Below are 55,694 nucleotides of genomic sequence, written 5' to 3'. Positions count from 1 at the left end.
TAGTCAATCAAATGCGGAAGATATTATTGATCGTCTTGTCGAGGAAAAAGTAATTACCGAACGAGAAGCAAAGATTATGCTAAGCGTAATGGACCGTTCTGTATTATACATCGATTTGCCCCAACGTGATGAATTGAGAGCACGCATGCTAAGAGCGATGTTGATATCGCTAAAATATAAGTAGGGAGGGGATAAAGTTGATATGTCAGGAATGCAATCAAAGACCGGCAACAGTGCATTTCACGAAAATTATAAACGGCGAAAAAACCGAATTTCATCTTTGCGAACAATGCGCTCAAGAGAATAGTGATATGTTTATGTTTTACGGAAATGATGACTTTTCCTTTAATAACTTATTAGCTGGCCTGCTTAATTTTTCATCTCCAATGAAAGAAATGACGTCAAGCCCGTTCCAAAGCACCGATATTTTACAATGCGAGAAGTGTGCAATGACTTATCATCAGTTTACAAAAACAGGTCGTTTCGGCTGTTCAAACTGTTACCGCACATTTGCTAGATATTTACCACCGATATTAAAAAGACTCCATAGCGGAAATACAACCCATGCTGGAAAAATACCGAAACGAAAAGGTGGAACACTCCATCTGCGCAAGCAAATTGCTATGTTAAAACAAAAACTGCAAGAACTGGTGGCGAGAGAAGAATTTGAAAAGGCGGCAGAGGTTCGTGATCAAATTCGTTCTCTTGAATATCAGTTGCATCAACGTCGAGGGGGGGAGATGTAGTTATATGTCGTTTGAGAAGTTTTTTAATACGGCGGTCAGTTCTTGGATGAGTCAGGAGGGGCCTGATTCTGATATCGTGTTAAGCAGCCGTATCCGTTTAGCAAGAAACATTGTTGATTTTCGGTTTCCAACAGTATTTAACAATGAGGAAGCACAGCAAATTGTTTCATTGTTTGAGCAAACATTTGCTCATCGTTTTTACCCGTCTGTCGGTCGTTTTGAATTGTTAAAAATGTCAGAGCTTCAACCGATTGAAAAAAGGGTATTGGTAGAAAAGCATTTAATTAGCCCGCATTTGGCAGAAGATTCTCCTTTTGGGGCGTGCTTGCTTTCAGAAAATGAAGAAATAAGCATTATGATTAATGAAGAGGATCACATTCGTATTCAATGTTTATTTCCTGGTCTTCAATTAACAGAAGCGTTAAAGGTGGCTAATGAGCTTGATGATTGGATTGAGGAACATGTCAATTATGCGTTTGATGAAAAACTCGGATATTTAACAAGCTGTCCGACAAACGTTGGAACAGGGATGCGCGCTTCTGTTATGATGCATCTCCCGGCTCTCGTTTTAACACAGCAAATAAACCGCATTATTCCAGCAATCAACCAACTAGGATTAGTAGTACGTGGAACATATGGAGAAGGCAGTGAGGCGTTAGGTAATATTTTCCAAATTTCAAATCAAATTACATTAGGAAAGTCGGAAGAGGATATTGTGGAAGATTTGAAAAGCGTTGTTCAACAGTTAATTGCCCAAGAAAGAATGGCGAGGGAGACATTAGTCAAAACTTTAAACATACAATTAGAAGACAGAGTATTCCGTTCTTATGGGATATTAGCAAATAGCCGTGTTATTGAATCTAAAGAAGCAGCGCAATGTTTGTCTGATGTACGTTTAGGAATTGACTTAGGATATATTAAAAATATTTCGCGCAATATTTTAAATGAGCTGATGATTTTAACTCAACCTGGATTTTTACAACAGTATGCAGGCGGCGTGCTAAGACCGGAAGAACGGGATGTTCGACGGGCGGCACTAATCCGCGAACGTCTAAAAATGGAAGAAAGAAAAGCGATGGAGGGTGATGAATAATGATGTTTGGAAGATTTACGGAGCGGGCGCAAAAAGTATTGGCGCTAGCTCAAGAGGAAGCAATACGCCTTGGCCATAATAACATTGGAACGGAACATATTTTATTAGGTTTAATTCGCGAAGGGGAAGGAATTGCAGCAAAAGCATTAATGGCTTTAGGGCTTGGGCCAGAAAAAATTCAAAAAGAGGTAGAATCGTTAATCGGTCGCGGCCATGAAGTTTCCCATACGATCCATTATACGCCGCGTGCGAAAAAAGTAATTGAACTATCGATGGATGAAGCGAGAAAGCTTGGCCATTCCTATGTAGGAACAGAACATATTTTACTAGGTCTTATTCGTGAAGGTGAAGGAGTTGCGGCCCGCGTACTTAACAATTTGGGAGTAAGTCTTAATAAAGCGCGCCAACAAGTGTTGCAACTGCTTGGAAGCAATGAGTCTGTTTCCGGCCATTCAGGAGGCGGTGCTTCACACGTAAGTACACCAACATTAGACAGCTTAGCTCGCGATTTAACGGCGATTGCTCGTGAAGGAAGATTAGACCCTGTTATTGGCAGAAGCAAGGAAATTCAGCGCGTTATTGAAGTGTTAAGCCGTCGTACAAAAAATAACCCGGTGTTAATCGGAGAACCTGGGGTTGGGAAAACAGCCATTGCTGAAGGCCTTGCGCAACAAATCGTAAATAATGAAGTTCCAGAAACACTCCGCGATAAGCGAGTAATGACGTTAGATATGGGAACGGTAGTAGCTGGTACAAAATACCGCGGTGAATTTGAAGATCGTCTGAAAAAAGTGATGGATGAGATTCGTCAAGCAGGAAATATCATTCTCTTCATTGATGAGCTCCATACGCTTATTGGCGCAGGTGGTGCAGAAGGTGCGATTGACGCATCGAACATCTTGAAGCCAGCGCTTGCCCGTGGGGAGTTGCAATGCATTGGTGCGACTACATTGGATGAGTATCGGAAATATATTGAAAAAGACGCGGCATTAGAACGTCGTTTCCAACCAATTTACGTCGATGAACCGACGGTAGAAGAATCGATTCAAATTTTAAAAGGATTGCGCGATCGCTATGAAGCGCATCACCGTGTATCTATTTCGGATGAAGCAATCATTCAGGCAGTAAAATTATCTGACCGCTATATTACTGACCGTTTCCTTCCAGATAAAGCAATCGATTTAATCGATGAGGCTTGTTCGAAAGTTCGCCTTCGTTCGTTCACTGCTCCTCCACAATTAAAGGAACTTGAGCAAAAACTTGAGGAAGTACGCAAAGAAAAAGATGCTGCTGTACAAAGCCAAGAATTTGAAAAAGCTGCTTCCTTGCGTGATATGGAACAACGTTTACGTGAAGAATTGGAAGAAACGAAACGCGCGTGGAAAGAAAAACAGGGTCAGGAAAACTCTGAAGTAACAGTGGAAGACATTGCGATGGTTGTATCAAGCTGGACAGGAATTCCGGTGTCAAAACTTGCACAAACAGAAACAGAACGATTATTGAAACTAGAAGAAATTTTACATTCCCGCGTCGTTGGTCAAGATGAAGCAGTAAAAGCAGTTGCCAAAGCAGTTCGTCGTGCGCGGGCTGGATTAAAAGATCCGAAACGCCCGATTGGCTCGTTCATTTTCCTCGGTCCAACTGGTGTTGGAAAAACAGAATTAGCAAGAGCGCTTGCAGAAGCGATGTTCGGTGATGAAGACGCACTTATTCGCATCGATATGTCGGAATATATGGAGAAGCACTCGACATCTCGTTTAATCGGTTCGCCTCCTGGCTATGTCGGATACGAGGAAGGCGGTCAACTAACGGAAAAAGTGCGCCGCAAACCGTATTCGGTCGTGTTGTTAGATGAGATGGAAAAAGCGCATCCAGACGTATTTAACATTTTGCTGCAAGTGTTGGAAGACGGGCGTTTAACTGATTCGAAAGGAAGAACGGTTGACTTCCGCAATACGATTATCATTATGACATCGAACGTCGGTGCGGATGCGTTAAAGCGGAATAAATACGTCGGCTTTAATATCCAAGATGAAGATCAGAAGTACAAAGACATGAAAGGAAAAGTCATGGACGAGTTAAAGAAAGCATTTCGTCCGGAGTTTTTAAACCGAATTGATGAAATTATTGTCTTCCATTCACTTGAAAAACAACATTTAAAAGAAATTGTAAAACTAATGGCAGAACAGCTTGTAAAACGCTTAAAAGAACAAGATATCGATTTAGAGTTAACGGATGCGGCCATTGAAAAAATTGCTTCCGAGGGATATGATCTAGAATACGGTGCTCGTCCATTGCGTCGCGCGTTGCAAAAACATATAGAAGATCGTTTGTCGGAAGAGCTGTTAAAAGGAACGATTGGCAAAGGGCAAAAAGTCATTGTAGACGTAAAAGACGGAGAGTTCGTCGTTTTATCAGAGCAAGCGGTGATGTAATCGGCGTTTTCTTGATGGAAGGTATGCGGCAGCTCACTGCCCATACCTTTTTGTTTCAACGATGAAAAAGAAAGGGTTTTCTAGCGATGGGGAAAAAGAAAACAAAGTTTGTTTGTCAAGAATGCGGTTATGAATCAGCGAAATGGCTTGGAAGATGTCCAGGATGCAGTACATGGAATTCGATGGTCGAGGAAATTGAGCGGACAAAGCCAATGACAAGAGGAGTGTTTGTGCATTCCACGGATGATATCATCTCAAAACCAGTTCCAATTACTACCGTGACCACAACGCAAGAGCCGCGCATACAAACGAGTATTTCTGAATTTAACCGTGTATTAGGTGGGGGAATTGTGAAAGGTTCGCTCGTTTTAATCGGTGGGGATCCAGGCATTGGAAAATCAACGCTTCTTTTGCAAGTTTCTGCGCAACTTGCTGCTATGCAACATAAAGTATTATATATATCCGGCGAAGAATCCGTAAAACAAACGAAATTGCGCGCTGACCGCCTTCACATTGCTTCCGACCAATTGTATGTATTAGCGGAGACAGATTTGGAATATATTGCAGAAGCAATCGAAAATGTTCGCCCCGCTTGTGTTGTGATTGATTCGATTCAAACGATTTACCGTGCAGATATTACGTCCGCACCAGGAAGTGTATCGCAAGTCCGTGAATGTACAGCGGAACTGATGAAAATTGCCAAAACAAAAGGAATTGCCATTTTTATTGTCGGCCATGTAACGAAAGAGGGAGCGATTGCCGGTCCAAGAATTTTAGAGCATATGGTGGATACGGTTCTTTATTTCGAAGGAGAACGTCACCATACGTATCGTATTTTACGGGCGGTGAAAAACCGTTTCGGCTCCACAAATGAAATTGGTATTTTTGAAATGAGAGATTCAGGACTTATCGAGGTCGAAAACCCTTCAGAAGTGTTTTTAGAAGAACGTTCCCGAGGGTCGGCAGGTTCAACCGTTGTCGCCGCAATGGAAGGAACTCGTCCTGTATTAGTCGAAATTCAAGCATTAGTATCTCCAACGAGTTTTGGCAACCCGCGTCGGATGGCAACGGGAATCGACCATAACCGTGTTTCTTTATTAATGGCCGTATTGGAAAAAAGGGTCGGCCTGCTTTTACAAAATCAGGACGCTTACTTGAAAGTGGCAGGGGGAGTAAAATTAGACGAGCCAGCGATTGATTTGGCGATTGCCGTAAGCATTGCCTCAAGTTTCCGCGATCAGCCAACCAACCCGTCCGATGTGATTATCGGCGAGGTCGGTTTAACTGGGGAAGTACGTCGTGTTTCCCGTATTGAACAGCGGGTGCAAGAAGCAGTAAAATTAGGGTTTTCTCGCATCATTATTCCTAAAAACAATTTAGCAGGATGGAATCCGCCAAAACATATAACCGTGATCGGTGTGTCCCACGTTGCCGAGGCACTTGAACATACGTTGCAGTAAAATTTACAAGTACATGTCAAATATTTAAAAAATATTAAAAACTATGTTAAAGATTGGTTTCAAACATTGGAAACTGTTTATAATGTTAGATAGGGAGGTGAAAATAAAGAAATGGTAAAACGTATCGTTCAGTTGTTTTTTCTTGTTGTTGGAGGAACATTAGGTGTTGTTTTCTTGCCAAATTTGTTGCGCCTTATGAATATAAGCGACATTTCATTGTTAAATAATTCATATACATTGGCGGTATTAGGAGCACTTATTTTCTTTATGATGACTTTTTGGCTAGTAGATTACGTTGTAGATATGATTCGCTGGGTCGAGGAATCGCTCGTTAAAGTGCCTGTTGCTGATCTTTTATTTGGCAGTTTAGGGCTTATTTTCGGCCTTATTATTGCGTTTTTAGTTGTTATGCCGCTGCAATCGTTTCAGTTTCAAGTCGTCAATACGGTGCTGCCGATATTTTTGACGATCCTGCTTGGTTACTTAGGATTTCAAGTCGGATTTAAAAAACGGCATGAATTAATGAATTTATTTTCTCTTTCCAATCGAATGGCAAAGAAAAAGGGGACAGAAGAAGAGACGGGTTTATCAAAAGATAGTCCTGTAAAAATTTTAGATACAAGTGTAATTATTGATGGCCGAATTGCAGATATTTGCCAAACAGGTTTTTTAGAAGGAACAATTGTCATTCCTCGTTTTGTGCTTGAAGAATTGCAACATATTGCAGATTCATCTGATGTGTTAAAACGCAATCGTGGCCGACGTGGACTTGACATTTTAAACCGCATTCAAAAGGAATTGGATATTAAAGTGGAAATTTATGAAGGCGATTTTGACGATATTCAAGAGGTAGACAGTAAGCTGGTGAAGTTGGCAAAATTAACATCAGGTGTTGTTGTCACGAATGATTTCAATTTAAATAAAGTATGTGAGCTGCAAAATGTGCGTGTCCTTAATATTAATGATTTAGCGAATGCGGTAAAACCGGTTGTTCTCCCTGGGGAAGAATTAAACGTTCATGTGATCAAAGATGGCAAAGAGCACAATCAAGGTGTGGCGTACTTAGATGATGGAACAATGATTGTCGTGGAAGACGGAAAAGATTATATAGGCAAACGGGTTGACGTATTGGTGACAAGCGTGTTACAAACATCAGCAGGGAGAATGATTTTCGCGAAGCTAAAGCTATTGCAAAAAGCGTTATAAACGAATGAGTAGGGGAAACAGCGATGATGTATGAGGTAGTCATTCCTGCAGCCGGGCAAGGAAAGCGAATGAAGGCAGGAGTTAATAAACAATTGATTGAACTTCAAAACGAACCGCTAATTGTGCGCACATTAAAAGTGTTTGAAAAAGATGAATGGTGCCGTGGTATTATTGTTGTGATTAATGAAGCGGAAAGAACACAGTTTGAACAATTATTTTCTCGTTTCCATATTAAAAAAATCACTGCGATCGTAAGCGGTGGAAAAGAGCGACAACATAGCGTGTACAATGGGCTGAAAGCGGTGAAAAATGGGGATATTGTGCTTATTCATGATGGTGCGCGTCCGTTCGTTACTATAGAGCAAATTCATGAATTAGTAAAAGAAGCGAAGGAACACGGTGCGGCAATTCCGGCTGTGCGCGTTAAAGACACTATCAAAAAGGCGCGCGATCAGTTTGTTGAGGAAACGATGGAACGCTCTAGCTTGTGGGCTGTACAAACTCCACAAGCTTTTCATGTTTCTCTCGTTTTAAGGGCACATGAGCAGGCACAAAAAGATGGTTATATTGGCACAGATGATGCAAGTCTTGTAGAGCGAATTGGCGGGAAAGTAAAAATTGTCGAAGGCGATTACCGCAATATTAAATTAACGACACCGGATGATTTATTATTTGCTGAAGCGATTTTATCAAGTTGGGTAATTTCATAACGAGAGGGGTAACTACATGTTTCGCATTGGTCAAGGATTTGATGTTCATCAGCTTGTCGAGGGCCGTCCCCTCATCATTGGAGGCGTTCGCATTCCATACGAAAGAGGGTTGCTCGGCCATTCCGACGCCGATGTATTGTTGCATGCGGTCGCAGATGCATGTTTAGGAGCAATTGCTGCAGGTGATATTGGCAAGCATTTTCCAGATACCGATGACCGCTATAAGGATGCTGATTCTGCGCTATTATTAAAACAAGTATGGGAATTAGTCAAGCAGCAAGGATACGAACTTGTTAATCTCGATTGCACGATTATCGCACAAAAGCCAAAGATGGCGCCACATATCGAGCAAATGAAAGAAAATATTGCGAATTTGCTAGAAGGAGAACCGTCACAAGTCAATGTCAAAGCAACAACGACGGAAAAGTTAGGTTTTACTGGCCGAGAAGAAGGAATTGCCGCTCAAGCGGTCGTATTATTGCAAAAAAAATAAAATAAACATCATATTGCTTACTTGTATAGCCTCAAACAATCCATTTTGAACTTTGCTCATATAAAATGTACAATAGTGGTACAAGTTTGATTAGATATTGGAGGGTTATTGACGATGTCACAAGAAGTGAGAGTGCGATACGCACCGAGTCCAACCGGTCATTTACATATTGGCGGTGCAAGAACGGCGTTATTTAACTATTTATTTGCTCGTCATCATAATGGAAAATTTATTGTACGTATTGAGGATACGGATATCGAACGAAACGTAGAAGGTGGCGAACAGTCGCAGTTAGAAAACTTAAAATGGTTAGGCATTGATTATGACGAGTCGGTGGATAAAGACGGCGGATACGGTCCATATCGCCAAACGGAACGTCTCGATATATATCGTAAATACGTGAATGAACTTTTAGAAAAAGGATATGCGTATAAATGTTTCTGCACGCCAGAAGAGCTGGAAAAAGAGCGGGAAGCGCAAAGAGCGGCAGGGATTGCAGCGCCGCAATATAGCGGAAAGTGCCGCCATTTAACGAAAGAACAAGTCGCACAATTGGAAGCAGAAGGAAAGCCGTATACGATTCGTGTAAAAGTACCTGAAGGAAAAGTATATGAATTTGAAGATATCGTACGTGGAAAAGTGACGTTTGAATCAAAAGATATTGGCGATTGGGTCATTATGAAAGCAAACGGCATCCCAACATACAATTTTGCCGTTGTTATTGATGACCACTTAATGAAAATTACCCACGTGTTCCGCGGTGAAGAACATTTATCGAACACGCCGAAACAGTTAATGATTTACGACTATTTCGGGTGGGAGCCGCCGAAATTTGCTCATTTAACGTTAATTGTAAATGAGAATCGCAAAAAACTTTCGAAACGTGATGAATCGATTATTCAATTTGTTTCTCAATATAAAGAGCTTGGCTATTTGCCAGAAGCGTTGTTTAACTTCTTTGCACTATTAGGATGGTCACCAGAAGGGGAAGAAGAAATTTTCTCGAAAGAGGAACTCATTCGTATTTTTGATGTTTCCCGATTGTCCAAATCACCATCGATGTTCGATACGAAAAAGTTGACATGGATGAATAACCAATATATTAAAAAACTAGACTTAGACCGATTAGTGGAAATTTCATTGCCGCATTTGATTAAGGCCGGACGCCTGCCAGAACAAATGAGTGAAGAACAACGGCAATGGGCGCGTGATTTAATTGCATTATACCAAGAACAAATGAGTTATGGAGCGGAAATTGTAGAGCTATCGGAGTTGTTCTTTAAAGAAGACATTGAGTATAATGAAGAAGCGAAAGAAGTGTTAGCCGGCGAACAAGTCCCTGATGTGTTAAAAACATTTTTAGAAGAAGTGAAACAGCTTGAGCCGTTTACGGCAGAAAATATTAAAGCGGCAATTAAATCGGTGCAAAAAGCGACAGGACAAAAAGGGAAAAAATTGTTTATGCCGATTCGCGTTGCGGTAACAGGGCAAACACACGGTCCAGAACTGCCATTTGCGATTCAATTATTAGGAAAAGAAAAAGTTATAAGCCGATTAGAAAAGGTGATTCATTAACCTTTTTATCCGTTTTTCATATAGTAAAAATTAAAATATAGAAAAAGCGTTGACGAGGAGAAGTAGAAAACATTGGCATTCCAGAGAGAATCACCTTGGCTGGAAGTGATTCATGACCGATGTTTTTGAAATGCCCCTCGGAGCCTCCTTTCGAACCAGAGCAGAGACGTTCTGTAGTAGATAGGAGCGGAGTTTCTCCGTTATCAGATTGGAGTGAGCTAAACGAATCGTTTAGCTAAACAGAGTGGAACCGCGCCTAGAAGCGTCTCTGTGTCATTGGCACAGAGACGTTTTTTTCATAGATGTACTTTCCGCAAATTTGATGAAAGTGGAGGGAGGATCATATGTTTAAAACACTTAAGGAAGATATTGAGGTGATTTTTGAGCAAGATCCAGCAGCAAGGAGCTATTTAGAAGTTATTTTAACATACTCTGGCCTTCACGCGATTTGGGCACACCGTATTGCTCATGCATTATATAAGCGTAAATTTTACTTTCTTGCCCGCCTTATTTCGCAAATTAGCCGCTTTTTTACAGGCATTGAAATTCACCCGGGAGCGAAAATCGGCCGCCGCTTTTTCATCGATCATGGCATGGGTGTGGTGATTGGCGAAACATGTGAAATTGGAGATAATGTAACTGTGTATCAAGGTGTAACATTAGGAGGAACAGGGAAAGAAAAAGGAAAGCGCCATCCAACGATTAAAGACAACTGCTTAATTGCAGCAGGTGCGAAAGTGCTCGGTTCCATTACGATTGGAGAAAACTCAAAAATCGGAGCAGGTTCTGTTGTGTTGAAAGACGTTCCACCGAACTCCACGGTTGTTGGCATTCCGGGACGAGTGGTTGTCCGCAATGGTGTGAAAGTGAAAAAAGACTTAAATCATACGGACTTACCAGATCCGGTTGCCGATCGCATTAAAGAGTTAGAAGCAGAAATTGCAAGATTGCGTGAAGAAATTGAAAGCTTAAAGAAGGAAAGGAAGGTCGAAGATGAGCAGCATTCGACTTTATAACACGTTAACAAGAAAAAAGGAACTGTTTGAACCGCTAGAACCGAATAAAGTAAAAATGTATGTATGCGGTCCAACCGTATATAACTATATTCATATTGGGAACGCCCGCGCCGCGATTGTGTTTGATACGATTCGCCGTTACCTAGAGTTTCGCGGTTATGAAGTGAAATACGTCTCCAATTTTACGGATGTGGATGACAAGTTAATTAAGGCGGCGCGCGAATTAGGAGAAGATGTGCCGACAATCGCGGAGCGTTTTATTCAAGCGTATTTTGAAGATATTACAGCGCTTGGATGCAAAAAAGCGGATGTTCATCCACGCGTAACGGAAAATATAGATACGATTATTGAATTTATTCAAACATTAATCGATAGAGGTTATGCATACGAAGTAGACGGGGATGTGTACTATCGTACAAGGAAATTTAAAGAATATGGAAAACTCTCGCATCAATCTATTGATGAACTAAAAGCGGGAGCGCGCATCGAAGTAGGGGAAAAGAAAGAAGATCCGCTTGATTTCGCGTTATGGAAAGCGGCAAAAGAAGGCGAAATTTGCTGGGATAGCCCGTGGGGAAAAGGGCGTCCGGGATGGCATATCGAGTGCTCGGCAATGGCGCGTAAATATTTAGGTGATACGATTGATATTCATGCCGGTGGTCAAGATTTGACGTTTCCTCATCATGAAAACGAAATTGCACAATCAGAAGCGTTAACAGGAAAACCGTTTGCGAAATATTGGCTTCATAACGGATATTTAAATATTAATAACGAAAAAATGTCAAAATCGCTAGGTAATTTTGTGCTCGTTCACGATATTATCCAGCAAATCGATCCGCAAGTATTACGGTTCTTTATGCTTTCTGTTCATTACCGACATCCGATTAACTATAGTGAAGAATTATTAGAGAGCGCGAAAAAAGGATTGGAACGGTTAAAAACGTCCTATTTTAATTTAAAACATCGATTGCAAAGCAGCACGAACTTAACCGATGATGATGATCAATGGCTTGCGCGCATTCAAGAGCAACATGAGGCATTTATTCGGGAGATGGACGATGATTTTAACACAGCCAATGGGATTGCCGTGTTATTTGAGCTATCGAAACAAGCGAACTTATATTTGTTGGAAAAAAATACGTCCGAACGCGTCATTCATGCATTTTTGCGTGAATTTGAACAGCTGTTAGATGTACTGGGCATTACGTTGCAAGAAGAGGAATTATTGGACGAGGAAATCGAAGCGCTTATTCAAAAGCGGAACGAAGCGAGAAAAAATCGGAATTTTGCTTTAGCGGATCAAATTCGTGATGAATTAAAGGCGAAAAACATTATTTTAGAAGATACGCCGCAAGGTACGAGATGGAAAAGAGGATAAGATGCGATGAGTCTTTTACAGCCGATCAAAGATGTAAAACAACTAAACGGATTAGCGCTTGCTTACATTGGGGATGCCGTATACGAACTTTATGTACGGCATCACCTTCTTTCAAAGGGAAATGTGAAGCCGCATCAGCTTCATAAACAAGCGATTCAATATGTATCAGCGAAAGCACAAGCAAAAGTGTTGTTAACATTATTAGAAAATGAATTATTAACAGAAGAAGAGCAGTCGGTCGTTCGCCGGGGAAGAAACGCCAAATCTGGTACGATTCCCAAAAACACGGATGTGCAGACGTACCGATATAGTACAGCATTTGAAGCGCTTATCGGCTATCATTTTTTAGGAAATAATGAAAAACGAGTTGAGGAGATTATTCGCTGTTCTTTTGCGATTATTGAAGGTGAGGAAAGGAAGTTGTAGCAATGGATTTTATTATTGGAAAAAATCCTGTCATTGAGGCATTGAAATCAGAAAGGGAAATTAACAAGATTTGGATAGCAGAAGGTGTGCAGCGCAACTCTATCCAACCGATTATTCGGCTTGCTAAGCAAAATGGTGTGCTTGTGCAATATGTTCCGAAAAAAAAGCTTGATCAAATGGTAGAAGGGGCGCACCAAGGAGTTGTCGCTCAAGTTGCGGCGTACCGTTATTACGAGGTTGATGATTTATTTGCGCGAGCATCCGAAAAAAACGAACCGCCATTTTTTCTCATTCTTGATGAATTGGAAGATCCACATAACTTAGGTTCGATTATGCGAACGGCTGATGCCGTAGGCGCCCACGGAATCATTATTCCGAAACGCCGTTCTGTCGGCTTGACGGCAACGGTAGCAAAAGCTTCGACAGGTGCGATCGAATATGTCCCCGTTGCGCGAGTGACGAATTTAGCGAGAACGATTGATGAATTAAAAGAGCGCGGTGTATGGATTGTTGGAACAGATGCCAAAGCAAAAGATGACTATCGCTCCCTTGACGGAACGATGCCGCTGGCTCTTGTCATTGGCAGTGAAGGAAAAGGAATCGGAAGGCTCATTTTAGAAAAATGCGATTTTCTCATTCATTTGCCGATGAGAGGGCATGTTACGTCATTGAATGCTTCTGTCGCTGCAAGTCTTCTCATGTATGAGGTGTACCGCAAACGTTATCCGCAAGGAGAATAAATCGATGAATATTCTGATTGTCGATGGCTATAACATGATCGGTGCTTGGCCGGAGCTTCGCAAGCTGAAAGAGGAGGATGACCTTGCTGCGGCAAGGGATTTATTGATTTCCAAAATGGCCGAGTACCAAGGATTTACTGGAGATCAAGTCATTATCGTTTTCGATGCGCACCTCATACAAGGGAATGAGAAAAAATATAAAGATCATCAAGTCGAAGTTATTTTTACCAAAGAAAATGAGACAGCGGATGAACGGATTGAAAGGTTAGCAAAAAGCTTAATTAATGTGCAAACAAAGGTGTATGTCGCTACGTCGGATTATACGGAGCAATGGACAATTTTTAGTCAAGGGGCGTTGCGTAAGTCGGCACGTGAACTTTTAGTCGAAATGGAGTCTATCGAAAAGGCTATTTCAAAAAAAATACAAAATATACAAGAACAAACTCCTATGTCTAAAGTTCCATTGACAGATGAAATTGCTCAAATTTTCGAAAGATGGCGAAGAGGGCAAAAATGAGCGGTTGACGCTGTAAAAATTTGTACTGTATAATAAATTCTAGCGATTTATGCGGTCGGGGGGATCAGCGTGGGCGATTGCTTCAAAGAAAAAACATATAAAAACTATAAACATTTGGAAGATGAGCAATTAGTTGAACTTGTGCATCAAGGGGATGGAGATGCGCTAGATTTTTTGATTCATAAGTATCAAAATTTTGTACGTGCCAAAGCGCGCTCTTATTTTTTAGTCGGCGCCGATCGGGAAGATATCATTCAAGAAGGAATGATTGGTTTATATAAGGCGGTTCGCGATTTTAAAGGGGACAAGCTTTCCTCTTTTAAAGCGTTTGCAGAACTTTGTATTACAAGGCAGATGATCACTGCAATCAAAACAGCGACAAGACAAAAACATATTCCGCTTAATTCTTATGTATCTTTGGATAGACCTATTTATGATGATGAATCAGACCGGACGCTGATGGATGTCATTTCTGGAACGAAAGCGATGGATCCAGAAGAACTGATCGTCAATCGCGAGGAAGTCGATGATATCGAAGTGAAAATGACCGAACTGCTCAGTGATTTGGAGCGGAAAGTGCTTGCTTTATATTTAGATGGTCGCTCATATCAAGAAATTTCTGAAGAGCTAAATCGCCATGTCAAATCGATTGATAACGCCCTTCAGCGCGTAAAAAGAAAACTGGAAAAATATTTGGAATATCGTGAAATTAGTCTTTAGGAGAAGGCTTTTATTTTCCTGAAGTCATTGACATAGGAATACGTGTATGGTAAATTTTTATGGACATCCTTTAGAACGGTGGGACATTCATGAGGAAAAAAATTATTTTAGCTTGCAGTCAATGCAATAGTCGAAATTATGTTACAATGAAAAACGTCAACCGTTGTCAAGAACGCTTTGAAACGAGCAAATTTTGCAAAACTTGCAATATGCATACGACCCACCGCGAAACGAAATAAAGCAATGTGGGCAGCTCGTACGTTTGTTGGAGGTTACTAATCATGCAACGAATAATGAATTTTTTTAGAGAAGTAGCACGGGAAATGAAAAAAGTAAGCTGGCCAAGCCGAAAAGAACTTGTCAATTATACCGCTATTGTATTGGCCACTGTTGCGTTTTTTACATTATTTTTTGCTATTGTTGATCTAGGCATTTCTAAATTAATTCGTCTTGTTTTTGAATAAGTCTTTTGCCCATATGATATAATGAAAGATAATAAAGCAAACGTATAGCCCGGTAACGGGTTTTTGTTTTGCTTAAAAAAGGAAACCAAACCGATTTAGGGAGGGAAAGGACAGTTAAGTCCTCATCGATGGAGAAAAATTGGTATGTCATTCATACGTATTCAGGCTATGAAAATAAAGTAAAAGCCAACTTGGAAAAGCGCGTGGAATCAATGGGTATGCAAGATAAAATTTTTCGCATCGTAGTTCCTGAAGAAACGGAAACAGATACAAAAAACGGAAAGAAGAAGGCAACAAAGAAAAAAGTATTTCCAGGGTATGTGTTAGTGGAGATGGTGATGACCGATGATTCTTGGTATGTAGTACGCAACACGCCTGGGGTAACAGGGTTTGTTGGATCAAGCGGGGCAGGTTCAAAACCAACGCCACTTCTTGAAGAGGAAGTCGAAATGATTTTAAAACGAATGGGCATGCCGTTGACGGAGATCGATGTAGACTATGAATTAAATGAAACGGTAAGGGTGAAAGAAGGTCCTTTTGCTAACTTTACCGGTAAAATTGAAGAGATCGATCTAGATAAGAGAAAAGTAAAAGTGCTTGTCAATATGTTTGGGCGCGAAACACCAGTGGAATTTGAGTTTTCACAAATTGAAAAAATATAATAGAAAACAACTTGCAATCGAAATAGAAAAGTGATAATATTTTAAAGTCAGTATGTCTCGTGAATCGAGACAAACAATTGGTTTGCATTAGGCAATGAACTTATACAAGTTTGTATAAGGGAGCGTTTTTCTAACACGCAGATCCTCTCAACCGAAACGAGAGAATACGGAAAAGGGCTATAGTTGCCTTATGAGTGGGAGGGACAATCCCTAATACCACATCACGGACTTAAGGAGGTGTGTCTCGTGGCAAAAAAAGTTATAAAAGTCGTGAAACTACAAATTCCTGCAGGTAAAGCAAATCCGGCACCACCAGTTGGTCCAGCGTTAGGTCAAGCCGGTGTTAATATTATGGCATTTTGTAAAGAGTTCAATGCTCGCACAGCTGACCAAGCGGGTTTAATTATTCCGGTTGAAATTACGGTTTTTGAAGACCGTTCATTTACATTTATTACGAAAACTCCGCCAGCTGCAGTATTATTGAAAAAAGCGGCCGGCATTGAATCTGGTTCTGGTGAACCAAACCGTAATAAAGTAGCGACAATCAAACGCGATAAAGTGCGTGAGATTGCCGAAATGAAAATGCCGGATTTAAACGCAGCGAGCATCGAAGCTGCGATGCGCATGGTTGAAGGTACAGCCCGCAGCATGGGCATTGTTATCGAAGACTAATGTGCATAAAGTTGGCTGAGGAGGTTGCGACTATAAGGAGAAATCCTTTTCGCAACCTTTATTCGTGGGAGGTCATTCCGCTAAAACCACAATAAGGAGGAATTTTACATGTCAAAAAGAGGAAAAAGATATTTAGAAGCAGCAAAGCTTGTGGATCGCTTCAAAGCGTATCCGATTGCAGAAGCAATTGAACTTGTGAAGAAAACAAACATTGCGAAATTCGACGCTACGGTTGAAGTTGCGTTCCGTTTAGGTGTTGATCCGAAAAAAGCCGATCAACAAATTCGCGGTGCGGTTGTATTGCCTCATGGTACAGGAAAAGTACAACGCGTATTAGTATTCGCGAAAGGCGAAAAAGCAAAAGAAGCGGAAGCAGCTGGCGCTGATTACGTTGGCGATACAGAGTATATCAACAAAATTCAACAAGGTTGGTTCGATTTTGACGTTGTTGTCGCTACTCCAGATATGATGGGTGAAGTTGGTAAATTAGGACGTATTTTAGGTCCGAAAGGGTTAATGCCAAACCCGAAAACAGGCACTGTTACATTTGATGTTGCGAAAGCGGTGCAAGAAATTAAAGCTGGTAAAGTAGAATATCGTGTTGATAAAGCCGGCAACATTCATGTACCGATTGGTAAAGTGTCATTTGATAACGAGAAACTGGCAGAAAACTTCACTACGATTTACGAGGCGATTTTAAAAGCAAAACCAGCCGCTGCAAAAGGTACTTACGTGAAAAACGTAACGATTACTTCAACGATGGGCCCTGGCATCAAAGTAGACCCGTCTACAGTAGCGGTAGCGCAATAAATATTGACTTCTTTCAATTCTTTTAGTAAAATGTTTTTTGTCTGAAAAAATGAATATCATTTGTACCGTAGACAGTAGGTGCTCTTAGGAGCTTAATATCCTACCGAGGTATTTGTACGATAGAAAAACGCGTTCAAGGTCATTTTGCGCGTTTTACGATACCTCCATGTCTACGTGGCATGGAGGTTTTTTGTTGATGCGGTATAAGTGGTGTTTTCATTTTATCTTCCACAGGAGGTGTAAAAATGAGCAGTGCGATCGAACTCAAAAAACAAATTGTAGCAGAGATAGCTGAAAAATTCCGCGCCAGCAAATCTACGGTTATCGTAGACTACCGCGGCTTAAACGTAGCGGAAGTTACAGAACTTCGCAAGCGACTTCGCGAAGCAGGCGTTGAGTTCAAAGTGTATAAAAACACATTAACTCGCCGTGCGTTAGCGGAAGTTGGCTTAGAAGGATTAAATGATGTATTTACTGGGCCAAATGCGATTGCATTTAGCAAAGAAGATGTTGTAGCGCCTGCGAAAATTTTAAGCGAATTTGCTAAAGACCATGAAGCGCTTGAAATTAAAGCAGGTGTCATTGAAGGCAACATTGCAACGCTTGAAGAAATCAACGCGCTTGCAAAACTTCCTTCCCGCGAAGGCTTGCTTTCTATGTTGCTTAGCGTTCTTCAAGCTCCAATTCGCAACTTTGCGCTTGTTGCAAAAGCAGTTGCGGACAAAAAAGAGGAACAAAGCGCATAATTTCTCTTTCGTTTATGCTATAAAACCATAATGATATTAAGGAGGAACTGATGATGACAAAAGAACAAATCATTGAAGCGGTTAAAAATATGACTGTATTAGAATTAAACGAATTAGTAAAAGCAATTGAAGAAGAGTTCGGCGTCACTGCTGCTGCTCCTGTAGTAGTTGCTGGCGGTGCTGCTGGCGGCGATGCTGCTGCTGAAAAAACTGAATTTGATGTTATTCTTGCTGACGCTGGTGCGCAAAAAATTAAAGTTATCAAAGTTGTTCGTGAAATCACTGGCCTTGGCTTGAAAGAGGCAAAAGACTTAGTTGATAACACTCCAAAACCAATTAAAGAAGGCGTTTCTAAAGAAGAAGCAGAAGAAATCAAAGCGAAACTTGAAGAAGTTGGCGCTAGCGTAGAAGTGAAATAATTGTCATTCGCGCAGAAAAAGCTCGCTGAAACCAGCGGGCTTTTTTATTTATAAGAAAATGGGTATGATGAAAATAAATCAGTAATAGAAGGGTGATGTCATTGAGCGAACATTATTACTCTTCCACTCCATCGTCGGAAAGCAATCCCCATACGTGGGCATTTACATTGCGGGGCAATGAACTGACGTTTACGACAGATAGTGGTGTATTTTCGAAACGAGAAGTTGATTTTGGGACACGCTTGCTTATTGAAACGTTTGAAGAACCGAAAGTAGATGGTGATTTTTTAGATGTAGGTTGCGGATACGGTCCGATCGGTTTATCTATTGCCAAGGCATTTCCAAACCGACATGTAGACATGATTGATATAAACAAACGTGCTCTTGCGCTGGCAAATGAAAATAAACATGCTAACCATATTACCAACGCTTCCATTTATGAAAGTGATTTATTTGCGCAAGTAGGAGATAAAAAGTTTGCTGCGATTTTGACAAATCCACCGATTCGCGCTGGGAAACGTGTTGTTCATGCCATTTTTGAACAAAGTGCTGCCTATCTTTATCCTAACGGAGAATTATGGGTTGTGATTCAGAAAAAACAAGGGGCTCCTTCTGCATTAAAAAAACTGCAAGAAATATTCTCGTATGTAGAAGTTGTGACAAAGAAAAAAGGATATTATATCATAAAGTCAAAAAAATGTTGACAGTATTCTATGGTTGTGGTAGCATTATAAAATGCTAAATATGTACAATTTCGTCGCAAGGATATGACGTATAATTTTATCCATAATGGGAAGAATGATAAAATCAATAAACAGGTAAAAATATGGTTTTCTATATAGAAACCATTTTCTTTTTTTCTCCATTATAACTGAAGGTTTACCTTCCATTTTGATTAATGTTTAAATTTTGAGGGGTGAATCAGTTGACAGGCCGACTAGTTCAATATGGACGACACCGCCAACGAAGAAGTTACGCGCGTATTAGTGAAGTGCTAGAATTGCCAAATCTTATTGAGATTCAGACTTCCTCTTATAAATGGTTTCTTGATGAAGGATTGCGGGAAATGTTTAAAGAAATTTCCCCAATTGAAGACTTTTCCGGTAATCTTTCTCTTGAGTTTATTGATTATAGTTTAGGGGAGCCAAAATATACTGTTGAAGAGGCAAAAGAACGCGATGTTACATATGCCGCACCACTTCGCGTAAAAGTACGTTTAATTAATAAAGAGACTGGTGAAGTAAAAGAACAAGATGTCTTTATGGGCGATTTCCCGTTAATGACAGAAACAGGAACGTTTATCATTAACGGGGCGGAACGTGTTATTGTGTCACAGCTTGTCCGCTCTCCAAGCGTTTATTATAGTGAAAAGGTTGATAAAAACGGAAAACGCGGTTATTCGGCAACGGTTATTCCGAACCGCGGTGCGTGGTTAGAATACGAAACAGACGCAAAAGATGTTGTATATGTCCGTATTGATCGCACTCGTAAACTACCAGTTACGGTGCTTCTTCGTGCGCTCGGGTTTGGTTCCGATCAGGAAATTATCGATTTAATCGGTGATAATGAATATCTTCGCAACACGCTTGAAAAAGATAATACGGACAGCACCGAAAAAGCGCTCATTGAAATTTACGAGCGTTTGCGTCCAGGTGAACCACCGACGATTGAAAACGCGAAAAATTTGTTAATCTCCCGCTTTTTTGATCCAAAACGTTATGACTTAGCAAGCGTTGGACGTTATAAAATTAACAAAAAACTTCATATTAAAAACCGTCTGTTTAACCAACGTCTTGCTGAAACATTGGTAAATCCGGAAACTGGTGAAATCATTGCGGAAAAAGGAACGCTTATTGATCGAAGAACGTTAAACCGAATTTTACCGTACCTTGAAAACGGCGTTGGATTACAAGTTTATAAACCTGTCGGTGGCGTAGTGGATGAAGAATTTGCGTTACAGTCTATTAAAATTTATTCGCCAAACGACGCGGATGGAGAAAAAGTTATTAATGTCATCAGCAACGGCTATATTGCCGAAGATGTGAAACATATTACTCCTGCGGATATTATTGCTTCGATTAGCTATTTCTTTAACTTATTACACGGAGTCGGTGACACGGATGATATTGACCATTTAGGAAATCGCCGTCTTCGTTCTGTCGGTGAATTATTGCAAAACCAATTCCGGATTGGTTTGTCACGCATGGAGCGGGTGGTTCGTGAGCGCATGTCCATTCAAGATACAAACACGATCACTCCGCAACAGCTGATTAACATTCGTCCTGTCATTGCAGCGATTAAAGAGTTTTTCGGAAGCTCACAGCTTTCACAATTTATGGACCAAACGAACCCTCTTGCTGAATTGACGCATAAACGCCGTCTTTCTGCGTTAGGACCGGGTGGTTTAACACGTGAACGCGCAGGCTTCGAGGTACGTGACGTTCACTATTCACACTATGGACGAATGTGCCCGATTGAAACGCCTGAAGGTCCAAACATTGGGTTGATCAACTCACTATCTACGTATGCAAAAGTAAATAAATTTGGTTTTATCGAAACACCATATCGACGTGTCGATCCGGAGACAGGAAGAGTTACCGATCAAATTGATTATTTAACAGCCGATGAAGAAGATAACTATGTTGTAGCACAGGCGAACGTCCCTCTAGCGGAAGATGGAACGTTCTTAGAAGAAAATGTGGTTGCTCGTTTCCGCGGGGAAAACATTGTCGTAAAACGCGACCGCGTCGACTATATGGACGTATCGCCAAAACAAGTTGTATCAGCAGCGACGGCCTGCATTCCATTTTTGGAAAACGACGACTCGAACCGTGCGCTTATGGGAGCGAACATGCAGCGTCAAGCAGTTCCATTGTTAGAGCCGGAAGCGCCAATTGTCGGTACAGGAATGGAATATGTGTCCGCAAAAGACTCCGGCGCCGCTGTTATTTGTAAACATCGCGGTATTGTCGAACGAGTGGAGGCAAAGGAAATTTGGGTTCGCCGCCTCATTGAAGTGGACGGAAAAGAAGTAAAAGGTGATCTTGATAAATATCGTCTTTTGAAATTCGTTCGTTCGAACCAAGGGACTTGTTACAATCAACGCCCGATTGTGAAAAAAGGCGATATCGTTGAAAAAGGGGAAATTTTAGCAGATGGTCCATCCATGGATAAAGGTGAGCTTGCACTCGGCCGCAACGTACTGGTTGCCTTTATGACATGGGATGGATACAACTATGAAGACGCAATTATCATGAGCGAACGTCTCGTCAAAGAAGACGTATATACGTCCATCCATATTGAGGAGTATGAAGCAGAATCCCGCGATACAAAACTTGGTCCGGAAGAAATCACGCGCGATATTCCAAACGTCGGTGAAGACGCGTTACGAAACTTGGACGAACGTGGAATTGTCCGCATTGGCGCGGAAGTAAAAGACGGTGATTTGCTCGTTGGTAAAGTAACACCGAAAGGAATGACGGAGCTTACAGCAGAAGAACGGCTGTTACATGCTATTTTCGGTGAGAAAGCGCGCGAGGTGCGCGATACGTCTCTTCGAGTTCCGCATGGTGGCGGCGGTATTGTCCTTGATGTGAAGGTCTTTAACCGCGAAGACGGAGATGAGCTTCCGCCAGGCGTTAACCAGCTTGTCCGTGTTTATATCGTGCAAAAACGGAAAATTTCCGAAGGCGATAAAATGGCAGGTCGCCATGGAAACAAAGGGGTTATTTCGCGAATTTTACCGGAAGAAGATATGCCGTTCTTACCAGACGGTACTCCAATTGATATTATGTTAAACCCTTTAGGCGTTCCGTCGCGTATGAATATCGGGCAAGTGTTCGAATTGCATCTCGGTATGGCAGCGAAGAAGCTCGGCCTCCACATTGCATCGCCAGTATTTGATGGGGCTACGGAAGAAGACGTATGGAACATTTTAGAAGAAGCAGGAATGCCGCGTGACGCAAAAACGGTTTTATACGATGGCAGAACGGGTGAGCCGTTTGATAACCGCGTATCTGTCGGTATTATGTACATGATTAAGCTTGCGCACATGGTTGACGATAAGCTTCATGCCCGTTCAACGGGACCGTACTCGCTCGTTACGCAGCAACCGCTTGGCGGTAAAGCGCAATTTGGCGGGCAGCGCTTCGGCGAAATGGAAGTGTGGGCGCTCGAAGCTTATGGCGCTGCATATACATTGCAAGAAATACTTACAGTCAAATCGGACGATGTCGTCGGTCGTGTGAAAACATATGAAGCAATCGTCAAAGGTGAGAACATACCAGAACCAGGTGTGCCGGAATCGTTTAAAGTGTTGATTAAAGAGCTGCAAAGCTTAGGTATGGATGTAACCATTTTGACTAGCGACGAAAAAGAAATTAATATGGAAAACTTTGATGAAGATGATGATCATAGCGCGGATGCCATTGTTCCAGAAGTGAAGTCGACAGAGAACGAAAAAGATGTCGTCACAAAAGAATAAGATTATTGAACGGTGATGGGGGAGTTGATCCTCCATCACTTTCAAGATGTTATGACTCACAAAAGAACGTTCACTACTAACCTTTATTTCATAAAAGCAATCGAGGCAAAACCGAGTGATAAAGAGGGAGGTATACCCCTTGCTAGATGTAAATAAATTTGAGTACATGAAAATCGGACTCGCTTCACCGGAGAAAATCCGTTCTTGGTCATACGGTGAAGTAAAAAAACCGGAAACGATTAACTATCGTACATTGAAACCAGAAAAAGACGGATTATTTTGTGAGCGTATTTTCGGACCAACAAAAGATTGGGAATGTCATTGTGGAAAATATAAGCGCGTACGTTATAAAGGTGTTGTCTGCGACCGTTGCGGTGTCGAAGTGACTCGCTCGAAAGTCCGTCGTGAACGGATGGGTCATATTGAACTAGCAGCTCCTGTTTCACATATTTGGTATTTCAAAGGAATCCCAAGCCGTATGGGACTCGTTTTGGACATGTCGCCACGTGCGTTAGAGGAAGTGATTTATTTCGCTTCATACGTTGTGACTGATCCAGGCGATACGCCACTGGAGAAAAAACAATTGCTTTCCGAAAAAGAATATCGTGCGTATCGTGAAAAATACGGGCAATCGTTCCAAGCCTCCATGGGTGCAGAGGCAATTAAAAAGCTTCTTCAAGATATCGACTTAGAAAAAGAAGTGGCAACGTTAAAAGAGGAGTTAAAAACAGCACAGGGGCAGCGACGCGCCCGTATTATCAAGCGGTTGGAAGTGTTAGAGGCGTTCCGCAACTCAGGCAACGATCCTGCTTGGATGGTGCTTGATGTGCTTCCTGTTATTCCTCCTGAATTGCGGCCGATGGTGCAATTAGACGGCGGACGCTTTGCGACATCGGACTTGAACGATTTGTACCGCCGCGTGATTAACCGAAACAATCGTTTGAAACGCTTGTTGGATCTCGGCGCACCGAACATTATTGTGCAAAACGAAAAACGGATGCTTCAAGAAGCGGTCGACGCGTTAATCGATAACGGTCGACGGGGCCGTCCGGTAACAGGACCTGGGAACCGTCCGCTAAAATCGCTCTCTCATATGTTAAAAGGGAAACAAGGTCGTTTCCGTCAAAACTTGCTTGGTAAGCGTGTAGACTATTCAGGCCGTTCGGTTATTGTCGTCGGTCCGAACTTGAAAATGTATCAATGCGGCTTGCCGAAAGAAATGGCGCTTGAGCTCTTTAAACCGTTTGTGATGAAAGAGCTTGTCGAACGTGGATTAGCGCACAACATTAAGAGCGCAAAACGGAAAATTGAGCGCGTCCATCCGGAAGTATGGGATGTGTTAGAAGATGTGATTAAAGAGCATCCGGTATTACTTAACCGTGCCCCAACTCTTCACCGATTGGGTATTCAAGCGTTTGAGCCAACGCTTGTTGAAGGTCGCGCGATTCGCTTGCATCCGCTTGTATGTACAGCATATAACGCTGACTTTGACGGAGACCAAATGGCCGTGCACGTTCCGCTATCCGCGGAAGCTCAGGCAGAAGCACGATTGCTCATGCTGGCCGCGCAAAATATTTTGAACCCGAAAGACGGAAAACCAGTTGTTACTCCTTCGCAAGACATGGTTTTAGGTAACTATTATTTAACGATGGAACGTGAAGGAGCAATCGGTGAAGGAATGGTATTTAAAGATACGGATGAGGCGTTGCTTGCGTATCATAATGGTTATGTCCATTTACATTCACGAATCGCCGTTCATGCCGGTTCATTGAAAAATGAAACGTTTACGGAAGAGCAAAATAATAAACTGCTTATTACGACAGTTGGAAAACTTATTTTCAACGAAATTTTACCAAACTCATTCCCTTATATTAACGAGCCGACAACTGAAAATATCGAAGGGCGGACACCGGATAAATACTTCCTCGATAAAGGTGCAAATGTAAAAGAAGAAATTCGCAAGCGCGAACTTGTTCCACCGTTTAAGAAAAAAGTGCTCGGACAAATTATCGCTGAGGTATTTAAGCGGTTCAAAATTACAGAAACATCGAAGATGCTTGACCGCATGAAAGATTTAGGGTTCCAATATTCAACAAAAGCCGGCATTACGATTGGGGTTGCCGACATTGTCGTATTACCGGAAAAACAAGAAATTCTTGAAGAAGCACAAGCAAAAGTCGACACGGTCTTAAAACAATTCCGACGCGGTTTAATTACTGACGAAGAGCGCTATGAACGTGTCATTTCGATTTGGAGCGAAGCGAAAGACAAAATTCAAGACAGACTGATGAAATCGCTCGATAAACGCAACCCAATCTTTATGATGAGCGATTCTGGAGCTCGCGGTAACGCATCAAACTTTACGCAGCTTGCCGGAATGCGCGGTCTCATGGCAAACCCAGCGGGACGCATCATCGAATTGCCGATCAAATCTTCGTTCCGTGAAGGATTAACGGTATTGGAATACTTTATTTCTACACACGGAGCGCGTAAAGGGCTTGCTGATACGGCACTAAAAACAGCAGACTCCGGTTATCTCACAAGACGTCTTGTCGATGTGGCGCAAGATGTCATTGTTCGTGAAGAGGATTGCGGTACGGACCGTGGTATTCTTGCAAGAGCATTAACGGACGGTGCAGAAGTCATTGTCAAACTAGAAGAGCGTCTTGTCGGTCGCTATGCGCAAAAAACGGTGAAACATCCGGAAACAGGCGAAATACTCGTTCGCAAAGACGAAATGATCACCGAAGATATTGCGAACGCGATTATTAAAGCAGGCATTAAAGAAGTATGGATCCGCTCTGCCTTTACATGTAATACAAGACACGGTGTATGTAAAAAATGTTACGGTCGTAACTTGGCGACAGGTGCGGATGTGGAAGTTGGCGAAGCGGTCGGTATTATCGCTGCGCAATCGATCGGTGAACCTGGTACGCAGTTAACGATGCGTACGTTCCACACAGGCGGTGTTGCCGGCGACGATATTACCCAAGGTTTGCCGCGTGTTCAAGAGCTGTTTGAAGCACGTAATCCGAAAGGGCAAGCGGTTATTTCAGAAATTGACGGAATCGTCACTTCGATTAACCAAACGCGTGATCGTCAATATGAAATTGTCGTAAAAGGCGAGGTAGAGACACGCTCTTACATTGCTCCTTATAACGCAAGATTAAAAGTAGAGGAAGGGCAACAAGTAGAGCGTGGTCAAGAACTTACCGAAGGATCCATTGATCCAAAACAATTATTAAAAGTAAGGGACGTTACGTCCGTTCAAGAATATTTATTGCGTGAAGTACAAAAGGTATATAGAATGCAAGGGGTAGAAATTAGCGATAAACATATCGAAGTAATGGTTCGTCAAATGCTTCGTAAAGTGCGCGTCATTGATGCGGGGGATACAGACGTCCTGCCTGGAACATTATTAGATGTGCATCAATTTACGGACGTGAACGAAAAAGCGCTTCTTGAAGGAAAACGTCCAGCAACGGCTCGCCCAGTATTGCTTGGTATTACAAAAGCATCGCTAGAAACTGATTCATTCTTATCAGCGGCATCGTTCCAAGAAACGACACGCGTTTTAACCGATGCGGCGATCAAAGGAAAACGGGATGAGTTGCTCGGCTTAAAAGAAAATGTTATTATCGGCAAGCTTGTTCCAGCAGGAACTGGAATGGCGCGCTATCGTAAAGTAAAACCGGTAATTAAGAAAGAAGCAAATGAGGACGCGGTTACTTCTAAATAATTGGTTGTTACCAGCAAAGGACGATTCCTTTGCTGGTAACAAATTGTTTAAAAATATAGTTGACAATGTCTTATGAAAATGATAGTCTAATAAAGGTGTTCCGAAAACCTGGTACTTTGGAGGATATGTTACATGTCTTATGAAAAAGTATTGCAGGCTGGAAAAATTGTTGTAGGAACAAAGCAAACAGTAAGAGCTCTGAAAGAAGGAAAGGCGCTGGAAGTTATCGTTGCGGAAGATGCTGATCCATCCATTATCGATAAAGTGATGGAAGCGGCAAAAGAAGCAAACGTTCCAGTTGCGAAAGTGGATTCCATGAAGAAACTTGGGAAAGCATGCAAAATTCAAGTAGGAGCAGCTGCTGTAGCGATCATTCGTTAAAAACCGTTTTTGTGGTTTTTACTACAAAAACTTTGTTTTTGCATAAATAATGAACCGCCTGGATATGTGGGCTTGAGTTTGTATGTGAAGGGAGGAAATTTAATATGCCTACAATTAACCAACTAGTTCGCAAAGGTCGCGAGAAAAAGGTGGTAAAGTCAAAATCACCTGCATTAAATAAAGGGTACAACAGCTTCAAAAAAATACAAACAAACGTGCCTTCTCCGCAAAAACGCGGTGTTTGTACACGTGTTGGCACGATGACTCCGAAAAAGCCAAACTCTGCGCTTCGTAAATACGCGCGTGTTCGTTTAACGAACGGTATTGAGGTAACGGCTTATATCCCTGGTATCGGTCATAACTTGCAAGAACACAGCGTCGTATTAATTCGCGGCGGACGTGTAAAAGACTTGCCAGGGGTGCGTTATCACATTATTCGTGGTGCCCTAGATACAGCAGGTGTAGCGAACCGTATGCAAGGTCGTTCAAAATACGGCGCGAAAAAACCAAAAGAATCGAAAAAATAATATGAAATAGGATTTTTGGTTGAAAGGAGGAAAAAATATGCCACGTAGAGGTCCAGTTCCAAAACGAGACGTACTACCAGATCCGATTTACAATTCAAAACTAGTGACCCGTCTTATCAATAAAATTATGATTGACGGTAAAAAAGGAAAAGCGCAAAAAATTCTTTATACGGCATTTGATATTATTCGCGAGCGCACGGGTAAAGATCCAATGGAAGTATTTGAGCAAGCGTTGAAAAACGTAATGCCTGTTCTTGAAGTTCGTGCACGTCGTGTTGGTGGTGCAAACTATCAAGTTCCTGTTGAGGTTCGCCCAGATCGCCGCGTTACATTAGGTCTTCGCTGGTTAGTGCAGTATGCTCGTCTCCGCGGTGAAAGAACGATGGAAGAGCGTCTTGCGAATGAAATTATGGACGCTGCAAACAACACTGGCGCAGCTGTGAAAAAACGCGAAGATACACACAAAATGGCAGAAGCAAACAAAGCGTTTGCACATTATCGTTGGTAATTATGGTTTATTGATAATCTACAAGGGAGAATAGGTGATGGTGGCTGGAGAAACTTGCCGCCAATTCACCTATATTCCTATATTATTATGATTTTGTATTAGCGAATATCACATGATACTTATTTGAAGGAAGGAGAAAATAACCACCATGGCAAGAGAGTTCTCCTTAGAAAACACTCGAAACATTGGGATTATGGCGCATATTGACGCCGGTAAGACGACAACAACAGAGCGCATCTTGTTCTATACTGGCCGTATTCATAAAATTGGGGAAACTCATGAAGGTGCTTCCCAAATGGACTGGATGGAACAAGAACAAGAGCGCGGGATTACGATTACATCTGCTGCGACAACAGCACAATGGAAAGGGCATCGCATCAACATTATCGACACACCAGGACACGTAGATTTTACGGTAGAAGTTGAACGTTCTCTTCGTGTACTCGATGGTGCGATCACTGTTCTTGACGCGCAATCTGGTGTAGAACCGCAAACAGAAACAGTATGGCGCCAAGCGACTACATACGGGGTTCCACGTATCGTATTCGTTAACAAAATGGATAAAATTGGCGCGGACTTTTTGTATTCCGTAAAAACGCTTCATGACCGCTTGCAAGCAAACGCGCATCCTGTGCAATTGCCAATCGGCGCGGAGGACCAATTCTCCGGCATTATTGACCTTGTGGAAATGTGCGCGTACCATTATCATGATGAGCTTGGTAAAAATATTGAGCGCATTGAAATTCCAGAAGATTACCGCGATATGGCGGAAGAATATCGCAACAAGCTCATTGAAGCAGTTGCGGAATTAGATGAAGAGCTTATGATGAAATATTTAGAAGGGGAAGAAATTACAAAAGAAGAATTGAAAGCTGCGATTCGTAAAGCGACGATTAGCGTGGAATTCTTCCCTGTATTTTGCGGTTCTGCATTTAAAAACAAAGGGGTTCAGTTATTGCTTGACGGAGTTGTAGACTATCTGCCTTCTCCTGTGGACATCCCTCCAATTAAAGGGGTCGTTCCGGATACAGAAGAAGAAGTAGTTCGTGAAGCAGACGATGACGCTCCGTTCGCAGCATTAGCGTTTAAAATCATGACTGACCCTTACGTTGGTAAGTTAACGTTCTTCCGTGTGTACTCTGGTACACTAGATTCTGGTTCATATGTCATGAACTCGACAAAACGCAAACGTGAACGTATCGGTCGTCTCCTACAAATGCATGCGAACCACCGTCAGGAAATTTCGAAAGTATATGCCGGTGACATCGCGGCAGCTGTAGGTTTAAAAGATACAACAACAGGCGATACTCTATGTGATGAAAAGAACCTTGTTATACTAGAATCAATGCAGTTCCCAGAACCAGTTATTTCGGTGGCGATCGAGCCAAAATCAAAAGCGGACCAAGATAAAATGGGTCAAGCATTGCAAAAATTACAAGAAGAAGACCCGACATTCCGCGCTCATACAGATCCGGAAACTGGCCAAACGATCATTTCTGGTATGGGTGAGCTTCACCTAGACATCATCGTTGACCGTATGCGCCGTGAATTCAAAGTGGAAGCAAACGTCGGCGCGCCACAAGTTGCTTACCGCGAAACATTCCGTAAATCGGCGCAAGTCGAAGGGAAATTTATCCGCCAATCTGGTGGTCGCGGTCAATACGGTCACGTTTGGATCGAATTCTCGCCAAACGAACGCGGAAAAGGATTCGAATTCGAAAACGCGATTGTCGGTGGGGTTGTTCCGAAAGAATATGTTCCAGCAGTCCAAGCTGGTCTTGAAGAAGCAATGCAAAATGGCGTTCTTGCTGGATACCCAGTTGTCGACATTAAAGCGAAACTATTTGATGGTTCATACCATGATGTCGACTCCAGCGAAATGGCGTTCAAAATCGCAGCTTCTTTAGCGTTGAAAAATGCTGCTGAAAAATGTGATCCTGTGTTGCTTGAGCCAATCATGAAAGTCGAAGTAGTGATCCCTGAAGAATATCTTGGCGATATTATGGGTGATATCACTTCTCGTCGAGGACGCGTAGAAGGTATGGAAGCTCGCGGCAACGCGCAAGTCGTTCGCGCGATGGTTCCACTAGCGGAAATGTTTGGATACGCTACTTCGCTACGCTCTAACACACAAGGACGTGGAACATTCACGATGGTATTTGACCATTATGAAGAAGTTCCGAAAAACATTGCAGATGAAATCATCAAAAAAAATAAGGGTGAATAATTGATTTCTGTCTGCAGTTTCGCTATAAATACTTATGTAAGACTTGGGAGCAAATATGACAAGTGTTTGCTCCCGGGCATTCTATAATTATAAATTTAATTTTTAATTTAAAAATTAATTATTCTAATTTTAAGGAGGATACTATAATGGCTAAAGAGAAATTCGAACGTACGAAACCACACGTCAATATTGGTACTATCGGCCACGTTGACCATGGTAAAACTACGTTAACTGCTGCAATTACAACAGTTCTTGCAAAACAAGGTAAAGCACAAGCTAAAGCATACGACCAAATCGATGCTGCTCCAGAAGAACGTGAACGCGGTATCACAATCTCTACTGCACACGTTGAGTATGAAACTGATAAACGCCACTACGCTCACGTTGACTGCCCTGGTCACGCTGACTACGTGAAAAACATGATCACAGGCGCAGCGCAAATGGACGGCGCAATTCTTGTTGTGTCTGCAGCTGACGGTCCAATGCCACAAACTCGCGAACACATTCTTCTTTCTCGCCAAGTAGGTGTACCATACATCGTTGTATTCTTGAACAAATGCGATATGGTAGACGACGAAGAATTGCTAGAACTAGTTGAAATGGAAGTTCGCGATCTATTATCTGAATATGACTTCCCTGGCGACGAAGTACCTGTTATCAAAGGTTCTGCGTTAAAAGCACTTGAAGGCGATCCACAATGGGAAGAAAAAATTATTGAACTTATGAATGCAGTTGATGAATACATTCCAACTCCACAACGTGAAATTGACAAACCATTTATGATGCCAATCGAAGACGTATTCTCGATCACTGGTCGTGGTACAGTTGCAACTGGCCGTGTTGAACGCGGTACGTTAAAAGTTGGTGACGCTGTAGAAATCGTTGGTCTTTCTGACGAGCCAAAATCTACAACGGTTACTGGTGTAGAAATGTTCCGCAAACTTCTTGACCAAGCAGAAGCTGGTGACAACATCGGTGCACTTCTTCGCGGGGTATCTCGTGACGAAGTAGAACGCGGTCAAGTTCTTGCAAAACCAGGAACAATTACACCACATACAAAATTTAAAGCACAAGTTTACGTTTTAACGAAAGAAGAAGGTGGACGTCATACTCCATTCTTCTCTAACTACCGTCCACAATTCTGCTTCCGTACAACAGACGTAACAGGTATTATCACGCTTCCAGAAGGCGTTGAAATGGTTATGCCTGGCGACAACGTTGAAATGACAGTAGAATTAATCGCGCCAATCGCGATCGAAGAAGGTACAAAATTCTCTATCCGTGAAGGCGGACGTACAGTAGGCGCTGGTTCTGTATCTGAAATTATTGAATAATATCAGCCCTACTAAAAAGCAGGTTTGCGTTTGCAAACCTGCTTTTATTTTGTTTGCGCAATTTTTTGACGAGTTGAAAATGCTCATTAGCTATGTATAATATAATAAGTGTGTAGAAAAAACAAAGAAATTGCTTGCAATCTCGTTTACAAATCTGTATAATATCAAATGTTGGTCTTTGACTGCGATGAAGTGGAAGGTTGCTGACACACCCGGTTGCTTTGCCATGGCGAGTGTGCAGGAAATTTCCATGGAGAATGTCTATTTTTAAAATAGGCGAAGAAGGAGGGAAAACAATGGCAAAGGAGAAAATTCGTATCCGTTTAAAAGCTTACGATCACCGAATTCTTGATCAATCTGCTGAGAAAATCGTAGAAACAGCGAAACGTTCCGGGGCAAAAGTGTCTGGTCCAATTCCGTTGCCAACGGAAAGAACTGTTTATACGATTTTGCGCGCTGTTCACAAGTATAAAGACTCTCGTGAACAATTCGAAATGCGTACACATAAACGTTTGATCGATATCGTAAATCCTACTCCACAAACGGTAGATTCATTAATGCGTCTTGACTTACCGTCTGGTGTTGATATTGAAATTAAACTTTAATTTAGCAGGAGGTGTGACGAATGACCAAGGGAATCTTAGGGAGAAAAATTGGTATGACGCAAGTATTCGCGGAAAACGGCGACTTAATTCCTGTAACCGTCATCGAAGCGACTCCAAACGTGGTATTGCAAAAGAAAACAATTGAAAAAGACGGTTACGAAGCGATTCAATTAGGTTTTGAAGATATAAGTGAAAAACGCGCCAATAAACCGCAAATCGGTCATGCTGCGAAAGCGAATACTGCACCTAAGCGCTTCATCCGTGAAATTCGCGGCGCAAATATTGATGAATATGAAGTTGGTCAGGAAGTCAAAGTAGATATTTTCGCTGAAGGCGATATTGTTGATGTTACTGGAATTTCAAAAGGGAAAGGATTCCAAGGCGCAATCAAACGTCATGGACAATCTCGTGGGCCAATGGCACACGGTTCTCGCTATCATCGTCGTCCTGGTTCAATGGGTGCGATTGCTCCAAACCGTGTATTTAAATCAAAAGAATTGCCAGGTCGCATGGGTGGCCAACGTGTAACAATCCAAAACTTAAAAATTGTCAAAGTGGATCCAGAACGCAACCTTCTTCTTATTAAAGGAAACGTGCCTGGTCCAAGAAAAGGATTAGTCATCGTTAAAAGCGCAGTGAAAGCAAAAGCAAAATAATACTTTGCTAGGAAAGGAGGAACTATCCAATGCCAAAAGTAGCATTGTATAACCAGAGCGGAGAAACAATCGGAGAAATCGAACTGAACGATTCCGTATTTGGCATTGAGCCAAATAAACATGTGTTATTTGAAGCGGTTATTATGCAACGTGCTTCTTTGCGTCAAGGAACGCACAAAACAAAAAATCGCGCTGAAGTAAGTGGCGGCGGCCGCAAACCATGGCGTCAAAAAGGTACAGGACGTGCTCGTCAAGGTTCTATTCGCGCTCCACAATGGCGTGGTGGTGGTACGGTATTTGGTCCTGTTCCGCGCAGCTACAGCTATAAGTTGCCGAAAAAAGTTCGTCGCTTAGCAATTAAGTCAGCGTTATCTTCTAAAGTTCTTGAAAACAACATTGTTGTTTTAGATAACTTAACATTAGAAGCTCCAAAAACAAAAGAAATGGTGAAAATCTTAAATAACCTTTCTGTTGATCGCAAAGCGTTAATTGTAACCGATGATGTGAACGAAAATGTCACATTATCTGCACGCAATATTCCTGGCGTTACCGTGGTTACAGCGAACGGCATTAACGTTCTTGATGTATTAAATCATGATAAACTTGTAATCACGAAAGCGGCCGTGGAGAAAGTAGAGGAGGTGCTTGCATAATGAAAGATCCTCGTGATATTATTAAGCGCCCCATCATCACGGAAAACACGATGAATTTAACGGCTCAAAAAAAATATACGTTTGAAGTAGATGTAAAAGCGAATAAAACAGAAGTGAAAGAAGCAGTAGAGAAAATTTTTGGTGTTAAAGTAAAAAAAGTAAACATCATGAACTATAAAGGAAAATTCAAACGCGTTGGTCGTTACAGCGGTTATACAAACCGTCGCCGCAAAGCGATTGTAACGTTAACGCCAGACAGCAAGGATATCGAATTGTTCGAAGTATAGTTTAAAAGCGAAGGAGGGAAACAAAAATGGCGATTAAAAAATATAAACCGACGTCAAATGGTCGTCGTGGTATGACAGTTCTTGACTTCTCAGAAATCACAACGGATCAGCCGGAAAAATCGTTGCTTGCGCCATTAAAGAAAAAAGCTGGCCGCAACAACCAAGGAAAAATTACGGTACGTCATCAAGGTGGCGGTCATAAACGTCAATATCGTATTATTGACTTTAAACGTGATAAAGATGGAATTCCAGGCCGCGTTGCTACAATCGAGTATGATCCAAACCGTTCTGCAAACATTGCGTTAATTCACTATGCAGATGGTGAAAAACGTTATATCATTGCGCCGAAAAACCTAAAAGTAGGCATGGAAATCATGTCTGGACCAAATGCAGATATTAAAGTGGGTAACGCATTGCCGCTTGAAAATATTCCAGTTGGTACGCTTGTGCACAATATCGAACTAAAACCAGGTAGAGGTGGACAATTGGTCCGCGCTGCTGGTACATCTGCGCAAGTGCTTGGTAAAGAAGGAAAATACGTTATTGTTCGTCTTGCATCTGGCGAAGTCCGCATGATTTTAGGTGCTTGCCGTGCAACGGTTGGGGAAGTAGGCAATGAGCAGCATGAACTTGTGAACATCGGTAAGGCAGGTCGCGCTCGTTGGTTAGGTATTCGCCCGACAGTTCGCGGTTCGGTTATGAACCCTGTTGATCACCCACACGGTGGTGGTGAAGGTAAAGCACCAATCGGACGCAAATCACCAATGACTCCTTGGGGCAAACCAACACTTGGCTTTAAAACACGCAAAAAGAAAAACAAATCGGATAAATTCATTATACGTCGTCGTAAAAAATAACGGGGTTGAACTACGGTTCTTAAGAACCGTAGAACAATCACGAAGGGAGGTTCATTTATGGGTCGCAGCTTAAAAAAAGGTCCGTTCTGTGATGAGCATTTAATGAAAAAAATCGAAAAATTAAATGAAACAGGACAAAAACAAGTGATTAAAACATGGTCTCGTCGTTCCACTATTTTCCCACAATTTGTTGGTCACACGATCGCCGTATACGATGGACGCAAACACGTGCCAGTTTATATCACAGAAGATATGGTAGGACATAAACTTGGCGAGTTCGCACCAACACGTACGTTCAGAGGACACGCTGGCGACGATAAGAAAACAAAACGTTAATGAGAGGAGGTTCAACACATGCAAGCTAAAGCTGTTGCACGAACAGTCCGTATTGCTCCTCGTAAAGCACGTTTAGTGATTGACTTAATTCGAGGAAAAGAAGTTGGTGAGGCAGTCGCAATTCTTCGCCACACACCAAAAGCTGCTTCTCCGATTATTGAAAAAGTTTTAAAATCTGCAGTAGCAAACGCTGAACACAACTACGATATGGATGTCAACAAATTAGTGATTACGGAAGCATACGTTGACGAAGGTCCAACGTTGAAACGTTTCCGTCCGCGCGCAATGGGTCGTGCTAGCGCAATTAATAAACGCACAAGCCATATCACCATCGTTGTTTCAGAAAAGAAGGAGGGATAATCAGTGGGTCAAAAGGTGAATCCGGTCGGTCTCCGCATCGGCATTATTCGTGACTGGGACTCTAGATGGTACGCTGAAAAAGATTATGCGGACCTTTTACATGAGGATCTAAAAATCCGTGAGTACATTAATAAACGTTTACAAGACGCTGCAGTATCTCGCATTGAAATTGAACGTGCAGCAAACCGCGTTAACATTACGATTCACACAGCGAAACCAGGCATGGTGATCGGAAAAGGCGGTTCAGAAGTAGAGGCGCTTCGCAAGGCATTAACGCAATTAACTGGCAAACGTGTTCACATTAACATTGTTGAAATCAAAAAGCCAGATTTAGATGCGAAACTAGTTGCGGAAAACATTGCTCGCCAACTTGAAAACCGCGTTTCGTTCCGTCGTGCGCAAAAACAAGCGATTCAACGTGCAATGCGCGCAGGAGCAAAAGGGATTAAAACAATGGTATCCGGTCGTCTTGGCGGTGCGGATATCGCACGTTCTGAACATTACAGTGAAGGAACTGTTCCACTCCACACGCTTCGTGCTGACATCGATTATGCAACTGCAGAAGCAGATACAACATACGGAAAACTTGGTGTAAAAGTATGGATTTATCGTGGAGAGGTCCTTCCGACAAAAAAGAAAACTGAGGAAGGAGGAAAATAATTATGTTAATGCCAAAACGCGTAAAATATCGTCGTGAACATCGCGGACGCATGAAAGGGCGCGCAAAAGGCGGTACGGAAGTACATTTCGGTGAATACGGATTACAAGCGTTAGAATCTGCTTGGATCACAAACCGACAAATCGAGGCTGCTCGTCGTGCGATGACTCGTTATATGAAACGTGGCGGTAAAGTTTGGATTAAAATTTTCCCTTCTAAACCATATACAGCAAAACCATTGGAAGTACGGATGGGTTCCGGTAAAGGTGCTCCTGAAGGTTGGGTAGCTGTTGTAAAACCAGGTAAAGTGATGTTTGAAGTTGCCGGTGTTTCTGAGGAAGTAGCACGTGAAGCATTGCGTCTTGCTTCTCACAAACTTCCGATTAAATGCAAGTTTGTAAAACGTGAAGAAATTGGTGGTGAAGCAAATGAAAGCTAAAGAAATTCGTGAACTTACCACTGCCGAAATCGAACAAAAAATTAAAGCGTTAAAAGAAGAATTATTCAACCTTCGCTTCCAATTGGCAACAGGGCAATTAGAAAACACAGCACGCATCCGTCAAGTGCGTAAAGATATCGCACGTATGAAAACGATTATCCGCGAAAGAGAGATTGCTGCGAGCGCAAAAAAATAACCGTTTGAGAGGAGGTTTGCGACATGAGTGAACGCAATCAACGCAAAGTGTACGTAGGCCGCGTTGTATCCGACAAAATGGATAAAACCATTACCGTTCTTGTTGAAACATACAAAAAACATCCGCTTTATGGCAAACGCGTGAAATATTCGAAAAAATATAAAGCGCATGATGAAAACAACATCGCAAAAGTCGGCGATATCGTAAAAATTATGGAGACTCGCCCGCTTTCTGCAACGAAGCGTTTCCGTTTAGTAGAAATCGTTGAAAAAGCAGTTATCGTTTAATCATTTATCTATGTTCGGATCGTGATATAATTCCGAAAGGAGGTTTCGTCAATGATTCAACAAGAATCTCGTTTAAAAGTGGCTGATAACTCAGGCGCACGTGAAGTGCTTGTCATTAAAGTATTAGGTGGTTCTGGTCGCCGCTACGCAAACATTGGCGATGTGGTCGTTGCGACAGTTAAAGAAGCGACACCAGGTGGCGTTGTTAAAAAAGGTCAAGTAGTGAAAGCTGTTGTTGTTCGTACGAAACGTGGTGTTCGTCGCTCTGACGGTTCTTATATCCGCTTTGATGAAAATGCTTGCGTCATTATTCGTGATGATAAAAGCCCGCGTGGCACACGTATTTTCGGACCTGTTGCACGTGAATTACGTGACAAAGACTTTATGAAAATCATTTCTTTAGCTCCAGAAGTAATTTAACGGACAGGAAAAGCCTTTTAAGGAGGTGCGAACTGCGATGCATGTAAAAAAAGGTGATAAAGTACAAGTAATCTCCGGCAAAGATAAAGGAAAACAAGGCGTGATCCTTGCTGCATTCCCTAAGAAAAACCGTGTGATTGTTGAAGGTGTCAATATCGTAAAAAAACACGCAAAACCATCTCAAGCAAATCCACAAGGCGGCATTATCACAAAAGAGGCACCAATTCACGTATCTAAAGTAATGCCTTTAGATCCAAAAACGGGACTTCCAACACGTATTGGATATAAGATTGTAGATGGCAAAAAAGTACGTTACGCAAAAAGATCTGGTGAGATTTTAGATAAATAATTGTGATGTCAGAAAGGAGGTACTCTTATGAACCGCCTAAAAGAGAAGTATTTAAAAGAAGTGACTCCTGCTTTAATGAGCAAGTTCAACTATAAATCTATAATGCAAGTTCCAAAAATCGAAAAAATCGTCATCAACATGGGTGTTGGTGATGCGGTACAAAATCCAAAAGCACTTGATAGTGCTGTAGAAGAATTAACATTAATCGCTGGTCAAAAACCGGTTGTAACTCGTGCGAAAAAATCGATCGCTGGATTCCGTCTTCGTGCTGGAATGCCAATCGGTGCGAAAGTGACATTGCGTGGAGAACGCATGTATGAGTTCTTAGACAAACTTATTTCTGTATCTCTTCCACGTGTTCGTGATTTCCGTGGAGTATCGAAAAAGTCGTTTGATGGTCGCGGTAACTATACGTTAGGAATTAAAGAACAATTAATTTTCCCTGAAATTGATTACGATAAAGTAAATAAAGTTCGCGGTATGGATATCGTTATTGTTACTACAGCGAAAACGGACGAAGAGGCTCGTGAACTATTAACATTACTCGGTATGCCATTCCAAAAATAATGAATCCCATCTGTAAAATAAGGGAGGCGAAATCGTGGCTAAAAAATCAATGATCGCGAAACAAAAACGTACGCCAAAGTTTAAAGTAAGAGCGTACACCCGTTGCGAACGCTGCGGTCGTCCGCATTCGGTTTATCGCAAATTTAAACTTTGCCGTATTTGTTTCCGTGAATTAGCATACAAAGGTCAACTTCCAGGCATTAAAAAAGCAAGCTGGTAATAAACCCATGAATTGGGAAGGAGGTAAAACATAATGGTGATGACAGATCCAATTGCAGATATGCTTACTCGCATTCGTAATGCGAATATGGTACGTCACGAGAAGCTAGAAGTGCCTGCTTCGAAAATGAAACGTGAAATCGCGGAAATTTTAAAACGCGAAGGATTTATTCGTGATGTTGAATACATTGAAGATAATAAGCAAGGCATTCTTCGTATTTTCTTAAAATACGGCCCAAATAATGAACGTGTAATTACTGGTTTGAAACGCATCAGCAAACCTGGTTTGCGCGTTTATGTTAAAGCCCATGAAGTGCCTCGCGTATTGAACGGTTTAGGGATTGCGATCCTTTCTACATCTCAAGGCATTTTAACAGATAAAGAAGCACGTCAAAAAGGAACTGGCGGCGAAGTAATCGCATACGTATGGTAATTCATTTTGCTAAGAATGGAGGTGTTTATGCATGTCACGTGTTGGTAAAAAGCCAATTGAAATTCCGTCTGGTGTAACAGTAACGGTTAACGGCAATACCGTTACAGTGAAAGGACCAAAAGGCGAATTGACTCGCACTTTTCATCCAGATATGACAATTAAAGTAGAAGATAATGTAATCACTGTTACTCGTCCGAGCGACGAAAAACACCATCGTGCTCTTCATGGTACGACTCGCAGTTTGCTTGCAAACATGGTTGAAGGTGTATCAAAAGGTTACGAAAAAGCGCTTGAATTAGTCGGTGTCGGTTATCGTGCAGCGAAACAAGGTAAAAAACTTGTACTGAACGTAGGTTTTTCTCATCCAGTAGAAATTGAACCGGAAGAAGGATTAGAAATTGAAGTTCCTTCACAAACAAAAATCGTTGTAAAAGGTGCAGACAAACAACGTGTTGGCGAACTTGCAGCGAATATTCGCGCTGTGCGTCCACCTGAACCATATAAAGGCAAAGGTATTCGCTACGAAGGCGAAGTCGTACGTCTTAAAGAAGGTAAAACTGGTAAATAATGCAGCTTAGTGAAATGAAAGGAGTGACATAAATGATCACAAAAGTTGACCGAAACGCAGTTCGTAAAAAAAGACATGCGCGTGTTCGCAAAAAAATATTTGGAACTGCTGAACGTCCACGCTTAAATGTGTTCCGTTCTAATAAACACATTTATGCGCAAATTATTGATGATATGAAAGCAGTAACGATTGTCAGCGCTTCTACATTAGATAAAGAATTTGACTTGGAATCGACTGGAAATATCGAAGCAGCAAAAAAAGTTGGTGAATTAGTCGCAAAACGTGCGTTAGAAAAAGGAATTAAAAAGGTTGTTTTCGACCGCGGCGGATATTTATATCATGGACGTGTAAAAGCACTTGCTGATGCTGCTCGTGAAGCTGGCTTAGAATTCTAATTATAAAGGAGGGACAATGATGCGTCGTATCGATCCAAATAAACTTGAACTTGAAGAGCGCGTAGTAGCGGTGAACCGTGTTGCAAAGGTAGTAAAAGGTGGACGTCGTTTACGCTTTTCCGCATTAGTGGTGGTCGGCGATAAAAACGGTCATGTCGGTTTTGGCACAGGAAAAGCACAAGAAGTTCCTGATGCGATCCGCAAAGCGATTGAAGATGCGAAGAAAAATTTAATTGAAGTACCGATTGTCGGAACAACGATTCCTCATGAAGTGATCGGTCATTTTGGAGCGGGGAAAATCATTTTGAAACCTGCATCCGAAGGTACAGGGGTTATCGCTGGTGGTCCAGCTCGTGCTGTATTAGAGTTAGCGGGTATTAGCGACATTTTATCCAAATCTATCGGTTCGAACACGCCAATTAACATGGTGCGCGCTACTGTTGACGGGTTAAAACAATTAAAACGTGCAGAAGATGTAGCGAGATTGCGCGGTAAAACAGTTGAGGAACTGTTAGGATAAGGAGGGAAATACAATGGCAAAAAAATTGGCGATTACCCTCACTCGCAGCGTCATCGGTCGTCCGGAAGATCAACGGATCACAGTAAAAACGTTAGGTTTACGCAAAATGCATCAAACCGTCGTTCATAATGATAATCCTGCGATTCGCGGGATGATTAACAAAGTCGCTCACCTTGTCAAAGTAAAAGAAATTGAAGAATAATGATCATAAGGAGGTGCTTCGCGATGAAACTTCATGAATTACAACCAGCACCAGGTTCCCGCAAAGAACGCACCCGCGTGGGCCGTGGTATCGGTTCTGGTAAAGGTAAAACGTCTGGTAGAGGTCAAAAAGGTCAAAATGCACGCTCTGGCGGTGGGGTACGCCTTGGTTTTGAAGGTGGTCAAACTCCTTTATTCCGTCGTCTTCCAAAACGCGGTTTTACCAACATTAATCGCAAAGAATATGCGATCGTCAACCTTGATAAGTTAAATCGCTTTGAAGACGGTACAGAAGTAACGCCTGAATTGCTGCTTGAAACTGGCGTAATCAGCAAATTGAAATCAGGTGTGAAAATTTTAGGAAAGGGCCAAATCGAGAAAAAGTTAACGGTAAAAGCTCATAAATTCTCTGCTTCTGCGAAAGAAGCGATTGAAGCTGCTGGCGGTAAAACTGAGGTGATTTAATGTTTCGGACAATCTCCAACTTTATGCGCGTCGGTGATATAAGAAAAAAAATTATTTTTACTCTTCTCATGCTCGTTGTGTTCCGAATTGGGACATTTATTCCTGTGCCGAATGTGAATGCGGATGTATTAAAAGTGCAAGACCAAATGAACGCTTTCGGTGTTCTGAACATATTCGGCGGCGGAGCATTACAAAACTTTTCCATTTTTGCGATGGGCGTCATGCCGTATATTACAGCATCCATCATCGTGCAGCTTTTGCAGATGGATGTTGTTCCTAAATTTACGGAGTGGTCGAAGCAAGGTGAGGTTGGACGACGTAAATTAGCTCAGTTTACCCGCTATTTTACGGTCGTTTTAGGTTTTATTCAGGCGCTCGGAATGTCATACGGTTTTAATAACCTAGCTTCAGGAGCGCTCATTAAAAATCCTGGAATACCAACATACCTGTTAATTGCAACGGTGTTAACAGCCGGAACTGCATTTCTAATGTGGCTTGGAGAACAAATTACTGCTAAAGGTGTTGGAAACGGCATTTCGATCATTATTTTTGCCGGGATTGTCTCCGGTATCCCTGCCGTGTTAAACCAAATTTATGCTCAACAATTTGAAAACGTCGGCGAAGATTTGTTCTTACGAATTGTTACGCTTCTGCTTGTTGCGTTAGCAGTAGTTGTTGTTATCGTTGGCGTTATTTACATTCAACAAGCATTCCGGAAAATTCCGATTCAATACGCAAAACGACTGGAAGGACGCAGCCCAGTTGGCGGGCATTCTACTCACTTGCCGCTGAAAGTAAATCCGGCGGGAGTGATTCCGGTTATTTTTGCTGTGTCGTTTCTTGTTGCTCCACCGACAATTGCATCGTTTTTTGGTTCGAATGATGTAACATTGTGGATTCGGAAAACATTTGATTATACACAACCAGTTGGCATGGTTATTTACGTCCTATTAATTATTGCGTTTACGTATTTCTATGCATTTGTCCAAGTTAATCCGGAACAGATGGCGGACAATTTGAAAAAACAAGGTGGTTACATCCCAGGAATACGTCCAGGAAAGAATACGCAGGAATATGTGACGAAAATTCTTTACCGGCTTACTTTCGTCGGTTCGCTATTTTTAGCGGCTATTGCAATTCTTCCTGTTTTCTTTGTGGAATTTGCTAAATTGCCGCCTTCCGCTCAAATCGGTGGAACAAGTTTGCTCATTGTTGTCGGTGTCGCGCTTGAGACAATGAAACAACTTGAAAGTCAGCTTGTAAAACGTCACTATCGTGGTTTTATTAAATAAAGAGGTCAGGGGTGCCCTAACCTCTATAGAGCTGAGGGGGAGCGAGGATGAATTTAGTATTAATGGGATTGCCTGGCGCTGGAAAAGGTACTCAAGCCGAGAAAATCGTTGAAACATATGGGATTCCGCATATTTCGACTGGCGACATGTTTCGTGCTGCCATTAAAGAAGGGACGCCATTAGGACTGCAAGCGAAAGAGTATATGGACCGCGGCGATCTAGTTCCTGATGAAGTGACGATTGGGATCGTTCGCGAGCGTTTAAGCAAAGATGACTGCCAAAAAGGATTTTTGCTAGATGGGTTTCCGCGGACCGTTGCTCAAGCGGAAGCATTAGAAAACATTCTAGCGGAATTAAATCGTTCGATCGACTATGTCATCCATATTCAAGTCGACAAGGATATTTTAATGGAGCGGTTAACCGGAAGAAGAATTTGTAAAAACTGTGGTGCAACGTACCACCTCGTGTTTAACCCACCAGCAAAGTCTGGTGTTTGTGACAAATGTGGCGGTGAACTGTACCAACGTGCAGATGACAATGAAGAAACGGTAGCAAACCGTCTCGAAGTCAACGTAAAACAAATGCAGCCATTGCTTGAGTTTTATGAAAAGAAAGGGTATTTACGCCACATTAACGGACAACAGGACATTGAAAAAGTATTTGCGGACATTCGTGAACTTCTTGGGGGATTACAATAATGATTATTTGCAAAACTCCGCGTGAACTTGAAATCATGCGTGAGGCAGGAAAAATTGTTGCTTTGACTCGCCAAGAGCTAGAAAAACATATTCGTCCTGGAATTACGACAAAAGAGTTGGATGCGATTGCTGAATCAGTTATACGGAAACATGGGGCAATTCCTTCGTTTAAAGGATACAATGGATTCCCTGGCAGCATTTGCGCTTCGGTAAATGAAGAACTCGTTCACGGTATTCCTGGTGACCGGGTGTTAAAAGAAGGCGATATTATTAGCATTGATGTCGGGGCCCAATATAATGGTTATCATGCCGACTCTGCATGGACGTATCCTGTTGGGGAAATTGCGGAAGAAACGAAAAAACTTCTTGAAGTAACGGAAAAATCCTTATATATAGGATTAGAAGAAGCAAAACCAGGTGCCCGTTTGTCCAATATTTCCCATGCTATACAAACGTACGTCGAATCCCATCATTTTTCGATCGTTCGCGAGTATGTTGGGCACGGAATTGGTCAAAACTTACATGAAGACCCACAAATACCGCATTATGGTCCGCCAAATAAAGGACCACGTTTGAAACCAGGAATGACGCTATGTATTGAACCGATGGTAAATGCGGGAAGCCGCTATGTTAAAACGCTTGCCGATAACTGGACGGTCGTTACAGTAGATGGAAAGATGTGTGCTCATTTTGAGCATACGATTGCCATTACAGAAAATGGCTATGAAATTTTAACAACTCTCTAATATAATCATGATGGAGACTGGTCGTGTAGCAATTCATAGATATAGTATGCGTTCGGTTTTTTCCTAACACTATGTTACTCATTCGAAGGAGGGAGAGCCGTTCGATGGCTAAAGACGATGTAATTGAAGTGGAAGGCACCGTTGTCGAAACATTGCCCAATGCCATGTTCCGTGTGGAATTAGAAAACGGTCATACGGTATTGGCACACGTTTCTGGTAAAATTCGCATGCACTTCATTCGAATTTTACCAGGAGATAAGGTTACGGTAGAATTATCTCCGTATGATTTGACTCGCGGTCGAATCACGTACCGCTATAAATAAAGGACTCCGCATCAATAAGGAGGTTAAAAGACATGAAAGTAAGACCATCTGTAAAACCTATTTGCGAAAAATGCAAAGTCATTCGTAGACGTGGCAAAGTTATGGTAATTTGCGAAAATCCAAAACATAAACAAAGACAAGGGTAATCTTTAAGGAGGTGTATAGTATGGCACGTATTGCAGGTGTAGATATTCCTCGTGACAAACGTGTAGTCATTTCGTTAACATATATCTACGGAATCGGTAAATCTACTGCTAAAAAAATCTTAGCGGAGGCTGGCGTTTCCGAAGATACACGCGTTCGTGATTTGACAGAAGAAGAACTAGGAAGAATTCGTGAAATCGTTGGTCGTTTGAAAGTAGAAGGAGATCTTCGTCGCGAAGTATCGCTAAATATCAAACGTTTAATCGAAATCGGATGCTATCGCGGTATTCGTCATCGTCGCGGCTTGCCAGTTCGCGGTCAAAATACGAAAAACAATGCTCGTACACGTAAAGGTCCACGCCGTACAGTAGCGAACAAGAAAAAATAATTAAGCAAAGGAGGTAATTCCACGAATGGCACGTAAAACAAATACACGCAAACGCCGTGTAAGAAAAAATATTGAGACTGGTATTGCGCATATCCGTTCAACATTTAACAATACGATCGTAACAATTACTGACGTTCACGGTAACACGATTGCTTGGTCAAGTGCTGGAGCATTAGGTTTTAAAGGCTCTCGTAAATCGACGCCGTTTGCGGCACAAATGGCAGCAGAAGCAGCTGCAAAAGCCTCCATGGAACATGGAATGAAAACAGTAGAAGTAAATGTAAAAGGCCCTGGTGCTGGTCGTGAGGCAGCGATTCGCGCATTACAAGCAGCTGGATTAGAAATTACAGCAATTAAAGACGTAACTCCTATACCACACAATGGATGCCGTCCGCCAAAACGTCGCCGTGTGTAATACCCCTGTATAGAATTTGTATCCTTGTCAATAATGGGATATGATAAGTATTAAATTACAGGGAAGTTTTGCTCAGCCATTCGCACATTTGGGAACTTATTCATGGGGGAATTTCGATTAGGCGTTTATCGTTTGGTCGGGGTTTCGACGTTTTGAAGGAGGGTATAATAACTAATGATCGAAATTGAAAAACCGAGAATCGAAACGGTTGAAATCAGCGAAGATGCCAAATATGGCAAATTCGTTGTCGAACCGCTTGAGCGTGGATATGGTACAACTTTGGGTAACTCCTTACGTCGTATCCTATTGTCTTCACTCCCTGGTGCTGCTGTGACATCGGTTCAAATAGATGGTGTGCTGCATGAGTTCTCAACGATTGATGGCGTCGTAGAAGATGTGACAGCAATTATTTTAAATATAAAAAAATTAGCGTTGAAAATTTATTCTGACGAAGAAAAAACGTTGGAAATTGATGCACAGGGCGAAGGAGTTGTCACAGCTGCTGATATTACTCACGACAGTGATGTAGAAATTTTAAACCCGGACCTTCATATTGCTACGTTAGCAGAAGGCGGGCGCTTACGCATGAGAATGACAGCAAAACGAGGGCGTGGGTATGTTCCAGCTGAGGCCAATAAACGCGAGGATCAGCCAATAGGCGTTATCCCTATCGATTCGATTTATACACCGGTTTCACGCGTTTCTTATCAAGTAGAAAATACGCGTGTCGGTCAAGTGACAGACTATGATAAGTTAACGATAGATGTGTGGACAGATGGGAGCATTGGACCAAAAGAAGCGATTGCTCTCGGCGCAAAAATTTTGACCGAGCACTTAAATATTTTCGTTAGCCTAACAGACGAAGCACAAAATGCCGAAATCATGGTAGAAAAAGAGGAAGATCAAAAAGAAAAAGTGCTCGAAATGACAATTGAAGAACTTGATCTTTCTGTTCGTTCCTACAACTGTTTAAAACGTGCTGGTATTAACACCGTTCAAGAGCTTACGCAAAAAACGGAAGAAGATATGATGAAAGTGCGCAATCTCGGTCGCAAATCTCTCGAAGAAGTAAAAGCAAAGCTTGCTGAACTCGGTCTCAGTTTGCGTAAAGATGACTAGTTAACGTTTGTTTAACTAGTATTTTCATGTTACTAGATACATGAACGCTTACGTTTCTAAAAATAGACGTGATCGTATAAAGTATCATTTCTGAAATGAGATTTGTAGTGAAAATGCTAAAAAGGAGGGGACACTTCATGTCATACAGAAAATTAGGACGTACAAGCGCTCAACGCAAAGCATTGCTTCGTGATTTAGCAACAGATTTAATCATTAATGAGCGTATCGAAACAACAGAGGCGCGCGCAAAAGAATTGCGTTCTGTTGTTGAAAAAATGATTACGCTTGGTAAACGCGGTGATTTGCATGCACGCCGTCAAGCTGCTGCATTTATCCGTAAAGAAGTAGCAAATAGCGAAACAGGTCAAGATGCACTTCAAAAGCTATTTAGCGACATTGCACCGCGTTACCAAGATCGCCAAGGTGGTTACACTCGTATTATGAAACTTGGTCCTCGTCGTGGTGATGGGGCACCAATGGTGATTATCGAGTTAGTATAAAACGATTCGGTTGGCTAACAAGGGCGAGACAGTTTGTTTTGAACTGGATCTATGCCCTTTTTTTATTTGCACTTTTTTAGTAGAGTAGAGATGAGAATGTCAGAGACAAGGGGAAGAAATGATGGAAGAAACCATTGTATCAGTAGAAAAACTATACTTTCGATATCCGAATCAATCGGATTACGCGGTACAAAACGTTACCTTTCAAGTGAAACGCGGGGAATGGCTAGCGATTGTTGGGCATAACGGTTCAGGAAAATCAACGATCGCTAAATTGCTTATCGGATTGTTAAAACCGGAAAGCGGTGTGATTAAACTATTTCACACTGTACTCGATGAACAGACGGTTTGGGAGATTCGTCGCCGTGTTGGCATGGTATTTCAAAATCCCGATAATCAGTTTGTTGGAACAACGGTAGAAGATGATGTCGCTTTTGCTCTTGAAAATAACGGAATTCCTCGCGATGAAATGGTCAAAAGAGTGCATGAAGCTATACAGCTAGTTCGTATGGAAGAGTTTTTGCATCATGAACCGCATCACCTTTCTGGCGGTCAAAAACAACGTGTTGCGATTGCAGGCATCCTTGCATTGCGGCCAGATCTCATCATTTTAGATGAGGCAACATCGATGCTAGATCCGAAAGGAAGGCAGGAAGTATTAGACACGGTCCGTGATTTAAACAGAAAGCAACGTATCACTGTATTGTCCATTACCCATGATTTAGAGGAAGTGGCTAAGGCCGATCGCGTTATTGTTATGAATAGGGGAGAAATCATGACAGAAGGAACGCCGAAACAAATTTTTGCGCTTGGGACAAAACTAGAGCGAATTGGTTTAGATTTGCCGTTTGCGGTAAAAGTAAGAGATCGGCTGAAGGAGTGCGGAATCCCGCTATCTTCAAGCTACTTTACGATAGAGGAGTTGGTAGAAGAATTATGGACATTATATTCCAAAAGGTAGAACATGTATATAATGCCAACTCACCGTTTGCCCGCCGAGCGTTGTACGATGTAGACATCATGATTGAAAGCGGTTCTTATGTGGCGGTTATCGGCCATACTGGTTCAGGAAAATCAACGCTGCTTCAGCATCTAAACGGTTTGCTTCAGCCGACAAGCGGAACAGTGACGATAGGAAATCAAACGATTACGAATAAAAAACGACAAACGGACTTAAAACCGCTCCGAAAAAAAGTTGGTATTGTCTTTCAATTTCCGGAACATCAACTGTTTGAGGAAACGGTGGAGAAAGATATATGTTTCGGACCAATGAATTTCGGCGTTCCTGAGGAGGAAGCAAAAAAGAAAGCAAGGGAGCTTATTAAGTTAGTCGGGCTTTCAGAAGACGTACTAACCAAATCACCATTCGATTTAAGCGGCGGGCAAATGCGCCGTGTTGCGATTGCCGGAGTGCTTGCGATGGAACCTGATGTGATTGTGTTAGACGAACCAACTGCTGGCTTAGATCCACGCGGCCGCAAAGAAATTATGGAAATGTTTTACCGCCTTCATCGTGAAAAACAGCTGACGACCGTATTAGTTACTCATAGTATGGAAGATGCTGCCGCATACGCAGATTATATGATTGTCATGCATAAAGGAACAGTGTGGAAAACGGGGACACCACAACAAATTTTTCAAGATAGCGATTCTTTGGCGGAAATTGGGCTCAATGTACCGGAGACAGTGCGGCTAAAAAAAGAATTGGAGAAAAAGTTAGGGATCACCGTGCCGTCTCCGTGTTTGACGATCGAGCAGACCGTAGACGCCATTCAAAAATTATTTTCCAAGGTGAACGCCCATGATGAATAGCATGATTATCGGCAAATATGTACCAGGCGATTCCGTGATTCACCGCATGGATCCGCGCGCGAAACTGCTAATCATCTTTATATATGTATTTATTGTTTTTCTAGCGAATAATAGTGCTACTTATGCTGTTTTAACGATATTTACGTTTAGTCTTTTAGCATTATCGCGCATTCCGTTATCGTTTGTGATTAAAGGTTTAAAACCGATTATATGGGTTATCGTCTTTACTTTTTTGCTACATGTCTTTATGACAAAAGAAGGAGATGTGCTGTACCAAATTGGTTCCTTTTCGATTTACGAAGGCGGCGTCAAGCAAGGAATTTTTATTTCGCTGCGTTTTCTGCTGCTCATTATCATTACTACTTTATTAACCTTAACAACCACCCCAATCGAAGTGACTGACGGAGTGGAAAGCCTACTGGCGCCGTTAAAGAAAATGCGCGTCCCTGTCCATGAACTGGCGCTAATGATGTCTATTTCGCTTCGCTTTATCCCGACGTTAATGGAAGAGACGGAGAAAATTATAAAAGCACAAACCGCACGCGGTGTCGACTTTGCAGGGGGGCCATTTTCTGAAAGAATCAAGGCAATCGTCTCCTTGCTTGTTCCATTGTTTATCAGTTCGTTTAAACGCGCCGAAGAATTGGCGACCGCGATGGAAGCACGCGGTTACCGTGGCGGCGAGGGAAGGACGAAATTTCGCCTGCTTGTATGGAAATGGACAGATACAGCTTTTTTAGCGGCAGTGTTATTATTAGCAGTTGTTTTGTTTGTACTACGCTCATAACAGGGTGAGAAAAATGAGTAAACGGATCAAATGCACGCTTTCCTATGACGGTACACATTTTTTCGGTTACCAAATTCAGCCTGGCAAACGAACGGTGCAAGGCGAGTTAGAACGAGTGCTCGAACAAATGCATAAAGGGAAATCGATTCGTGTTACTGCTTCAGGAAGGACAGATGCGGGTGTTCATGCATACGGGCAAGTAATTCATTTCGATACGTTCTTATCGCTTTCTCCAGATCAATGGAAAAAAGCATTAAATGCCCAGTTACCGGATGATATAGTGATTAAAGATGTACAAGAAGCAGATCCTTCTTTTCATGCGCGTTTTAGTGCCAAAGCAAAAGAATATCGATATAAAGTACGAATTGCCCAAGAACGTGACGTATTTTTACGTAATTATTGCTATCATTACCCTTATCCACTTGATATGAAAGCGATGAGACATGCATTACGACTTATAGAGGGCACGCATGACTTTACTAGCTTTTGTTCAGCAAAGACGGATGTTGATGATCGTGTACGCACGATTTATAAAGCAGATATGGCGATGCATGATGATTTATTGGAATTTTGCTTTATTGGCAACGGGTTTTTATATAATATGGTGCGGATTATCGTTGGAACGATTTTGGAAGTTGGGCAAGGAAAACGGAGTATAGATAGTATCTCACACGCTTTTGAGGCAAAAGATCGCCAGTTTGCTGGCAAAACGGCTCCACCGCAAGGATTATATTTATGGAAAGTATATTATGACAACTAGTCCTGGTGTAACATTTTCTTGACATTGATATGCTAAAGAGATATTATATCATATGGTATGTATTTTTCCACGATTAGCCCCGGAAAGTAATCGTGTTGAGATAAATAGATGATGTTCGTTGATTTTTTATTTAGGAGGGAAAAGTATGCGTACAACTTATATGGCGAAGCCGAATGAAGTAGAACGTAAATGGTACGTTGTCGACGCTGCTGGTAAAACGTTAGGACGCCTTGCAAGTGAAGTAGCAGCCATTTTGCGTGGCAAACATAAACCAACATTCACACCACATGTGGATTGTGGTGATCATGTCATCATTATCAACGCTGAGAAAATTGAACTAACTGGAAAGAAATTAACAAAGAAACTATACTATCGTCATAGCTTGCATCCAGGTGGATTAAAAGTAAGAACGGCGTTAGAAATGCGTACAAATTATCCAGAGCAAATGCTTGAAAGAGCTATACGCGGAATGCTTCCAAAAGGTCGCTTAGGTCGTCAAATGTTTAAAAAATTGCACGTATATCGTGGAAGCGAACACCCACATCAAGCACAAAAACCAGAAGTTTATGAACTTCGCGGATAATCAATAGAAGGAGGGCATTATTTTGGCACAAGTACAATATTATGGCACAGGTCGTCGTAAAACCTCTGTCGCACGTGTGCGCCTCGTTCCAGGCGACGGACGCATTGTGATTAACGATCGTGACATTCGTGACTATATTCCATCGGAAGCGTTGATCGAGGTTGTGAAACAACCGTTAGTATTAACAGAAACGTTAGGAAATTACGATGTGTTAGTAAACGTAAAAGGCGGCGGATTCTCTGGCCAAGCAGGCGCGATTCGCCATGGAATCGCTCGTGCGTTATTGCAAGTAGATCCAGATTACCGTCCAGTATTAAAACGCGCAGGTTTATTAACACGCGATGCTCGTGTGAAAGAACGCAAAAAATACGGTCTTAAAGGTGCTCGTCGCGCTCCACAATTCTCAAAACGTTAATGGTATTTTTCCAAAAATCCCAGCCGATATCGGCTGGGATTTTTTTCTTTTATCCCTCTTTTTTTATTCACGCATGTTTAGGATGAATCGTTAAAAACTACATCCTAAAGGGGTGTGAAAGAACATGAATGTGATCACTTCATTTAAAGAAAAGAAACAGGAAAAACAAATGTTATATGAACGAAAAATGTTGCGTGAGTTGTCTTTCGAAAAGCTGAAAACAAAGGCGATCAAGCATTTTAGTCCTTTTTATCCAATGTACCGCGCATTCCCATCCGTCATTGAAGAAGGATGTATCGATATCGCTATTGAAGCGTATTTACTTGGTGCGAACTACAGTCGATTCGGTTACTATGGAGAACCAGCAGAAAGTGTAAGACGACGGTGCGCGCAAGAAGAAAAATATTTCATTGATACATTATTTGATTTTCTTTGCTTTTGGGGAAACATTGATGATGGTTTAGCCAATGAGTCGCTTTATTATGCCTGTGAACATTACGTTGTTTATTGGTGGACGGAAGGATTTGAAAGAGGAAAAAAACGTCGACGTCTGAAACTTCACTAAAAAGTTCTATTTTTGCCTCTTGTCCCATATAAGATAGAGAAGGGGAAACGCAGGAGGAGAAACAATGAAAGTAAAATGGTTGGGTGCTCTCATTAGTTCCATTATTGTTATTGTTCTTTTCCAATATATCTTTGCGAATACGACTTCAACTAAATCGTGGAACCTCCCTCTCTCTGGAAGGATTATCATTTTAGATCCTGGTCATGGCGGGCCGGACGGAGGAGCTGTCGGCGGTGATGTGGTAGAAGAAGAAGTGACGCTGAAAGTGGCGGAGAAATTGCGAGACTACTTGCAGCAGCAAGGTGCGCTCGTGTTGATGACAAGGGAAACGGACAGCGACCTTGCCGATAAAGACACACGTGGCTATAGCCGTCGAAAGGCGGAAGATTTACGAAAACGTGTTGCGTTGATTAATAAATCGGAGGCAGATTTATTTATTAGTATCCATCTTAATGCCATTCCCTCTCCGCGTTGGCGTGGGGCGCAAACGTTTTATTACGGCTCGCTGATCGAAAATGAACGGATCGCTAAGTTTATCCAAGCGGAATTGCGGCGCAATCTTGAAAATACAAATCGTACTGCCAAAATAATCGATACCGTTTATTTGTTGAAATATGCGAAAAAACCAGGTGCGCTTGTCGAAGTGGGGTTTTTATCTAATCCAGAGGAACGGGAACTTTTAGCTTCTGATCGTTATCAAACGAAGCTAGCGGCATCGATATATAAAGGGGTACTGCGATATTTTTCGAATGAAAAAAATCCTCCTGAATAGGGAGGATTCCTTTTTTTTACATGATAGATACGCAATAGTTATATATGTTATAGTAAAGGTATGAAAGGGAATACATACATAAGGATTGGTGATGGCCGATGCTCACAGAAAATGATGTAAGAGGATTGTTAGAAAATATAAAAGACCCATTTTTAAACAAGACGTTTAAAGAAACAAATGCGATTCAAGAAATTAAAATCAAGGAAGATAAAAAGCACGTCAGCGTCAAAATCGCATTAGCAAAAACAGGGACAGCCGAGCAGCTTCGCATCCAAACAACGATTGTTCAGCTACTAAAAGATGCTGGCGCTGCTTCGGTCGGTTTGCGGTTTGCGCAGCTCCCTGAAGAAGTAGTAGCAAAATATCAAGGGGAAACATCGAAAACGACATACATTGCGATTGCTAGCGGAAAAGGCGGCGTTGGAAAATCGACCGTTTCCGTGAACCTCGCTGTTTCTCTCGCTCGTCTTGGAAAAAAAGTAGGGCTGATTGATGCCGATATTTATGGGTTTAGTGTTCCGGATATGATGGGCATTGTCGAACGACCAACCGTGCGCGGCGATAAAATTATTCCGGTTGAACGATTTGGCGTAAAAGTTATTTCCATGGCCTTTTTCGTCGAAGATAACGCTCCTGTTATTTGGCGCGGTCCAATGTTAGGAAAAATGTTAAACAACTTTTTCAAAGAAGTCGAATGGGGAGACTTAGATTATTTATTATTAGATTTGCCTCCGGGAACGGGGGACGTTGCGTTAGATGTACATACCATGTTGCCTTCGTGTAAAGAAATCATTGTTACTACCCCGCATCCGACAGCGGCGTTTGTCGCGGCGCGCGCAGGTGCAATGGCGCTTCGCACGGAACACGAAATCATCGGTGTGATTGAAAATATGTCCTATTTTGAAAGCCGCAAAACAGGCGAAAGAGAATATGTATTCGGCAAAGGCGGCGGCGAAAAGCTCGCGAAAGAGTTGCAAACGGAACTCTTAGGGCAGCTGCCACTCCAACAACCAGATTGGAACGATGAGGATTTTGCTCCATCTGTTTATGCGGAAGATCATCCTATTGGGAAAATATATATGGACATTGCGCGAAAAATTATTGAAAAGTGTTAAAGAAAAAAGGAGCATATCTCGCTCGGAGATAGCTCCTTTTTAACTTCCTCCTTGCCCTTGCTGATCGCCGCCGCTTTCTTCTCCTTCTCCTCCCTCTTGATTTTCATTTTGTTTTTTTGTTTCCTGCTGAATGTTTTCAGCGGATTTTATTAATATGTCTTGAATTTTTGCCTGGAATAATGGACTATTCAGCGTTTCTGTTATGACTTGTTGAAGGTGCTTGCGAAATTCTTTACTTTTTAGAACGTCCATCATCGCTTTTTCCATTTCTGGATTTTTTAAAATATCTATCATCATCCCCTGATATTCAGGGTCTTTCATTAACGCTTTGATCGTTTTTTCTTGCCCTGTTTTTAAACTTTTTGCAAAGCTTTCTGCAAACTTTGGATCTTGCAGTGCTTTTTCCCAAAATTTCGTTCCTTTTTCCGACGTTAACATTTGTTCGAGTGTTTCTTTGACAACGGTTTGCTCCATTACTAATTGTTGTTTCACTTTTTCATCCGTCATAATTTCCTGAATAGCCTTTTTCCCCTCATCTGTTTTTAAAATATCAACGACCATTTTTTTTGTTTGATCGTAATCCGGGGGAGGTGGGCTAATTTCTTGGGGAGCACAAGAGCTAAGGATAAGGAAATAACTAAATAATAGGAGCAATGCGCTTTTTTTCATGTGTAAATAAGCTCCTTTCTGCAAAAATCCCTTACCCTTAATATGAATTTCTGTCAAAAAAATATGCATTTGCTTTATTCCTAAGTCGTTGATAAAATTTAAAGCGAATCGAATCATGTTGAGAATAATGGAGGTATAAGCAGTTTGTTAAACATCTATAAAATCATGTAAATATCTCCTGCTATTGGACGTAAAGAGGCAGATGTTCTCCATCTTTTCTATCGTCTCCTGTCTGATGATAAAAAATCATCTCCCCTTCCTCATGTAAAAAGGAAAGGAAGAAGATTTAGTGAATATATGTTCTTAAGGATCCAAACAAGGGGGAAGGCAAGGGGATGAAAACGGTTCGGGTGATGAAAATTGTTTCCAATGATGAAACACACCTTCGCTCATTAGATGAGTTGATGCGCGTCTTTGGTTCCGCGAAGCGATACGCGTTCAACCGTTTGCTGGAGGGAAGGAACGCCAAAGACCTCATCCAGCACCTTCTGCGCCAATTTCAGCTCAACAAACGGTATGCCGAAGATGCGGTCTTGCTTGCACAATCGTTGATTTCTTCTCAACGTGAGTTGCTTCCAATGCGCTTAGAGGATGTGCAGGCGAAAATCGAAAAAACCGAAAAGAAAATCGATGACTACCAACATGGAAGAAAAACACCGAAAAAAGTCGATCTTCAAACGTGTTTAGACGGATTACACCGACGATTAGAAAAATGGAAATCGAAAGAAGATGAGCTAAAGCACCATCTCGACCAAGGGACGATTCCACGTGTGATTTTTGGCGGAAAACAAAACTTTTACAAGCGCTTGAAAGGAAAAATCACGAACGAAGAATGGAAAGATTTGCGCTCGAATCAGTTGTACGCCAGAGGCGATAAAAGCAAAAAAGGAAATTTAAACATTCGCCTCGTGTATGACGATCACACTTATAAATGTTATGTAGAAATTGCGAATCCGCTTGGGCAACCAAAAGGGAAACACGCTCCCCGCTTGAGGCTGCCTGTGTTGGTTCCTGAAAAATATGAAGAGGAAATCATCGATCTCGTCATGGGAGAACAAGTCGGAGTGAATGCAAAAGAAAAGCCGATCATTCAATATCAACCGTACACCGTCGAAATCAAACGTAAGAACGGGGAATATTACATTCATCTCATCTATGAAGAAAAGGTATATGGCAGAGAACTTGCCTACGATGAACCGATTCAAGCGGAACGAATCGCTGGGATTGATATCAATATTGATCGAATCGCCGTAAGCATCTTTTCGAAACAAGGAAACTTCATTAAATCAAAAGTGTTTTACTGTCATGAACTGGAATACGTAAGAGCGAATAAGAGAAATAACCTCATTGGTGAAACCGTGCGCGATGTGTATGACTGGCTGCTTCAAGAGAATGTTGGGGCAGTGGTCATTGAAAACATTCGACTGAGACAGCAGCACGATACGGACAAACGATTCAATCGCTTGGCACACCATTTCAAAAAGAAAAAACTGACTGACACCATTATTCGTCGAGGCTTAAGGCTTGGCTTTCGCATCAAAAAAGTGAATCCGGCGTATACCAGCGTCATCGGACGTTTCAAGTATATGAAAAAGTATGGGTTATCCGTTCATGAAAGTGCCGCTTTGGTGAT

Annotated in this window: 71 protein-coding genes and 2 other annotated features (1 of these 73 running past the window's edge); of the genes, 70 read left to right on the top strand and 1 reads right to left on the bottom strand. The window is 41.9% G+C overall.

What is annotated here, in order from left to right; genetic code table 11:
* The 69 genes from QSJ37_RS17830 to QSJ37_RS17490 form a co-directional block, all read left to right on the top strand.
* On the top strand, positions 1–184 hold the 3' end of the coding sequence (locus tag QSJ37_RS17830; RefSeq protein ID WP_285756515.1) for a CtsR family transcriptional regulator. It extends 278 nt beyond the left edge of the window; 184 of the gene's 462 nt are visible here — the last part of the coding sequence; the start codon falls outside the window, past its left edge; it ends in the stop codon at positions 182–184.
* A gap of 13 nt (positions 185–197) precedes the next feature.
* Complete coding sequence (gene mcsA / locus QSJ37_RS17825; protein ID WP_012748855.1) at positions 198–746, top strand: protein-arginine kinase activator protein McsA; 549 nt, start codon at positions 198–200, stop codon at positions 744–746.
* Between the two features lie 4 nt (positions 747–750).
* The gene (mcsB, locus tag QSJ37_RS17820; RefSeq protein ID WP_285756514.1) at positions 751–1,839 is read left to right on the top strand and encodes a protein-arginine kinase McsB; all 1,089 of its coding nucleotides are present in this window, start codon (positions 751–753) and stop codon (positions 1,837–1,839) included.
* Complete coding sequence (gene clpC / locus QSJ37_RS17815; RefSeq protein ID WP_285756513.1) at positions 1,839–4,274, top strand: ATP-dependent protease ATP-binding subunit ClpC; 2,436 nt, start codon at positions 1,839–1,841, stop codon at positions 4,272–4,274. Before mcsB ends, clpC begins: the two co-directional genes overlap by 1 nt.
* An 86-nt stretch (positions 4,275–4,360) precedes the next feature.
* Entirely contained in the window at positions 4,361–5,734 is a 1,374-nt protein-coding gene (gene radA, locus QSJ37_RS17810; protein WP_285756512.1) for a DNA repair protein RadA, read from the top strand.
* Positions 5,735–5,845: 111 nt separating this feature from the next.
* Entirely contained in the window at positions 5,846–6,940 is a 1,095-nt protein-coding gene (locus QSJ37_RS17805) for a PIN/TRAM domain-containing protein (protein WP_285756511.1), read from the top strand.
* Between the two features lie 23 nt (positions 6,941–6,963).
* Positions 6,964–7,650 carry a 2-C-methyl-D-erythritol 4-phosphate cytidylyltransferase gene (gene ispD, locus QSJ37_RS17800; RefSeq protein WP_285756510.1) on the top strand — a complete coding sequence of 229 codons (687 nt, stop codon included), beginning with the start codon at positions 6,964–6,966 and terminating at the stop codon, positions 7,648–7,650.
* Between the two features lie 16 nt (positions 7,651–7,666).
* A complete protein-coding gene (gene ispF / locus QSJ37_RS17795; protein WP_285756509.1) occupies positions 7,667–8,143 on the top strand; it encodes a 2-C-methyl-D-erythritol 2,4-cyclodiphosphate synthase in 477 nt (158 codons plus the stop codon).
* A gap of 114 nt (positions 8,144–8,257) precedes the next feature.
* Positions 8,258–9,718 (top strand): glutamate--tRNA ligase, encoded by a 1,461-nt coding sequence (gene gltX, locus QSJ37_RS17790; protein WP_062677078.1) that lies wholly within the window; start codon positions 8,258–8,260, stop codon positions 9,716–9,718.
* 40 nt (positions 9,719–9,758) lie between these two features.
* Positions 9,759–9,991, top strand: a binding site (T-box leader).
* A 71-nt stretch (positions 9,992–10,062) separates the two neighbouring features.
* The gene (gene cysE, locus QSJ37_RS17785) at positions 10,063–10,734 is read left to right on the top strand and encodes a serine O-acetyltransferase (RefSeq protein ID WP_012748863.1); all 672 of its coding nucleotides are present in this window, start codon (positions 10,063–10,065) and stop codon (positions 10,732–10,734) included.
* Positions 10,712–12,112 (top strand): cysteine--tRNA ligase, encoded by a 1,401-nt coding sequence (gene cysS, locus QSJ37_RS17780; RefSeq protein WP_012748864.1) that lies wholly within the window; start codon positions 10,712–10,714, stop codon positions 12,110–12,112. The genes cysE and cysS overlap by 23 nt, the downstream gene beginning before the upstream one ends.
* Positions 12,113–12,118: 6 nt before the next feature.
* Entirely contained in the window at positions 12,119–12,538 is a 420-nt protein-coding gene (locus QSJ37_RS17775) for a Mini-ribonuclease 3 (RefSeq protein ID WP_285756507.1), read from the top strand.
* Positions 12,539–12,540: 2 nt separating this feature from the next.
* On the top strand, positions 12,541–13,278 hold the full coding sequence (gene rlmB, locus QSJ37_RS17770) for a 23S rRNA (guanosine(2251)-2'-O)-methyltransferase RlmB (RefSeq protein WP_285756506.1): 738 nt from the start codon (positions 12,541–12,543) through the stop codon (positions 13,276–13,278).
* Between the two features lie 4 nt (positions 13,279–13,282).
* Positions 13,283–13,795, top strand: a complete 513-nt coding sequence (locus tag QSJ37_RS17765) for an NYN domain-containing protein (RefSeq protein ID WP_285756505.1) — start codon at positions 13,283–13,285, stop codon at positions 13,793–13,795.
* A gap of 69 nt (positions 13,796–13,864) precedes the next feature.
* A complete protein-coding gene (sigH, locus tag QSJ37_RS17760; RefSeq protein WP_285756504.1) occupies positions 13,865–14,515 on the top strand; it encodes an RNA polymerase sporulation sigma factor SigH in 651 nt (216 codons plus the stop codon).
* A gap of 89 nt (positions 14,516–14,604) precedes the next feature.
* Positions 14,605–14,754 carry a 50S ribosomal protein L33 gene (gene rpmG / locus QSJ37_RS17755; RefSeq protein WP_012748869.1) on the top strand — a complete coding sequence of 50 codons (150 nt, stop codon included), beginning with the start codon at positions 14,605–14,607 and terminating at the stop codon, positions 14,752–14,754.
* A 42-nt stretch (positions 14,755–14,796) separates the two neighbouring features.
* Entirely contained in the window at positions 14,797–14,979 is a 183-nt protein-coding gene (gene secE, locus QSJ37_RS17750; protein WP_285756502.1) for a preprotein translocase subunit SecE, read from the top strand.
* A gap of 128 nt (positions 14,980–15,107) precedes the next feature.
* Positions 15,108–15,641, top strand: coding sequence for a transcription termination/antitermination protein NusG (nusG, locus tag QSJ37_RS17745; RefSeq protein WP_012748871.1), 534 nt, complete (start codon positions 15,108–15,110; stop codon positions 15,639–15,641).
* 246 nt (positions 15,642–15,887) lie between these two features.
* Complete coding sequence (rplK, locus tag QSJ37_RS17740) at positions 15,888–16,313, top strand: 50S ribosomal protein L11 (protein ID WP_012748872.1); 426 nt, start codon at positions 15,888–15,890, stop codon at positions 16,311–16,313.
* A 108-nt stretch (positions 16,314–16,421) separates the two neighbouring features.
* Complete coding sequence (gene rplA / locus QSJ37_RS17735) at positions 16,422–17,123, top strand: 50S ribosomal protein L1 (RefSeq protein ID WP_285756500.1); 702 nt, start codon at positions 16,422–16,424, stop codon at positions 17,121–17,123.
* A 47-nt stretch (positions 17,124–17,170) separates the two neighbouring features.
* Positions 17,171–17,324: a sequence feature (ribosomal protein L10 leader region), on the top strand.
* Positions 17,325–17,368: 44 nt separating this feature from the next.
* Positions 17,369–17,869, top strand: a complete 501-nt coding sequence (gene rplJ / locus QSJ37_RS17730; protein WP_012748874.1) for a 50S ribosomal protein L10 — start codon at positions 17,369–17,371, stop codon at positions 17,867–17,869.
* Between the two features lie 53 nt (positions 17,870–17,922).
* Positions 17,923–18,288, top strand: a complete 366-nt coding sequence (rplL, locus tag QSJ37_RS17725; RefSeq protein ID WP_041269549.1) for a 50S ribosomal protein L7/L12 — start codon at positions 17,923–17,925, stop codon at positions 18,286–18,288.
* A gap of 101 nt (positions 18,289–18,389) precedes the next feature.
* A complete protein-coding gene (locus tag QSJ37_RS17720) occupies positions 18,390–18,992 on the top strand; it encodes a class I SAM-dependent methyltransferase (RefSeq protein ID WP_285756498.1) in 603 nt (200 codons plus the stop codon).
* 221 nt (positions 18,993–19,213) lie between these two features.
* Positions 19,214–22,771, top strand: coding sequence for a DNA-directed RNA polymerase subunit beta (gene rpoB / locus QSJ37_RS17715; RefSeq protein WP_285756497.1), 3,558 nt, complete (start codon positions 19,214–19,216; stop codon positions 22,769–22,771).
* A 139-nt stretch (positions 22,772–22,910) separates the two neighbouring features.
* The gene (gene rpoC, locus QSJ37_RS17710) at positions 22,911–26,510 is read left to right on the top strand and encodes a DNA-directed RNA polymerase subunit beta' (RefSeq protein ID WP_062677085.1); all 3,600 of its coding nucleotides are present in this window, start codon (positions 22,911–22,913) and stop codon (positions 26,508–26,510) included.
* 132 nt (positions 26,511–26,642) lie between these two features.
* Positions 26,643–26,891, top strand: coding sequence for a 50S ribosomal protein L7ae-like protein (locus tag QSJ37_RS17705; protein ID WP_062677086.1), 249 nt, complete (start codon positions 26,643–26,645; stop codon positions 26,889–26,891).
* A gap of 104 nt (positions 26,892–26,995) precedes the next feature.
* Positions 26,996–27,418 (top strand): 30S ribosomal protein S12, encoded by a 423-nt coding sequence (rpsL, locus tag QSJ37_RS17700; RefSeq protein WP_062677087.1) that lies wholly within the window; start codon positions 26,996–26,998, stop codon positions 27,416–27,418.
* 37 nt (positions 27,419–27,455) lie between these two features.
* Positions 27,456–27,926, top strand: a complete 471-nt coding sequence (gene rpsG, locus QSJ37_RS17695; RefSeq protein WP_012748881.1) for a 30S ribosomal protein S7 — start codon at positions 27,456–27,458, stop codon at positions 27,924–27,926.
* A gap of 148 nt (positions 27,927–28,074) precedes the next feature.
* Positions 28,075–30,153 carry an elongation factor G gene (fusA, locus tag QSJ37_RS17690; protein ID WP_285756494.1) on the top strand — a complete coding sequence of 693 codons (2,079 nt, stop codon included), beginning with the start codon at positions 28,075–28,077 and terminating at the stop codon, positions 30,151–30,153.
* Positions 30,154–30,299: 146 nt separating this feature from the next.
* Positions 30,300–31,487, top strand: a complete 1,188-nt coding sequence (gene tuf, locus QSJ37_RS17685) for an elongation factor Tu (RefSeq protein ID WP_285756493.1) — start codon at positions 30,300–30,302, stop codon at positions 31,485–31,487.
* Positions 31,488–31,783: 296 nt separating this feature from the next.
* Positions 31,784–32,092, top strand: a complete 309-nt coding sequence (gene rpsJ / locus QSJ37_RS17680) for a 30S ribosomal protein S10 (protein WP_003247558.1) — start codon at positions 31,784–31,786, stop codon at positions 32,090–32,092.
* Positions 32,093–32,112: 20 nt separating this feature from the next.
* Positions 32,113–32,748, top strand: coding sequence for a 50S ribosomal protein L3 (rplC, locus tag QSJ37_RS17675; protein WP_012748884.1), 636 nt, complete (start codon positions 32,113–32,115; stop codon positions 32,746–32,748).
* Positions 32,749–32,777: 29 nt separating this feature from the next.
* Positions 32,778–33,401, top strand: coding sequence for a 50S ribosomal protein L4 (gene rplD, locus QSJ37_RS17670; protein ID WP_012748885.1), 624 nt, complete (start codon positions 32,778–32,780; stop codon positions 33,399–33,401).
* Entirely contained in the window at positions 33,401–33,688 is a 288-nt protein-coding gene (rplW, locus tag QSJ37_RS17665) for a 50S ribosomal protein L23 (protein WP_285756491.1), read from the top strand. Before rplD ends, rplW begins: the two co-directional genes overlap by 1 nt.
* 26 nt (positions 33,689–33,714) lie before the next feature.
* Entirely contained in the window at positions 33,715–34,545 is an 831-nt protein-coding gene (gene rplB / locus QSJ37_RS17660) for a 50S ribosomal protein L2 (protein WP_017434014.1), read from the top strand.
* A gap of 57 nt (positions 34,546–34,602) precedes the next feature.
* Positions 34,603–34,881: a 30S ribosomal protein S19 gene (rpsS, locus tag QSJ37_RS17655; RefSeq protein ID WP_003247570.1), complete on the top strand. Its 279-nt coding sequence runs from the start codon at positions 34,603–34,605 to the stop codon at positions 34,879–34,881.
* Between the two features lie 18 nt (positions 34,882–34,899).
* On the top strand, positions 34,900–35,241 hold the full coding sequence (gene rplV / locus QSJ37_RS17650; RefSeq protein WP_012748888.1) for a 50S ribosomal protein L22: 342 nt from the start codon (positions 34,900–34,902) through the stop codon (positions 35,239–35,241).
* Positions 35,242–35,244: 3 nt separating this feature from the next.
* Positions 35,245–35,901, top strand: coding sequence for a 30S ribosomal protein S3 (rpsC, locus tag QSJ37_RS17645; protein WP_012748889.1), 657 nt, complete (start codon positions 35,245–35,247; stop codon positions 35,899–35,901).
* Positions 35,902–35,903: 2 nt separating this feature from the next.
* Entirely contained in the window at positions 35,904–36,338 is a 435-nt protein-coding gene (gene rplP / locus QSJ37_RS17640; protein ID WP_062677093.1) for a 50S ribosomal protein L16, read from the top strand.
* On the top strand, positions 36,328–36,534 hold the full coding sequence (gene rpmC / locus QSJ37_RS17635) for a 50S ribosomal protein L29 (protein WP_062677094.1): 207 nt from the start codon (positions 36,328–36,330) through the stop codon (positions 36,532–36,534). Before rplP ends, rpmC begins: the two co-directional genes overlap by 11 nt.
* 23 nt (positions 36,535–36,557) lie before the next feature.
* On the top strand, positions 36,558–36,821 hold the full coding sequence (gene rpsQ / locus QSJ37_RS17630; protein WP_003247581.1) for a 30S ribosomal protein S17: 264 nt from the start codon (positions 36,558–36,560) through the stop codon (positions 36,819–36,821).
* 51 nt (positions 36,822–36,872) lie between these two features.
* Entirely contained in the window at positions 36,873–37,241 is a 369-nt protein-coding gene (rplN, locus tag QSJ37_RS17625) for a 50S ribosomal protein L14 (RefSeq protein WP_003247583.1), read from the top strand.
* Positions 37,242–37,278: 37 nt separating this feature from the next.
* Complete coding sequence (gene rplX, locus QSJ37_RS17620) at positions 37,279–37,590, top strand: 50S ribosomal protein L24 (RefSeq protein ID WP_012748891.1); 312 nt, start codon at positions 37,279–37,281, stop codon at positions 37,588–37,590.
* Between the two features lie 27 nt (positions 37,591–37,617).
* Positions 37,618–38,157, top strand: a complete 540-nt coding sequence (gene rplE, locus QSJ37_RS17615; protein ID WP_285756490.1) for a 50S ribosomal protein L5 — start codon at positions 37,618–37,620, stop codon at positions 38,155–38,157.
* 34 nt (positions 38,158–38,191) lie between these two features.
* Positions 38,192–38,377, top strand: coding sequence for a type Z 30S ribosomal protein S14 (locus QSJ37_RS17610; RefSeq protein WP_003247599.1), 186 nt, complete (start codon positions 38,192–38,194; stop codon positions 38,375–38,377).
* Between the two features lie 33 nt (positions 38,378–38,410).
* The gene (gene rpsH / locus QSJ37_RS17605) at positions 38,411–38,809 is read left to right on the top strand and encodes a 30S ribosomal protein S8 (protein ID WP_012748893.1); all 399 of its coding nucleotides are present in this window, start codon (positions 38,411–38,413) and stop codon (positions 38,807–38,809) included.
* Positions 38,810–38,840: 31 nt separating this feature from the next.
* On the top strand, positions 38,841–39,377 hold the full coding sequence (gene rplF / locus QSJ37_RS17600) for a 50S ribosomal protein L6 (RefSeq protein WP_285756489.1): 537 nt from the start codon (positions 38,841–38,843) through the stop codon (positions 39,375–39,377).
* Positions 39,378–39,409: 32 nt separating this feature from the next.
* Complete coding sequence (rplR, locus tag QSJ37_RS17595; protein ID WP_012748895.1) at positions 39,410–39,772, top strand: 50S ribosomal protein L18; 363 nt, start codon at positions 39,410–39,412, stop codon at positions 39,770–39,772.
* A 19-nt stretch (positions 39,773–39,791) separates the two neighbouring features.
* Entirely contained in the window at positions 39,792–40,292 is a 501-nt protein-coding gene (gene rpsE / locus QSJ37_RS17590; protein WP_012748896.1) for a 30S ribosomal protein S5, read from the top strand.
* 13 nt (positions 40,293–40,305) lie between these two features.
* Positions 40,306–40,494 (top strand): 50S ribosomal protein L30, encoded by a 189-nt coding sequence (gene rpmD / locus QSJ37_RS17585; protein ID WP_063166981.1) that lies wholly within the window; start codon positions 40,306–40,308, stop codon positions 40,492–40,494.
* A gap of 23 nt (positions 40,495–40,517) precedes the next feature.
* Complete coding sequence (gene rplO, locus QSJ37_RS17580; protein WP_012748898.1) at positions 40,518–40,958, top strand: 50S ribosomal protein L15; 441 nt, start codon at positions 40,518–40,520, stop codon at positions 40,956–40,958.
* Complete coding sequence (gene secY / locus QSJ37_RS17575) at positions 40,958–42,250, top strand: preprotein translocase subunit SecY (RefSeq protein ID WP_143416237.1); 1,293 nt, start codon at positions 40,958–40,960, stop codon at positions 42,248–42,250. The genes rplO and secY overlap by 1 nt, the downstream gene beginning before the upstream one ends.
* Positions 42,251–42,297: 47 nt before the next feature.
* Positions 42,298–42,948: an adenylate kinase gene (locus QSJ37_RS17570; RefSeq protein ID WP_285756487.1), complete on the top strand. Its 651-nt coding sequence runs from the start codon at positions 42,298–42,300 to the stop codon at positions 42,946–42,948.
* Positions 42,948–43,694: a type I methionyl aminopeptidase gene (gene map / locus QSJ37_RS17565; protein ID WP_062677100.1), complete on the top strand. Its 747-nt coding sequence runs from the start codon at positions 42,948–42,950 to the stop codon at positions 43,692–43,694. The genes QSJ37_RS17570 and map overlap by 1 nt, the downstream gene beginning before the upstream one ends.
* Positions 43,695–43,798: 104 nt before the next feature.
* Positions 43,799–44,017 (top strand): translation initiation factor IF-1, encoded by a 219-nt coding sequence (gene infA / locus QSJ37_RS17560; protein ID WP_003247618.1) that lies wholly within the window; start codon positions 43,799–43,801, stop codon positions 44,015–44,017.
* Between the two features lie 32 nt (positions 44,018–44,049).
* A complete protein-coding gene (gene rpmJ / locus QSJ37_RS17555) occupies positions 44,050–44,163 on the top strand; it encodes a 50S ribosomal protein L36 (RefSeq protein ID WP_003247619.1) in 114 nt (37 codons plus the stop codon).
* Between the two features lie 20 nt (positions 44,164–44,183).
* On the top strand, positions 44,184–44,549 hold the full coding sequence (gene rpsM, locus QSJ37_RS17550) for a 30S ribosomal protein S13 (protein ID WP_012748902.1): 366 nt from the start codon (positions 44,184–44,186) through the stop codon (positions 44,547–44,549).
* A 25-nt stretch (positions 44,550–44,574) separates the two neighbouring features.
* Positions 44,575–44,964 carry a 30S ribosomal protein S11 gene (gene rpsK, locus QSJ37_RS17545; RefSeq protein WP_003247621.1) on the top strand — a complete coding sequence of 130 codons (390 nt, stop codon included), beginning with the start codon at positions 44,575–44,577 and terminating at the stop codon, positions 44,962–44,964.
* Positions 44,965–45,138: 174 nt separating this feature from the next.
* Positions 45,139–46,083, top strand: coding sequence for a DNA-directed RNA polymerase subunit alpha (locus QSJ37_RS17540; RefSeq protein ID WP_012748903.1), 945 nt, complete (start codon positions 45,139–45,141; stop codon positions 46,081–46,083).
* A 137-nt stretch (positions 46,084–46,220) separates the two neighbouring features.
* Positions 46,221–46,583 carry a 50S ribosomal protein L17 gene (rplQ, locus tag QSJ37_RS17535; RefSeq protein WP_012748904.1) on the top strand — a complete coding sequence of 121 codons (363 nt, stop codon included), beginning with the start codon at positions 46,221–46,223 and terminating at the stop codon, positions 46,581–46,583.
* A gap of 121 nt (positions 46,584–46,704) precedes the next feature.
* Positions 46,705–47,544 carry an energy-coupling factor ABC transporter ATP-binding protein gene (locus QSJ37_RS17530; RefSeq protein WP_285756517.1) on the top strand — a complete coding sequence of 280 codons (840 nt, stop codon included), beginning with the start codon at positions 46,705–46,707 and terminating at the stop codon, positions 47,542–47,544.
* The gene (locus QSJ37_RS17525) at positions 47,520–48,395 is read left to right on the top strand and encodes an energy-coupling factor ABC transporter ATP-binding protein (RefSeq protein WP_285756485.1); all 876 of its coding nucleotides are present in this window, start codon (positions 47,520–47,522) and stop codon (positions 48,393–48,395) included. Before QSJ37_RS17530 ends, QSJ37_RS17525 begins: the two co-directional genes overlap by 25 nt.
* Positions 48,385–49,182: an energy-coupling factor transporter transmembrane component T family protein gene (locus QSJ37_RS17520; protein ID WP_285756483.1), complete on the top strand. Its 798-nt coding sequence runs from the start codon at positions 48,385–48,387 to the stop codon at positions 49,180–49,182. The genes QSJ37_RS17525 and QSJ37_RS17520 overlap by 11 nt, the downstream gene beginning before the upstream one ends.
* Before the next feature lie 13 nt (positions 49,183–49,195).
* A complete protein-coding gene (gene truA, locus QSJ37_RS17515; protein WP_285756482.1) occupies positions 49,196–49,942 on the top strand; it encodes a tRNA pseudouridine(38-40) synthase TruA in 747 nt (248 codons plus the stop codon).
* A 145-nt stretch (positions 49,943–50,087) separates the two neighbouring features.
* Complete coding sequence (gene rplM, locus QSJ37_RS17510) at positions 50,088–50,525, top strand: 50S ribosomal protein L13 (protein ID WP_012748909.1); 438 nt, start codon at positions 50,088–50,090, stop codon at positions 50,523–50,525.
* Between the two features lie 22 nt (positions 50,526–50,547).
* Entirely contained in the window at positions 50,548–50,940 is a 393-nt protein-coding gene (gene rpsI, locus QSJ37_RS17505; RefSeq protein WP_062756051.1) for a 30S ribosomal protein S9, read from the top strand.
* A gap of 124 nt (positions 50,941–51,064) precedes the next feature.
* A complete protein-coding gene (locus tag QSJ37_RS17500) occupies positions 51,065–51,505 on the top strand; it encodes a YbaK family protein (RefSeq protein WP_285756480.1) in 441 nt (146 codons plus the stop codon).
* A 64-nt stretch (positions 51,506–51,569) separates the two neighbouring features.
* Positions 51,570–52,277 carry an N-acetylmuramoyl-L-alanine amidase CwlD gene (gene cwlD, locus QSJ37_RS17495; protein ID WP_062756047.1) on the top strand — a complete coding sequence of 236 codons (708 nt, stop codon included), beginning with the start codon at positions 51,570–51,572 and terminating at the stop codon, positions 52,275–52,277.
* A 98-nt stretch (positions 52,278–52,375) separates the two neighbouring features.
* The gene (locus QSJ37_RS17490; RefSeq protein ID WP_012748913.1) at positions 52,376–53,392 is read left to right on the top strand and encodes an Mrp/NBP35 family ATP-binding protein; all 1,017 of its coding nucleotides are present in this window, start codon (positions 52,376–52,378) and stop codon (positions 53,390–53,392) included.
* 39 nt (positions 53,393–53,431) lie between these two features.
* Here QSJ37_RS17490 and gerD read toward each other — a convergent pair whose 3' ends face one another.
* Positions 53,432–54,061: a spore germination lipoprotein GerD gene (gene gerD / locus QSJ37_RS17485; RefSeq protein ID WP_285756479.1), complete on the bottom strand. Its 630-nt coding sequence runs from the start codon at positions 54,059–54,061 to the stop codon at positions 53,432–53,434.
* 335 nt (positions 54,062–54,396) lie between these two features.
* Between gerD and QSJ37_RS17480 the strand changes: the two genes are divergently transcribed.
* Positions 54,397–55,694: IS200/IS605 family accessory protein TnpB-related protein (locus QSJ37_RS17480; protein WP_285756478.1), on the top strand; the 1,298-nt coding region annotated here is incomplete at its 3' end.

It is taken from the genome of Parageobacillus sp. G301 (genome assembly GCF_030268025.1).
In the GTDB taxonomy this organism is placed as follows: Bacteria; Bacillota; Bacilli; order Bacillales; family Anoxybacillaceae; genus Parageobacillus_B; species Parageobacillus_B toebii.
This window is presented reverse-complemented; position numbering and strand designations above follow the sequence as displayed.

Coding starts and splice junctions, on each gene's coding strand:
- rpsL (WP_062677087.1), top strand. CDS start 26,996: ATGCCTACAATTAACCAACTAGTTCGCAAAGGTCGCGAGAAAAAGGTG.
- ispF (WP_285756509.1), top strand. CDS start 7,667: ATGTTTCGCATTGGTCAAGGATTTGATGTTCATCAGCTTGTCGAGGGC.
- QSJ37_RS17540 (WP_012748903.1), top strand. CDS start 45,139: ATGATCGAAATTGAAAAACCGAGAATCGAAACGGTTGAAATCAGCGAA.
- rplV (WP_012748888.1), top strand. CDS start 34,900: ATGCAAGCTAAAGCTGTTGCACGAACAGTCCGTATTGCTCCTCGTAAA.
- rplM (WP_012748909.1), top strand. CDS start 50,088: ATGCGTACAACTTATATGGCGAAGCCGAATGAAGTAGAACGTAAATGG.
- QSJ37_RS17490 (WP_012748913.1), top strand. CDS start 52,376: ATGCTCACAGAAAATGATGTAAGAGGATTGTTAGAAAATATAAAAGAC.
- rpsH (WP_012748893.1), top strand. CDS start 38,411: ATGGTGATGACAGATCCAATTGCAGATATGCTTACTCGCATTCGTAAT.
- QSJ37_RS17525 (WP_285756485.1), top strand. CDS start 47,520: ATGGACATTATATTCCAAAAGGTAGAACATGTATATAATGCCAACTCA.
- rpmG (WP_012748869.1), top strand. CDS start 14,605: ATGAGGAAAAAAATTATTTTAGCTTGCAGTCAATGCAATAGTCGAAAT.
- cysS (WP_012748864.1), top strand. CDS start 10,712: ATGAGCAGCATTCGACTTTATAACACGTTAACAAGAAAAAAGGAACTG.
- rplL (WP_041269549.1), top strand. CDS start 17,923: ATGACAAAAGAACAAATCATTGAAGCGGTTAAAAATATGACTGTATTA.
- rplW (WP_285756491.1), top strand. CDS start 33,401: ATGAAAGATCCTCGTGATATTATTAAGCGCCCCATCATCACGGAAAAC.
- QSJ37_RS17705 (WP_062677086.1), top strand. CDS start 26,643: ATGTCTTATGAAAAAGTATTGCAGGCTGGAAAAATTGTTGTAGGAACA.
- rplJ (WP_012748874.1), top strand. CDS start 17,369: ATGAGCAGTGCGATCGAACTCAAAAAACAAATTGTAGCAGAGATAGCT.
- rpmC (WP_062677094.1), top strand. CDS start 36,328: ATGAAAGCTAAAGAAATTCGTGAACTTACCACTGCCGAAATCGAACAA.
- rlmB (WP_285756506.1), top strand. CDS start 12,541: ATGGATTTTATTATTGGAAAAAATCCTGTCATTGAGGCATTGAAATCA.
- secY (WP_143416237.1), top strand. CDS start 40,958: ATGTTTCGGACAATCTCCAACTTTATGCGCGTCGGTGATATAAGAAAA.
- rplF (WP_285756489.1), top strand. CDS start 38,841: ATGTCACGTGTTGGTAAAAAGCCAATTGAAATTCCGTCTGGTGTAACA.
- rpmJ (WP_003247619.1), top strand. CDS start 44,050: ATGAAAGTAAGACCATCTGTAAAACCTATTTGCGAAAAATGCAAAGTC.
- rpsJ (WP_003247558.1), top strand. CDS start 31,784: ATGGCAAAGGAGAAAATTCGTATCCGTTTAAAAGCTTACGATCACCGA.
- rplQ (WP_012748904.1), top strand. CDS start 46,221: ATGTCATACAGAAAATTAGGACGTACAAGCGCTCAACGCAAAGCATTG.
- QSJ37_RS17530 (WP_285756517.1), top strand. CDS start 46,705: ATGGAAGAAACCATTGTATCAGTAGAAAAACTATACTTTCGATATCCG.
- tuf (WP_285756493.1), top strand. CDS start 30,300: ATGGCTAAAGAGAAATTCGAACGTACGAAACCACACGTCAATATTGGT.
- truA (WP_285756482.1), top strand. CDS start 49,196: ATGAGTAAACGGATCAAATGCACGCTTTCCTATGACGGTACACATTTT.
- rplR (WP_012748895.1), top strand. CDS start 39,410: ATGATCACAAAAGTTGACCGAAACGCAGTTCGTAAAAAAAGACATGCG.
- QSJ37_RS17805 (WP_285756511.1), top strand. CDS start 5,846: ATGGTAAAACGTATCGTTCAGTTGTTTTTTCTTGTTGTTGGAGGAACA.
- rpsQ (WP_003247581.1), top strand. CDS start 36,558: ATGAGTGAACGCAATCAACGCAAAGTGTACGTAGGCCGCGTTGTATCC.
- fusA (WP_285756494.1), top strand. CDS start 28,075: ATGGCAAGAGAGTTCTCCTTAGAAAACACTCGAAACATTGGGATTATG.
- rplP (WP_062677093.1), top strand. CDS start 35,904: ATGTTAATGCCAAAACGCGTAAAATATCGTCGTGAACATCGCGGACGC.
- rplE (WP_285756490.1), top strand. CDS start 37,618: ATGAACCGCCTAAAAGAGAAGTATTTAAAAGAAGTGACTCCTGCTTTA.
- QSJ37_RS17500 (WP_285756480.1), top strand. CDS start 51,065: ATGAATGTGATCACTTCATTTAAAGAAAAGAAACAGGAAAAACAAATG.
- gerD (WP_285756479.1), bottom strand. CDS start 54,061: ATGAAAAAAAGCGCATTGCTCCTATTATTTAGTTATTTCCTTATCCTT.
- rplC (WP_012748884.1), top strand. CDS start 32,113: ATGACCAAGGGAATCTTAGGGAGAAAAATTGGTATGACGCAAGTATTC.
- infA (WP_003247618.1), top strand. CDS start 43,799: ATGGCTAAAGACGATGTAATTGAAGTGGAAGGCACCGTTGTCGAAACA.
- radA (WP_285756512.1), top strand. CDS start 4,361: ATGGGGAAAAAGAAAACAAAGTTTGTTTGTCAAGAATGCGGTTATGAA.
- QSJ37_RS17570 (WP_285756487.1), top strand. CDS start 42,298: ATGAATTTAGTATTAATGGGATTGCCTGGCGCTGGAAAAGGTACTCAA.
- rpsK (WP_003247621.1), top strand. CDS start 44,575: ATGGCACGTAAAACAAATACACGCAAACGCCGTGTAAGAAAAAATATT.
- mcsB (WP_285756514.1), top strand. CDS start 751: ATGTCGTTTGAGAAGTTTTTTAATACGGCGGTCAGTTCTTGGATGAGT.
- cwlD (WP_062756047.1), top strand. CDS start 51,570: ATGAAAGTAAAATGGTTGGGTGCTCTCATTAGTTCCATTATTGTTATT.
- map (WP_062677100.1), top strand. CDS start 42,948: ATGATTATTTGCAAAACTCCGCGTGAACTTGAAATCATGCGTGAGGCA.
- QSJ37_RS17775 (WP_285756507.1), top strand. CDS start 12,119: ATGAGTCTTTTACAGCCGATCAAAGATGTAAAACAACTAAACGGATTA.
- rpsS (WP_003247570.1), top strand. CDS start 34,603: ATGGGTCGCAGCTTAAAAAAAGGTCCGTTCTGTGATGAGCATTTAATG.
- rplN (WP_003247583.1), top strand. CDS start 36,873: ATGATTCAACAAGAATCTCGTTTAAAAGTGGCTGATAACTCAGGCGCA.
- rpsG (WP_012748881.1), top strand. CDS start 27,456: ATGCCACGTAGAGGTCCAGTTCCAAAACGAGACGTACTACCAGATCCG.
- QSJ37_RS17520 (WP_285756483.1), top strand. CDS start 48,385: ATGATGAATAGCATGATTATCGGCAAATATGTACCAGGCGATTCCGTG.
- rpsM (WP_012748902.1), top strand. CDS start 44,184: ATGGCACGTATTGCAGGTGTAGATATTCCTCGTGACAAACGTGTAGTC.
- gltX (WP_062677078.1), top strand. CDS start 8,258: ATGTCACAAGAAGTGAGAGTGCGATACGCACCGAGTCCAACCGGTCAT.
- rpsE (WP_012748896.1), top strand. CDS start 39,792: ATGCGTCGTATCGATCCAAATAAACTTGAACTTGAAGAGCGCGTAGTA.
- rplA (WP_285756500.1), top strand. CDS start 16,422: ATGTCAAAAAGAGGAAAAAGATATTTAGAAGCAGCAAAGCTTGTGGAT.
- secE (WP_285756502.1), top strand. CDS start 14,797: ATGCAACGAATAATGAATTTTTTTAGAGAAGTAGCACGGGAAATGAAA.
- nusG (WP_012748871.1), top strand. CDS start 15,108: ATGGAGAAAAATTGGTATGTCATTCATACGTATTCAGGCTATGAAAAT.
- rplB (WP_017434014.1), top strand. CDS start 33,715: ATGGCGATTAAAAAATATAAACCGACGTCAAATGGTCGTCGTGGTATG.
- ispD (WP_285756510.1), top strand. CDS start 6,964: ATGATGTATGAGGTAGTCATTCCTGCAGCCGGGCAAGGAAAGCGAATG.
- clpC (WP_285756513.1), top strand. CDS start 1,839: ATGATGTTTGGAAGATTTACGGAGCGGGCGCAAAAAGTATTGGCGCTA.
- rplX (WP_012748891.1), top strand. CDS start 37,279: ATGCATGTAAAAAAAGGTGATAAAGTACAAGTAATCTCCGGCAAAGAT.
- QSJ37_RS17765 (WP_285756505.1), top strand. CDS start 13,283: ATGAATATTCTGATTGTCGATGGCTATAACATGATCGGTGCTTGGCCG.
- rpmD (WP_063166981.1), top strand. CDS start 40,306: ATGGCAAAAAAATTGGCGATTACCCTCACTCGCAGCGTCATCGGTCGT.
- rplD (WP_012748885.1), top strand. CDS start 32,778: ATGCCAAAAGTAGCATTGTATAACCAGAGCGGAGAAACAATCGGAGAA.
- rplO (WP_012748898.1), top strand. CDS start 40,518: ATGAAACTTCATGAATTACAACCAGCACCAGGTTCCCGCAAAGAACGC.
- cysE (WP_012748863.1), top strand. CDS start 10,063: ATGTTTAAAACACTTAAGGAAGATATTGAGGTGATTTTTGAGCAAGAT.